Source organism: Labedella endophytica (genome assembly GCF_003990045.1).
GTDB classification, from domain to species: domain Bacteria; phylum Actinomycetota; class Actinomycetes; order Actinomycetales; family Microbacteriaceae; genus Labedella; species Labedella endophytica.
This window is the reverse complement of sequence record NZ_RZGZ01000003.1, coordinates 454,324-499,648: the sequence shown is the minus strand read 5'-3', so window position 1 is coordinate 499,648 and position 45,325 is coordinate 454,324. Positions and strand designations below refer to the sequence as shown.

The 45,325-nt window shown below is 69.4% G+C and carries 35 protein-coding genes and 1 tRNA gene (1 of these 36 cut by a window edge); 14 read left to right on the top strand and 22 right to left on the bottom strand.

Annotated features, from left to right (window positions below; genetic code table 11):
• Nucleotides 1-125 precede the first annotated feature (125 nt).
• A complete protein-coding gene (locus ELQ94_RS13300; protein WP_243697018.1) occupies nt 126-1,859 on the bottom strand; it encodes a S1C family serine protease in 1,734 nt (577 codons plus the stop codon).
• Nucleotides 1,860-2,052: 193 nt separating this feature from the next.
• Between ELQ94_RS13300 and ELQ94_RS13295 the strand changes: the two genes are divergently transcribed.
• On the top strand, nt 2,053-3,264 hold the full coding sequence (locus ELQ94_RS13295) for an aminotransferase class I/II-fold pyridoxal phosphate-dependent enzyme (protein ID WP_127050828.1): 1,212 nt from the start codon (nt 2,053-2,055) through the stop codon (nt 3,262-3,264).
• Here ELQ94_RS13295 and ELQ94_RS13290 read toward each other — a convergent pair.
• The 4 genes from ELQ94_RS13290 to ELQ94_RS13275 form a co-directional block, all read right to left on the bottom strand.
• Nucleotides 3,261-4,253 carry a DNA topoisomerase IB gene (locus ELQ94_RS13290; protein ID WP_166404792.1) on the bottom strand — a complete coding sequence of 331 codons (993 nt, stop codon included), beginning with the start codon at nt 4,251-4,253 and terminating at the stop codon, nt 3,261-3,263. The two genes, ELQ94_RS13295 and ELQ94_RS13290, sit on opposite strands and share 4 nt — an antisense overlap.
• Before the next feature lie 212 nt (nt 4,254-4,465).
• Nucleotides 4,466-4,539: transfer RNA gene (locus tag ELQ94_RS13285), tRNA-Met, on the bottom strand.
• Nucleotides 4,540-4,619: 80 nt separating this feature from the next.
• Nucleotides 4,620-7,547 carry a UPF0182 family membrane protein gene (locus tag ELQ94_RS13280; RefSeq protein ID WP_166404790.1) on the bottom strand — a complete coding sequence of 976 codons (2,928 nt, stop codon included), beginning with the start codon at nt 7,545-7,547 and terminating at the stop codon, nt 4,620-4,622.
• A 58-nt stretch (nt 7,548-7,605) separates the two neighbouring features.
• Entirely contained in the window at nt 7,606-8,766 is a 1,161-nt protein-coding gene (locus ELQ94_RS13275) for a YlbL family protein (RefSeq protein WP_243697017.1), read from the bottom strand.
• A gap of 124 nt (nt 8,767-8,890) precedes the next feature.
• On the opposite strand from ELQ94_RS13275, the gene ELQ94_RS13270 reads away from it, so the two are divergent.
• The gene (locus ELQ94_RS13270) at nt 8,891-10,267 is read left to right on the top strand and encodes a zinc-dependent metalloprotease (protein WP_127050826.1); all 1,377 of its coding nucleotides are present in this window, start codon (nt 8,891-8,893) and stop codon (nt 10,265-10,267) included.
• Between the two features lie 894 nt (nt 10,268-11,161).
• On the opposite strand, the gene ELQ94_RS13265 is transcribed toward ELQ94_RS13270, so the two are convergent.
• Together ELQ94_RS13265 and nudC are read right to left on the bottom strand one after the other, a co-directional pair.
• Nucleotides 11,162-12,904: an ATP-dependent helicase gene (locus tag ELQ94_RS13265; RefSeq protein WP_127050825.1), complete on the bottom strand. Its 1,743-nt coding sequence runs from the start codon at nt 12,902-12,904 to the stop codon at nt 11,162-11,164.
• Nucleotides 12,901-13,692 carry an NAD(+) diphosphatase gene (gene nudC, locus ELQ94_RS13260; RefSeq protein ID WP_243697016.1) on the bottom strand — a complete coding sequence of 264 codons (792 nt, stop codon included), beginning with the start codon at nt 13,690-13,692 and terminating at the stop codon, nt 12,901-12,903. Before nudC ends, ELQ94_RS13265 begins: the two co-directional genes overlap by 4 nt.
• A gap of 211 nt (nt 13,693-13,903) precedes the next feature.
• Here nudC and ELQ94_RS13255 point away from each other — a divergent pair, with 211 nt between their 5' ends.
• Entirely contained in the window at nt 13,904-15,286 is a 1,383-nt protein-coding gene (locus tag ELQ94_RS13255) for a phosphotransferase (protein WP_127050823.1), read from the top strand.
• 106 nt (nt 15,287-15,392) lie between these two features.
• On the opposite strand, the gene ELQ94_RS13250 is transcribed toward ELQ94_RS13255, so the two are convergent.
• Nucleotides 15,393-18,764: an ATP-dependent helicase gene (locus ELQ94_RS13250; RefSeq protein WP_127050822.1), complete on the bottom strand. Its 3,372-nt coding sequence runs from the start codon at nt 18,762-18,764 to the stop codon at nt 15,393-15,395.
• On the bottom strand, nt 18,761-21,910 hold the full coding sequence (locus tag ELQ94_RS13245) for a UrvD/REP family ATP-dependent DNA helicase (protein WP_166404788.1): 3,150 nt from the start codon (nt 21,908-21,910) through the stop codon (nt 18,761-18,763). Before ELQ94_RS13245 ends, ELQ94_RS13250 begins: the two co-directional genes overlap by 4 nt.
• 298 nt (nt 21,911-22,208) lie before the next feature.
• Here ELQ94_RS13245 and ELQ94_RS13240 point away from each other — a divergent pair, with 298 nt between their 5' ends.
• The gene (locus ELQ94_RS13240) at nt 22,209-22,433 is read left to right on the top strand and encodes a DUF3107 domain-containing protein (RefSeq protein WP_127050820.1); all 225 of its coding nucleotides are present in this window, start codon (nt 22,209-22,211) and stop codon (nt 22,431-22,433) included.
• A gap of 3 nt (nt 22,434-22,436) precedes the next feature.
• Nucleotides 22,437-22,724, top strand: coding sequence for a hypothetical protein (locus ELQ94_RS13235; RefSeq protein WP_127050819.1), 288 nt, complete (start codon nt 22,437-22,439; stop codon nt 22,722-22,724).
• Nucleotides 22,725-22,825: 101 nt separating this feature from the next.
• Here the strand turns inward: ELQ94_RS13235 and ELQ94_RS13230 are convergent, their stop codons facing one another.
• The gene (locus ELQ94_RS13230) at nt 22,826-23,536 is read right to left on the bottom strand and encodes a ferritin-like fold-containing protein (protein WP_243697015.1); all 711 of its coding nucleotides are present in this window, start codon (nt 23,534-23,536) and stop codon (nt 22,826-22,828) included.
• A gap of 234 nt (nt 23,537-23,770) precedes the next feature.
• On the opposite strand from ELQ94_RS13230, the gene ELQ94_RS13225 reads away from it, so the two are divergent.
• Nucleotides 23,771-25,219 (top strand): DEAD/DEAH box helicase, encoded by a 1,449-nt coding sequence (locus ELQ94_RS13225; protein WP_208007704.1) that lies wholly within the window; start codon nt 23,771-23,773, stop codon nt 25,217-25,219.
• A gap of 85 nt (nt 25,220-25,304) precedes the next feature.
• On the opposite strand, the gene ELQ94_RS13220 is transcribed toward ELQ94_RS13225, so the two are convergent.
• Complete coding sequence (locus ELQ94_RS13220; protein ID WP_127050817.1) at nt 25,305-26,183, bottom strand: PHP domain-containing protein; 879 nt, start codon at nt 26,181-26,183, stop codon at nt 25,305-25,307.
• Nucleotides 26,184-26,256: 73 nt separating this feature from the next.
• Here ELQ94_RS13220 and ELQ94_RS13215 point away from each other — a divergent pair, with 73 nt between their 5' ends.
• Nucleotides 26,257-27,297, top strand: a complete 1,041-nt coding sequence (locus ELQ94_RS13215) for an endonuclease/exonuclease/phosphatase family protein (RefSeq protein ID WP_127050816.1) — start codon at nt 26,257-26,259, stop codon at nt 27,295-27,297.
• A gap of 42 nt (nt 27,298-27,339) precedes the next feature.
• Complete coding sequence (locus ELQ94_RS13210; protein ID WP_127050815.1) at nt 27,340-28,863, top strand: aminopeptidase P family protein; 1,524 nt, start codon at nt 27,340-27,342, stop codon at nt 28,861-28,863.
• Between the two features lie 91 nt (nt 28,864-28,954).
• Here ELQ94_RS13210 and ELQ94_RS13205 read toward each other — a convergent pair whose 3' ends face one another.
• A complete protein-coding gene (locus tag ELQ94_RS13205) occupies nt 28,955-29,476 on the bottom strand; it encodes a YflT domain-containing protein (protein WP_127050814.1) in 522 nt (173 codons plus the stop codon).
• Nucleotides 29,477-29,576: 100 nt separating this feature from the next.
• Between ELQ94_RS13205 and ELQ94_RS13200 the strand changes: the two genes are divergently transcribed.
• From ELQ94_RS13200 to ELQ94_RS13190, 3 genes are read left to right on the top strand one after another with little or no spacing between them, the layout of a single operon-like run.
• Nucleotides 29,577-30,878, top strand: a complete 1,302-nt coding sequence (locus ELQ94_RS13200) for a magnesium transporter MgtE N-terminal domain-containing protein (RefSeq protein ID WP_127050813.1) — start codon at nt 29,577-29,579, stop codon at nt 30,876-30,878.
• Nucleotides 30,879-30,925: 47 nt separating this feature from the next.
• A complete protein-coding gene (locus ELQ94_RS13195; RefSeq protein WP_127050812.1) occupies nt 30,926-31,474 on the top strand; it encodes a DUF1003 domain-containing protein in 549 nt (182 codons plus the stop codon).
• A complete protein-coding gene (locus ELQ94_RS13190) occupies nt 31,467-32,627 on the top strand; it encodes an Mrp/NBP35 family ATP-binding protein (RefSeq protein WP_243697014.1) in 1,161 nt (386 codons plus the stop codon). The genes ELQ94_RS13195 and ELQ94_RS13190 overlap by 8 nt, the downstream gene beginning before the upstream one ends.
• 19 nt (nt 32,628-32,646) lie before the next feature.
• Here the strand turns inward: ELQ94_RS13190 and ELQ94_RS13185 are convergent, their stop codons facing one another.
• Nucleotides 32,647-33,186 (bottom strand): adenine phosphoribosyltransferase, encoded by a 540-nt coding sequence (locus ELQ94_RS13185; RefSeq protein ID WP_424977342.1) that lies wholly within the window; start codon nt 33,184-33,186, stop codon nt 32,647-32,649.
• A 2-nt stretch (nt 33,187-33,188) separates the two neighbouring features.
• Complete coding sequence (locus ELQ94_RS13180; RefSeq protein ID WP_127050810.1) at nt 33,189-33,575, bottom strand: twin-arginine translocase TatA/TatE family subunit; 387 nt, start codon at nt 33,573-33,575, stop codon at nt 33,189-33,191.
• A gap of 111 nt (nt 33,576-33,686) precedes the next feature.
• Between ELQ94_RS13180 and ELQ94_RS13175 the strand changes: the two genes are divergently transcribed.
• Nucleotides 33,687-34,355 carry an O-methyltransferase gene (locus tag ELQ94_RS13175; protein WP_127050809.1) on the top strand — a complete coding sequence of 223 codons (669 nt, stop codon included), beginning with the start codon at nt 33,687-33,689 and terminating at the stop codon, nt 34,353-34,355.
• Nucleotides 34,356-34,460: 105 nt separating this feature from the next.
• Here the strand turns inward: ELQ94_RS13175 and ELQ94_RS13170 are convergent, their stop codons facing one another.
• The 4 genes from ELQ94_RS13170 to dapE all read right to left on the bottom strand — a co-directional run bounded on the left by ELQ94_RS13170 (nt 34,461) and on the right by dapE (nt 38,330).
• The gene (locus tag ELQ94_RS13170; RefSeq protein ID WP_082474055.1) at nt 34,461-34,631 is read right to left on the bottom strand and encodes a DUF3117 domain-containing protein; all 171 of its coding nucleotides are present in this window, start codon (nt 34,629-34,631) and stop codon (nt 34,461-34,463) included.
• Nucleotides 34,632-34,712: 81 nt separating this feature from the next.
• Nucleotides 34,713-35,936 (bottom strand): hypothetical protein, encoded by a 1,224-nt coding sequence (locus ELQ94_RS13165; RefSeq protein WP_243697013.1) that lies wholly within the window; start codon nt 35,934-35,936, stop codon nt 34,713-34,715.
• A gap of 73 nt (nt 35,937-36,009) precedes the next feature.
• Nucleotides 36,010-37,236 (bottom strand): hypothetical protein, encoded by a 1,227-nt coding sequence (locus tag ELQ94_RS13160; protein ID WP_127050808.1) that lies wholly within the window; start codon nt 37,234-37,236, stop codon nt 36,010-36,012.
• Nucleotides 37,221-38,330 (bottom strand): succinyl-diaminopimelate desuccinylase, encoded by a 1,110-nt coding sequence (gene dapE, locus ELQ94_RS13155; protein ID WP_127050807.1) that lies wholly within the window; start codon nt 38,328-38,330, stop codon nt 37,221-37,223. The genes ELQ94_RS13160 and dapE overlap by 16 nt, the downstream gene beginning before the upstream one ends.
• A 74-nt stretch (nt 38,331-38,404) precedes the next feature.
• On the opposite strand from dapE, the gene dapD reads away from it, so the two are divergent.
• Nucleotides 38,405-39,382, top strand: a complete 978-nt coding sequence (dapD, locus tag ELQ94_RS13150; RefSeq protein ID WP_127050806.1) for a 2,3,4,5-tetrahydropyridine-2,6-dicarboxylate N-succinyltransferase — start codon at nt 38,405-38,407, stop codon at nt 39,380-39,382.
• A gap of 55 nt (nt 39,383-39,437) precedes the next feature.
• Complete coding sequence (locus ELQ94_RS13145) at nt 39,438-42,179, top strand: penicillin acylase family protein (protein ID WP_127050805.1); 2,742 nt, start codon at nt 39,438-39,440, stop codon at nt 42,177-42,179.
• Nucleotides 42,180-42,221: 42 nt separating this feature from the next.
• On the opposite strand, the gene ELQ94_RS13140 is transcribed toward ELQ94_RS13145, so the two are convergent.
• The 4 genes from ELQ94_RS13140 to ELQ94_RS13125 all read right to left on the bottom strand — a co-directional run.
• Nucleotides 42,222-43,529, bottom strand: coding sequence for a citrate synthase (locus ELQ94_RS13140; protein WP_127050804.1), 1,308 nt, complete (start codon nt 43,527-43,529; stop codon nt 42,222-42,224).
• Nucleotides 43,530-43,707: 178 nt separating this feature from the next.
• Entirely contained in the window at nt 43,708-44,817 is a 1,110-nt protein-coding gene (gene dapC, locus ELQ94_RS13135) for a succinyldiaminopimelate transaminase (RefSeq protein WP_127050803.1), read from the bottom strand.
• Between the two features lie 14 nt (nt 44,818-44,831).
• Nucleotides 44,832-45,152 (bottom strand): ferredoxin, encoded by a 321-nt coding sequence (gene fdxA, locus ELQ94_RS13130; RefSeq protein ID WP_127050802.1) that lies wholly within the window; start codon nt 45,150-45,152, stop codon nt 44,832-44,834.
• A gap of 36 nt (nt 45,153-45,188) precedes the next feature.
• Nucleotides 45,189-45,325, bottom strand: the 3' portion of a protein-coding gene (locus ELQ94_RS13125; RefSeq protein ID WP_127050801.1) for a hypothetical protein. Its footprint extends 316 nt past the window's final position; only the last 137 of its 453 coding nucleotides appear in the window; the start codon falls outside the window, past its right edge; it ends in the stop codon at nt 45,189-45,191.

Below are 45,325 nucleotides of genomic sequence, written 5' to 3'. Positions count from 1 at the left end.
TCTTCAGACCGCGGGTTTTCCATGTTCTCCACTCGCATTCGGGTGCGCCCGAGCCTATCAGGGGACACCCGTGAGGCCGTCGGACACACGCGACGGCCGCGCGGCCGTCGTGCCGTGCGTGAGTGCTAGGAGAGGACGAGCCGCCCCAGGGTCACGTCGACGGTGTAGCTCTGACCGTCGCGCTGGTACACGACCGAGGCCGTCGCCCCACCCGCGAGCGCACGCACCTGAGCGGTCAAGTCGGTGGCTCCCGTGATGGGCACCCCGTTGAAGGACGTGATGACATCGCCCGAGCGGATGCCGGCCTTCTCGGCCGCACCGTTCGAGGAGACCTCGTTGATGACCGCGCCGGCGACCGTGCTCCCTTCGACCGATGCGGCGTCACCGACCGTTGCGCCGAGCAGACCGTGGGTCGCTTCGCCGTTCTCGATGATCTCCGAGGCGATCCGCTGCGCGATGCTCGAAGGGATCGCGAATCCGACGCCGATGCTCCCGGACTGGTCGCCCGACGAACTCCCGGCGCTCGCGATCGCGACGTTCACGCCGACGAGCTCGCCATCGTCGTTCACGAGCGCTCCACCGGAGTTGCCCGGGTTGATCGCCGCATCGGTCTGGACGACCGGGAGCGAGATCGACGCCGAACCCTGGGCGCCCCCCTGGTCCTCCTGACCCGGGATCTCGAAGCCCCAGGTGTCGCCGCCGTCGCTGCCATCCTGTCCGTCGGTGGTGTCGGGCACCGCAGAGGACGCGACCGTGATGCTGCGGTTGAGTGCACTGATGATGCCGTCGGTGACCGTTCCCGACAGGCCGAGGGGTGCCCCGATGGCCACGACGGTGTCGCCGACGTTGAGCTTCGACGAGTCGGCGACGTCCATGGGCGTCATGTCGCTCGCGCCGTCGAGCTTGATCACCGCGAGGTCGAACACCGGGTCCGTCCCGACGATCGTCGCGGAGTAGATCTTTCCGCTGCTGTCGGTCACCTGGATCTGAGGGTCGGCGACGCTCCCGTCGAGTGTCACGACGTGGTTGTTCGTGAGGATGTAGCCGTCGTCGCTCAGCACGATCCCCGAGCCGGTGCCCGCTCCATCGTTCCCAGTGACGGCGATCGTCACGACACTCGGGGAGGCCTTCGCCGCGACCGCGGTCGTGCGGTTGACGGACGAGGTGTCGTTGATGGTCACGTTCTGCGTGCCGGTCGCGTCGGAGGAGACCGAGGTCGGCGACTGCAGACCGTTCATGAGGGCGAAGGCACCGGCGCCCGAAGCGCCGCCGACGAGGGCTCCGATCGCGAGACCAGCGACGAGCATGGTCGATCCGCGACGCTTCGTCGCCGGTCGCGTCGTGGCGGTCGGCACCGCACCCATGAGGGGGTTGCCGAAGGCGTCCCGCGTGTCCTGCTGGGGGCCGTGGCGGTGAGCGGACGACGCGTCCGGGTGCCACTCCTGGTGGTTCGCCGGACGCCCGTACGGCGTCGTCGGCTGGGTGTGGGCTGCGCCGGCCTGCGAGGCCGTGTGCTGCGGTGTGGAGTTCTGGGACGCGGGATTCTGCGGTACGGAGTTCGGCGCTCCCGGCGCGTGTGCCGCCGCGCTGTGGGCGGCCGGGGGCACGACCGGCATCGGCGAGGCGACGTTCGGGGTCACCGTCGGGGTCGTCGGTCGAGGCGGAGCGTCCGCAGACCAGGGAGATGCGGCGGTGCGGCCCTCGTCGGTGCCGGCGCTCTCCGTCGGCACGGAGCCCGACGCGGAGGTCAACGCGGTCTCCATCGCGTCCGGCCGCTCAGCGGAGGACCCCGAGGGCGTGGTGTCGTCGAGGGACTTGTCGGAATCCGGTTCGTGCGAGCCGGTGGTGTTCTCGGTCATGGTGTTCTCCTTTTTCCAACCGGGGTAAGCATCGCCCCCGAGTCTGGACGTTTGATCGACCTTGTCTGTGAGCCGGCTATCGCTGAGCCGAGTCCTCTCCGCATGCGTCGACGACGCGTCGTCACCCGCGATGCACCCGATTCGCTCGTCGCCACTCCAGCCCACCACACTCCCCTGTCGATAGCCTGGTTCCATGGACATCGATCGGGGACCGTGGCGTCGAGTGGGCGAGGGCGCGGGGCTCCTCCGGCCCGACGGATCGATCGCTGCCACCGTCTTCGCCGAGATGAGTGCTCTCGCCGCTCGGACCGGCTCCATCAACCTCGGCCAGGGCTTTCCCGACGAGGACGGCCCTCTCGAGGTCCTGGATGCCGCGAGGGAGGCCATCGCCGCCGGACGGAACCAGTACCCGCCGGGGCGCGGAACGCCGGAACTCCTCGCAGCCATCGCCCGCCACCAGCGACGCTTCTACGGCCTCGACGTCGATCCCGCGACGCAGATCCTCGTCACGGCTGGTGCGACGGAGGCTCTCGCCGCCTCGATCCTGGCCCTCACGGAACCGGGCGACGAGATCGTCACGTTCGAGCCGTACTACGACGCCTACGCCGGGCTCGTCGCCCTCTCCGGGGCTACCCTCGTCACCGTGCCGCTCCGCTGGCCCGACTTCGCCCCGGATCCCGACGAACTCCGAGCCGCCGTCTCGGACCGCACGCGCATCATCCTCGTGAACGACCCCCACAATCCCACGGGGACGACGTTCGACGCCGCCACCAGAGATCTCATCGTGGAACTCGCCCACCGACATGACGCCGTCATCCTGACCGACGAGGTCTACGAGCACCTCACCTTCAGCGAGCCACACATCCCGCTCAGCACGCTCCCCGGTGCCGGGGAGCGGACGATCACGGTCTCGTCGGCGGGCAAGACCTTCAACACCACCGGCTGGAAGATCGGCTGGCTCGTCGCGCCGGCCGCGCTCGTCTCCGCGATCCTCACGGTCAAGCAGTACCTCACCTATGTGAGCGGCTCGCCCTTCCAGCCGGCCATCGCTCGCGGTCTCGACCTCCCCGACAGCGCCTTCGATCGCATCGCCTCCGACCTCCGTCAGAAGCGCGACGTGCTGACCCGCGGCCTCCAGGTCGCGGGCTTCGACGTGTCGGTACCGGCCGGCTCCTATTTCACGGTCGTCGATGTCGGCCCGCTCGGTTTCGACGACGCAGAGCACTTCTGTGCCGAGCTGCCCGCCCTCGCGGGGGTGGTGGGAGTCCCGGTGACGGCGTTCGCCTCGACGCGCCACCGCTCCTCGTACCGGTCCCTCGTGCGCTTCGCGTTCTGCAAGCGCCTCGAGGTCCTCGAAGAGGCGTCCGCGCGGCTCGCCGCGATCGACCACCGATCCACCCGCTAGCCGATGGCTTCGGCGGCCCCCGGCCGCAGCAGGTCGACGAGCGCCGCCTCTCCCGCGTGTCCTCGAGCCGGCCGCGCCACGCGTCCGTTCTCGTACAGCGTGAGTACACGGGGGTCGATGTAGCTCGATCGCGCGATCGCCGGGGTGTTCCCGAGCGTCGTCGATGCCGCCTTGACGGCCGTGACGATCGCCCGCTTGCGACCCGTCATGGTCTCGTCCGGGCCGCTCACGGCGAGGGACTGCGCGGCGACGCTCGACCCGTGCAGCGTGCGGAAGTCCTTGGCGCTGAAGGACTCCCCCACGAGCCCCCGGATGTAGTCGTTCGCCTCCTCCGCGGTGAGCACACGCCAGCGACGACCGTTCTTCCACGCGAACACGCGCGATCCCTTACCGCGACGCCGACGCAGCGAGCGGAGCACCTCGGCGAGGTCGCCGTCGGTGAGCTCGGAGTGCCACTGCTGAGAGCTCTTCCCCGGGAAGTGCAGCGTCACGAGATCTCCCGAGAGCAGGAGATGCTCGCCGAGCAGGGTCGAGAGGCCGTACGAGCCGTTCTCGTCCGCGTAGCGTGCTCCCCCGATCCGCGGAGCCGCGGTGTCGAGGAGCCGGAACATCGCCGCGAGGACCGTCTCGCGCGAGGTCGGGTCACCCCTGAGGTGCCGGGTCACGGTCGGTCGAACACCGGGCAGGAGGCCGGCGAGGTCGAGGCAGCGTTCGAACTTCGCGACGTCCTGCTTCTCGCGCCACGCCTCGTGGTATATGTACTGACGCCGACCCGCCTCGTCGGTGCCGACCGCCTGGATGTGGCCGTTCGGGTATGGGGAGATCCATACGTCGGCCCAGGCGGGCGGGATGACGAGGTCGACGATCCGGCTGCGGATCTCCGGATCGGTGATGGTCGTCCCCGACTCGTCGAGGTAGCGGAACCCCTTCCCCGACCTCCGCCGGGTCCAGCCCGGACCGGAGGCGACGCTCCTACGCAATCTGACCATGCCTGAACCGTAAGCCGCACACGCTCGCCGGCACCGCCCGCTGCGAAAACACGCAACACCTGCTAGACGAGCACACATGACCGGTGAAGAGAACCCCGGCACGGGAATCCGGCAGGCTCGTTCCTGGACGTCGGAGGGACGTTGACGTTGAACAACGGAGGCTGACGTTAAACAACGGAGGCCCGGAATCAATGATTCCGGGCCTCTCTTTGTTGCGGGGGCAGGATTTGAACCTACGACCTCTGGGTTATGAGCCCAGCGAGCTACCGAACTGCTCCACCCCGCGGCACAAGAGATAAACCTAGCACGGGTTCGAGGGGCTGTCCAATCGGGAGCCGGGGCGACCTCTCGGCCGCCCCGGAACCGTCAGTTCCCGAGCAGTTCGAGCGCTCGTTCGACGGCGGCGGAGAGCCGCTCGTCGGCCTCACCGAAGGCGGCGAAGTCGCCGGCCTCGAGGGCGGCCTGCTTGGCCTCCATCGCGGCCTGCGCCTCGGCGAGGGCCGCGGCGAGGTCTGCGTCGACGTCCGTGGACGGCGTGTCGGTCCCTCCATCGGTTTCGGGAGCTGGATCGGCGGGAGTCTCCTCCTCGCCTCCCCCGTCGCTCTCCGTCGGCACGTCGCCGTCACCGGCGCTCGCTCCGGAGTCGCCACCGAAGAGCGAATCCAGGGCCTGGTCGAGGGTGTCCTCGAACGCGATCTGGTCGCCGAAGCCCACGAGGACCTTCTGGAGCACCGGGTAGCTCGTCTCACCCGTCGATTGGACGTAGACCGGTTGGACGTAGAGCAGTCCCCCACCGACCGGCAGCGTCAACAGGTTTCCGTTGAGGACGTCCGTCTGCCCCTGTCGGAGGATGTTGATGAGCGAGGAGACGGCCTGGTCGGAGTTGAAGTCGTTCTGCATCTGTCCGGGTCCGGGCACCGTGGATTCGTCCGGCATGTTGAGCAACCGGAGAGCACCGTAGCCCTCGCCCTTCACCCCGTCCTCGGAGCCCGCATCCGCGTCGACCGCGAGATACCCCTTGAGCACGTTCGACGCATCCTCGCTCGATGCACCCCGGGGGATGAACGTCGAGTAGAGCGAGAAGGACGGCTCGTCCTGTCCCGGCATCTGCAACGTCAGGTAGTACGGCGGCTGGAGGCTGTTCGAGTCAGCGGATTCCTGCGGGTCCGCCGGGGTCTGCCAGGCGTCGGTCCGCGAGTAGAAGCGGCCGGCGTCGGTCACGTGGTACTGCCCGAGGATCGCTCGCTGCACCTTGAACAGATCCGTCGGATAACGGACGTGGCTCATCAGATCGCCCGACATCTCGGAGATGGGCTTGAGCGTCGACGGGAAGATCTTCTGCCACGTCTGCAGCACCGGATCCGTCTCGTCCCAGGCGTAGAGCGTCACGGTTCCGTCGTATGCGTCGACCGTGGCCTTCACCGAGTTGCGGATGTAGTTGATGTCGTCGATCGCGTACCGCTGCGCCTCGGAATCGGAGTCGGCGATGGAGTTCGACAGGCTCACGGTCCGCGAGTACGGATACGCGTCGGACGTGGTGTATCCGTCGACGATCCAGACGACCTTTCCGTCCACGACGCTCGGGTAGGGGTCGGAGTCGAGCGTCAGATACGGGGCGACCTTCTGGATCCGCTCCACCGGTGAGCGGTCGTAGATGATCTGCGAGTCGCTGTTGACGGCGTCGGACAGGAAGATCTGCTCCGACTGGAACTTGAGCGCGTAGACCAGGCGGTTGAAGACGGTGTCGAGCTTCGGTCCCGCTTCGCCGTCGAACGTGGTGTAGGTCTCGGTCTCGCCGTCGTCACCCGACGGGTAGTCGAGCTCGAGCGGGTCGGACCCCTCGGGGGCTCCCACGATCGAGTACGCCGGGGACTGCTCGCCGAAGTAGATGCGCGGCTCGTACTCTCCGAGCTCGCCGCTCGTGGGGATCCCGGACTCGAAGAACACGGGCTGGCCGTCCGCCGAGCGCTGGTTGCCGTAGGCGGCGACGACGCCATAGCCGTGCGTGTAGACGATGGCGTTGTTGTACCAGGACGAACCGTCGCCGAGACCGGACTGACGGAGCTCGCGCACGGCGATCACCGTGTCCTGGCTCTCGCCGTCGACGTCGTAGCGGTCGACGTCGAGTTCGCTGTTGAAGCCGTAGTAGGTCTTGAAGCGCTCGAGCTGCGTGACCGCCGGGCTCACGATGGCCGGGTCGATGATGCGGATGGATGCCGTGGTCTCGGCGTCGGAGCGCAGTGCGCCCTGCGAGGCCTCGGTCGTCGCGGAGTACGCGACCTCTTCGACATCAGATACGTCGAAGGCGTCTCGCGTGAGGTCGATGTTGCGCTGGATGTACGGCTGCTCGAGCACACGGGCGTTCGGGTCCACCGAGAAGCGCTGGACGACCCACGGGTAGAGCGATCCGACCACGACGCTCGCGACGAGGAGCAGAGCGGTTCCCACGAGGGGGAAGCGCCAGCGGCCGATGAACGCGGTGAGGAAGAACAGCACGGCGACGAGCACGGCGATGCCGGCGAGGATCTGCCGCGCGGGGATCGTCGCGTTGACGTCGGTGTAGTTCGCACCCGTGATGAGGTCACCGGTCTGCGTCAGGGTGACGTACTGGTCGAGCCAGATGCTCACGGCCTGCAGGAGGAGGTAGAGACCCGCGAGGATCGCGAGCTGGATCCGGGAGGACTTCGAGATACGCAGATCACGGCCGTTGACGCGGACCGAGCCGTAGAGATAGGCGACGGCCGCGGTCAGCAATGCCGCGATGAGGACGACAGCGGATGCGAAGGCGACGACGCCGCGGTAGAACGGCAGCTCGAACAGGTAGAACGACAGATCGAGACCGAACTGCGGGTCGGTCGTCCCCGTGGCCGTGCGATTGAGCCACAGGAGGGTCATCTCCCAGCGGCTGGACGCGGAGAGCCCGGCGAAGAGACCGAGGACCGCGGGAATCGCCCACATCGCGAGGCGACGGAGCGGTTCGACGAGTTCCTGGTACCGGTCGAGCTGCGAGTTGAGCTTGGCGTACACCGGCCGGAGACGGTAGGCCAGGTTGAGCGCGAGCCACACCGGCAGGGCCATCGCGACGAATCCGATGGCGAACATCACCGCCATCGCGGCCCATTGGGTCGTGAGCACCGACGAATATCCCAGCTGGTCGAACCAGAGGAAGTCGGTGTAGAGACCCGTGAAGAGGAAGAACGCGACCACGAGCGCTCCGACCACGGCGAGCGTGATCGCGAGCGGGAGGCGTCTCCTGCTGGGTGACTCTGGGCGGGCGGTGGATGCAGAGGTCATTGCTGTGGCCTTCGTCGGTCGGGGAGGTGACCCCAATCCTACGTGCGCTGGCTGAGGATCAGCCCGCGACGACCTCGTCGCACGTGGTCAGCGCGGATGTGTCACCACCCTCCCCCGTGGTCTCGAGCACCTGGAGCGCGTCGTCGAGCGTCGCGACGGCGTACACGTCGAGCCCGTCCGGCACATGCCCCACGACGTCGTCGCAGTTCGAGGCGGGGGCGAGGAAGAGCTCGGCGCCGGCGTCCTTCGCGCCGTACAGCTTCTGCCGGATACCGCCGATCGGTCCGACGGCCCCCGCGTCGTCGATCGTGCCCGTTCCGGCGATGTTCCGGCCGTCGCCCAGCGATCCTTCCGTGAGCTTGTCCGAGATGCCGAGAGCGAACATCATCCCGGCGCTCGGTCCCCCGACGTTCTCGATCTGGATGGTGACGTCGAACGGGAAGTCGTACGTGCTCGCGGCGATCACCCCCACGGCCACCCCCGAGCTTCCGTCGTCGAGGGTCTGCTCCGCCGGGGTGACCTCGACGGAGCGCTCCTGGCCGTCGCGGAGGATGTCGAAGGTGACCGGCCGGGATGCGCCGTTGTCGGCGATGATGCGGCGCAGCGTGGCCACGTCCGTCACCGCCTCGCCGTTCGCCCGCTCGATCACGTCGCCGATCTCGAGCACACCGTCGGCGGGTGCACCCTCCGGGATGTCGCCGATCGCGACCTTCTGGCCGATGTCGTAGCCGAGCGACCGCAGCGCGGCGGCGACCGCCGTCTGCTGCGAATCGGTCATGAGGGTCTGGTTCTCCTCGTCGCGCTGCTCGCTCGTGACGCCGGGCGGGTAGACAGACTCGATCGGGAGGACGGCCTTGCTCGCATCGAACCACGCGCTCGCCACCTCGAACCAGGTCGGGCGCTGATCGGGAGTGCCCACGACGCTCACCGTGAGCATGTCGAGCGATCCGTCGGTCTCGTAGGTCTCGGCGCCGTCGATCTCGATCATCGGCACCTCCTCGCCGTCCTCTCCGACGGGCACCGTGCCCAACGTGTCGAAGACGGGCCCCGGCTGTTGCACCACGTAGGGGCTCGGCGCGAGCGCGAGCACACCGAGGAGCAGGAAGGCGACGGCGAGAGCCATCCACCCGGCCGTATGGCGTCGACCGCGATGACGACCGACCGGCTGCGGGGCGGGATCCTCGGCATACACGACGGGATCGTCGGCGAAGAGTGACACGACTGGGGTCCTTTCCGCGGTGTTCGCGACGGGCGGACGACCCCTGGCCCGCGCCGCGACATTCCGTCAGGTTCAGCGACTAGCGTAGATGGCCCGACACGGTGCTCGCTGGAAGGTGGCCGAGATGGCTGAAGACGACGACAAGTCCCCGGAGGACCAGCTGCGCGACATGCTGCGCGATCTGATGTCCGGGCAGGGTGGGGTGGACGCGTCGAGCCTCGCGGGTGCCGCCGGTCTGCCCTCCGATCCGACCGCGCTCGCGGCGATGATGGCCCAGTTCCAGGCCGCGATGCGCAACCAGGAGGACGGCATCGACTGGAAGGTCTCGACGGACCAGGCGACGTCGATCGCCACGGCCGGCACGATCGTGACCGCCGCGGCCGATCGGGCCTCCCTCGAGCAGGCGTTCCACGTGGCCTCCCTCTGGCTCGCCGACGCGACGAGCATCACGGAACTCACGGCGGAACCGCGACTCATGTCTCGAGCGGAGTGGGTGCGGGCGAGCATGCCCGTCTGGACGCAACTCGCGGAGCCCGTAGCGACGAGCATCGCAGACGCACTCACACGGGTGCTCGAGGAACAGGCGCCCGAGGAGATGCAGGGGATGATCGCGGGTGCGAGCAAGCTCATCCGCGGCCTCGGTGGAACCATGTTCGCCATGCAGCTCGGTCAGGTCGTCGGTCAGCTCTCGACGGAGGTGGTGTCGGGCGGTGACGTCGGTATCCCCCTGCTCGACGACAACGTCGCTGCCGTACTCCCCCAGAACGTCCGCGCCTTCGGCGAGGGCCTCGAACTCGCCGACGACCAGGTGCAGTTGTACCTCGCGGTCCGGGAGCTGGCCCACGCTCGCCTCTTCCGTCACGCGCGCTGGCTGCGCCTGCATCTGATCTCCTCGATCACCGAGTTCGCCCGGGGCATCAGCGTCGACACGGATCGCCTCGAGGCGCTCGCGGAGACGTTCGACCCGTCGAACCCCGAGGAGCTCCGTTCGGCCCTCGTGGACGGCTCTCTCATCCCGCCGAAGAGCGAGGCACAGCTCGCGACCCTCCGGCGTCTCGAGACCACCCTCGCCCTCGTCGAGGGCTGGGTGGACGTCGTCACGAACGCCGCGACCGTCCGACTCCCGAACGCCGATGCCGTCGCCGAAACGGTCCGCCGTCGCCGAGCGACGGGCGGACCCGCCGAGTCGGCGTTCGCGACCCTCGTCGGCCTCGAACTGCGTCCCCGCCGCCTCCGCGAGGCGGCCGCGATGTGGCTCGCGGTCACGGAGGCCGTCGGTCCCGAGCTGCGCGACTCCCTGTGGTCGCACCCCGACCTCATGCCCACGGGCGAGGACGTCGACGACCCGACCCGCTTGATCGCGGCGCTCGAGGCGCGTTCACGCGGCGAGGAGCCGGTCCGCGACGAGATGGACGACGCCCTCGACGAGTTGCTGCGCGAGGCCGATGACGACTCCGCGGGCGAGGACACCCCTCGGCAGGATCCGCCGCCTCACGTCTGATCGCACGCTCCGGCCTCGCTCCCGTGCGAGGTCGGAGCGCCGGGACCGGGCTGTGGCGCCGGATCGGTCTGTGGCGCGGGATCGGGCTGTGGCGCGGGATCGGGCTGTAGCGCCGGGACCGGGCTGTAGCACCGGGACCGGGCTGTGGAGAGCGCGCGCCCCGGCGTCGGAGCCTCGGGCACCATGTGCGGATGATCCTCCGCATCGATCCCTCCCGAAGCCTCGTCTGGCGCTCACCGACCACACTCCAGATCGGGCTCGGGGCGGCCGCCGTCGTCCTGGACGAGGTCACCGAACTCGAGGAGAGACTCGTCTCCGCGCTCTTGGCCGGGACGACGGGACCGGCACTCGCCGTCGTCGCCTCTGTCTCCGGCGGGACTTCGGAGGACGCGGCCTCACTCGTGCGGCGGCTCACACCCGCCTTCGTCCCCGTGCCACTTCCGCGTGCCTCCCGGTCCATTCGACTGGCGATCGATGGCCGCGGGGCGACGGCGGAGAAGATCGCCGAGTTCGCCGCGGCCGAGGGCATCACGGTGGTCCGGGAGCCCGACATGGCCGATCTCGCCGTCGTCGTCGGGCAGTACACGATCGCTCCGACGCGGTACACGGCCTGGCTCGGACGGGACATCGACCATCTGGCGGTCGTGCACGGCGACACCTCGACGGTCGTCGGTCCGTTCGTCCAGCCCGGTCGCGGCCCGTGCCTCTTCTGTCGCGACCGATCGCGGACGGACGACGATCCCGCGTGGCCCGCCATCGCGAGCCAGCTCGACGGCCGGCCCTCGCCGAGGGAGTCGGGAGCCCTCGTGTCGGAGATCGCCGCGGTCGTCGTCCGCCTCGTCGCCGGTCACGTCCCCGGGGTGCGCCACCCGCTCGTCGATCGGTCGCTCGAGATCAGCGCCGACCCGTTGCCCGTCGTGCACCGCTACCGCGTTCATCCGGAGTGCGGATGCCGATCTCCGCGAGGAAACGGGACGGTTCCCGCGGCATCGTCGAGCGCGCACCGTACGCCGACCACGACACGCGAAGCCGGCGACGTGCCCGCGTGACACCGACGTAGAGGAGTCGTCGCTCCTCGTCGATCGCCTCGAACGTCTTGGCGTAGCTGATCGGGACGAGTCCCTCCGTCAACCCGATGAGGAACACCGTGTCCCACTCGAGTCCCTTGGACGCGTGCAACGTCGCGAGGGTCACCGCGTCCAGGGTCGGTTCGTGCTGAGCCGACTGTCGTTCGAGGAGCTCGTCCGTGAACTGACGGAGCGTGGTGTCCGGCGGCGACTCGTCGAGCAGTCCCATGATCGCGTTGAGCGACTCCCACCGGTCGCGCACGGCCCCCCGCTGCTCCGGCGGGACGTGGGTCCACCCGAGGGAGCGCAGGACGTCGCTCACCGATTTGAAGAGAGGTTCGCCCGTCACCGCGACGGAGGCGCCCCGGAGAGCGAGAACGGCCTGCTTGACCTCGGGCAGATCGAAGAACCGGGTCGCTCCCCTGACGTGCGATCCGATACCCCGATCGGCGAGGGCCCTCTCGATCGCGGCGGCCTGCACGTTGACGCGATAGAGCACGGCGATGTCCGACGCCGGGGTGCCCGAGCGGATGAGGGCGGCGATGGCATCGGCGGTCGCCGACGCCTCCGAGGCGTCGTCCCGGTGCGTCGCGAGCACGGGGAGTCCCGCGTCGAACTCGCCGGGGAGGTCCTCGGCGGACTCGGGCGCGGGGGTGAGGCTGAGCGCTCCCGGCCGCCCCCGCATCAGGCGGTTGGCCGTGTCGACGACGGAGCGCGAAGACCGGTAGTTGTGTTCGAGGCGCACGACGAGCGCTCCGTCGTGTGCGCGCTCGAAGTCGAGGAGGTGGGACGACGAGGCTCCCGCGAACGAGTAGATGGTCTGGCTCGCATCGCCGACGACGCAGACGTCGCGACGATCGCCGACCCAGAGCTCGAGGAGGCGCTGCTGCGCCGGCGAGACGTCCTGGTACTCGTCGACGACGAAGAATCGGTATTGCTCTCGCACCTGGAGCGCCATCCGGGGCTCCTGCTCCAGCATGCCGGCGCAGGCGAGTAGGACGTCCTCGAAGTCGAACTGCCGCCTCTCGTCCTTGAGCGCCTCGTAGGCGCGCTGCAGATCGACGACCATCTCGCCGGTGAGCGATCCCGGAGTCGGCCGCCCCGCGACGGCGTACTCGTCGATGCTTCGCCCCGTGACCTTGCGCCACTCGACCTCCGACGCGATGTCACGGAGGGTCGCCGTGTCGACCTTGATCCGGGCGCGATCCGCCGCGTGCGCGAGCAGGGTCGCCTTGCTCGGGACGATCTGCGGGAGGGTGCCCCCGACGATCTGGGGCCAGAAGTAGCCGAGTTGGCTGAGTGCCGCCGCGTGGAACGTGCGCGCGGAGACGCCACCGGCCCCGAGCGCCCGGAGCCGGGAGCGCAGCTCCGCGGCCGCGCGCGCCGTGAACGTGAGCGCGAGGACCCTGTTCGGGGCGTAGGTCCCGGTCGCGACGCCGTGCGCGATCCGATGCGTGATCGCCCGGGTCTTCCCTGTTCCCGCGCCGGCGAGGATGCAGACCGGTCCGCGGAGCGCCTCGGCCGCGGTGCGCTGCTGCTCGTCGAGCCCGTCGAGGAGGTCCGGCGTCACGATCGCTCGTCGCCCCGCAGCCAGTCGTCGATGATCGCCCGGGCGATCGAGGTCGGGCCCGGCAGGGTCACCTCGGAGTCGGTCGCGAGGAGCTCCTCCCTCGAGAACCAGCGCACGTCGTCGAGCTCCTCCTCGTCGCGCGCGATGGCCTCCGGGTCCTGCCCGGGGGCGAGCTCCGCGTGGTAGCCGAACATGAGCGAACGCGGGAACGGCCATGGCTGAGAGCCGAGGTAGATCGGAGTGGCCAGCCGCATACCCGACTCCTCTTCGACCTCGCGCAGGACCGCGGCTTCGAGGGACTCGCCCGCCTCGACGAAACCGGCGAGGAGGGAGTAGCGTCCCGCCGGCCACAGCGCGCTCGAGCCGAGGAGGATCCGTTCCTCGTGCACGATCCGCACGATCACGGCCGGGTCCGTCCGCGGGAAGTGATCGACGCCGCATCGGGGGCACGCGCGCATCCAGCCGGCGTTGCGCACCTCGGTCTCCGCACCGCAGTTCGCGCAGAAGCGAGAGGTGCGGTGCCAGGCGGCGATGGCGAGGGCCTCGGACGCGATCCCGGCGTCGCGATCCGACATCCGGTGTGCCGCGTCCCGCGGGTTCCGCCACTCGAGACCCTGCTCGGGTTCGTCGTCCCCCGCGTCCGCCTGTGCGACGAGCAGAAGGGGCGTCCCCACGGCGAGATCCGCGTCCGCGGACACCGTCCGGCCGAGGTAGACCACGTCGTCGGCATCGAACCGGTCGTCGGGAGAGATGCGCTCGAGCACGAGCGCGTCCTCCCGAACGGGCATGCGTCCGCCTCCGAGCCGGATCAGTCGCGAGCGTGGATCGGCGAGGGCCCCGGCGGTGAAGCCGGGCGTCGATCGCGAGAGCTGGTCCCGATCGAGATCGGATCTCGAGAGCGGGAAGTCGCCCAGAGGGCGAACGGGCGGAATCATCGAACCCCAATCGGACAGGCGTGGCGCGGGGGCCTGGCGGGGGCAGGCGACCTACCCTAGGAGCATGGCCAGATCCCACCTCACTCTAGCCGCGCTCGCGACCTCGGCCGTCCCCGGTCTCACCGTCGTGGGAAGCGGCCCGCTCGGTCTCGGCGCGACGGGTGACTTCGATTCTGCGCTCCTCCGGACGGCCGCGGGCGACGAGGTCGTCGTACGCGTCCCCACGTCCCAGCGGGCGGAGACCGAACAGGCCAGGGAACTCATCGCCCTCGCTGCGTTGACGGACGGCATTCGGAGTCGGCTCCCCTTCACCGTGCCTCTCGTGCTCGGCCAGACTCCCGCCGGTGACACCCGGGCCGTCGTCTCGTCGTACCTCGCCGGTTTCCAGGTGAGCGCGGACTCGCTTCCGGCCGGCGATGGTGTCGCCACGTCGATCGGCGGATCCATCGCGGCCCTCCATTCACTCCCGGGTTCCTTCGTCGGCGACGTCGGCCTCTCCGCCCAGTCGGCGGAGGAGAGCCGCGCGGAGGCCTCGAGCGTCGTCGACCGAGCGATGGCCACCCGGCTCCTGCCTGCGGCCGTCGGCACACGCTGGACGGACGCGATCGGGGACGATGCCCTCTGGCAGTTCAACCCGACCGTCGTCAACGGGACGGTGTCCGCGGAGTCGTTCGTCATCGCCGACCACGAGGTCGGCCAGATCGTCGTGGGCATGATCGGGTGGAGCGGCTTGCGTCTGTCCGATCCCGCGCACGACCTCCACTGGCTCTCCGGCGCCGGGGAGGCCGCCGACAGTGTGTTCGCGGCCTACACGGCCGCCTCGAGCCGGGCGCCCGACTCCCGCATCCGCGTGCGGGCCATGCTGTACGCCGAGCTCGAACTCGCCCGCTGGCTGCTGCACGGGAAGGACGTTCACGATCAGTCGATCGTCGAGGACGCCGTCTCGCTTCTGGACGGCCTCGTGGAGCACGTCCTCGGAGACGTCATGCACCCCCTCTCGCAGCAGACGGGGCCGGTCCTGTCCGTCGACGACGTGGAGACACTCCTCGAGAGGACGCCGCGCGCGGGCCTCGCGTCGAGGCGGGACGGGGCGTCCTCGGGGACGGGAATGGAGACCGACTCCTACGATCGCTCGGAACTCGAGAACGTCGTCGAGGGGCGAGGCCACGGCGACGACGAATCGTTCGGGCACGACGAAACGGCTACCGGCCCGATCGACATCCCGAGCGACCACCCTCGCTCCGGCGACGACGTCGACGGTACGACCCCGGAACAGGGCGACGGCTCGAACCGACCGTCACTCTCGGACGACGAGCGCGCTCGCCGCACGCGCGCGAGTTCCCGGGAGACGGTCGAGTTCGACCCAGTGGCCTGGGCGGTCGACCGCATCCGCGCCGCCGATGAGGACACCAGCAGTCAGACGGACACGTCAGGACCGCCCCGGTAGTCGGAGAATCAGGCACGCCGGACAGGCCGGATAACGAGGCGCAGCTCGTCGGCGAACCACTCAGGCTGCTCCGGACGGTCAAGACACTCGGATCGAGCCGCTCGGATCAGACGACGCGACCCTCCGTCGACGCCGGACCGAGCGCGGCCTCCCAGCGCAGTCGGAGCTCCTCCTCGGAGAAGAATCGACGCGGGCGGATGACCTCGTCGTCACCCACGTAGTAGAAGACCGCGTCGACCGACTCGGCGTCCACACCGGACCACGCGGCGTAGGCGAGACGGTAGAGCGCCAGCTGGATCTGGCGTTCCTCCAGTTCGGTCTCGTTCTTCGGAGGCCGGCCCGTCTTCCAGTCGACGATCTGATGGACGCCGTCGCGTTCGTAGACCGCATCGAGCTTGCACACGACGATCTTCCCCGCGATGACCGCGTGGATCTCGCGCTCGACCTCGAGAGGGCGCAGGTCCGCCCATTCGGACCGTTCGAAGATGGCTTGCAGCTCCGCGAGACCACGGGCCTCATCCACCTCCGCACCGGATCCGCGTCCGCTCGCGCGTTCCCCAGCGCCACCGCTCTCGAGCCCCGCTCCGAGCTCGAAACCGTCACGGACGTCGAGACCGTCGCCGAGTTCGAGACCGTCGCCGAGGTCGAAGCCGTCCTCATCGTCGAGGTCCCTGTCCAGTTCGTCCGGGAACGCGTCGATGGTCTCAGGCGAGCCCGTGGCGGTGAACCGACGCTCGACCCATGAATGGAAGAGCGTGCCGAGCCGCGTCTGCCGATAGGGCCGCTCGGGGACGGGACGCTCGATCGACGCGACGACCGCGTCGGGATCGCTCAGATAGTCCTTGAAACGCGATGCGGCGACGCGCGACGGGATCTCGCCGCGGGTGCGGGCCTCCCGGGCGGCACGCTCCGCGAGCAGCAGGTCGATGCTCTCGGCGTACGCTCCGATCTTCTCCTCATCGGGATCCGGCCCGTCCTCGGCCACGGTCCTCACGAGGTGCGCGGCCCGCTCCAACGCTCGCCGACGCGAGCCGAGTGGATCCCCCGGCCAGACGAGCGCGTCGTCGACCGCCGCCATCGGGTTCTCCTCCGATGACGGAGCCTCGGGGAGCGCGGGGATGATGCCCCGCTCGGCGAGGTCGTGAAGGAAGACGCTCGGTCTCCGAGCCGTCTTCTGATCGCCCCAGAACGAGGCACTCAGGAGCAGTCTCGATCGGGCCCGCGTGAGCGCGACGTACGCGAGGCGACGCTCCTCGAGCGCGTGCCGCACCGCGAGGTCCTCCGTGAAGCGGACGAGAGCCGCGTCCACCTCCTGCTGCGTCTCCGCCGCGCGCCATGCGAGCGCGGGCAGTTCCAGAGCATCACCACGGAAGTCGTAGGGAAGTTCTCCGAAGGAGATCCACCCGCGGCCGTCCTTCGAGGCGGCGGGGAACTCCCGCTCCACCATCCGCACGACGGCGACCGCGTCCCACTCGAGTCCCTTCGATCCGTGCATGGTGAGAAGCTGGACCTCCCCCGGCTGCGCGTCCTCCGAGCGTGGCCCCATCATGTCCTGCCGTTCGGACCGATCGATCCAGGCGAGAACGCTCCCGAGGGTCGGGTTCTCCTCGCTCGCGAGGAACGACGAGACCTCGTCGGCGAAGGCATGCAGGCGCGCGTGCGCCGTGCGCAGGGTCGAGGCCGGGTTGGCGACGACCTCGAGGTCGAGCCGGAGTCCGGTACTCACGAGCCCGATGAAGTCGAGGACCGGCGCGCCAGCCCGGCTTCGGAAGAGGCGGAAGAGATGGGCCGCCTCGCGCAACCGCGCGAGTCCGTCCGGGCTCACGTTCTCGAGGGCGACGTGGGTGTCCGGCATGTCTCTGAGCGCGTCCAGAGCATCGACGATCGATACCGACCCGTCGGCGGCCAATGACGCGCGGATCCGCGCGATCACCTCGTCGCTCAGACGCGACGATCGGACGTCGCGCCGCTCGAGCCACGAGGCGAGACGACGCAGTTCGCGGAGGTCGCGCACGCCGATCCGCCACCGCGGACCGGCGAGGACGCGGATGAGGGAGGACCCGGCCGTCGGGTCGTGGCACACTCGGAGGGCGGCGACGAGGTCGGTGATCTCGGGCGAGGACAGCAGCCCTCCGAGCCCGAGGATGCGGTGCGGCACTCCCGCGTCGGCGAGGGCGCGCGCGAAGAGATCCATGTGCCGACGGACGCGGAAGAGGATCGCAGCGGTGGGCGGCGGCTCCGAGCGTGGTGCGCCGGCGAGGATCCCGCGCATCCACTCGGCGACGCGCACGGCCTCGTCCTCGATCGTCTCCTCGACGACGACGTCGAGGACGCCGGGAGCCACCCCCGGCCTCTCGGCCAGGGCCGGAACGGCGATCGACTGATCGGCACGCAGGGGCTCGACGAGCGCATTCGCGGCCTCGAGGATGGCCGTGTCGTTCCGCCAGCTCGTCGACAGGGTATAGGTCTCGGCGCGACCAGACGGCGCGAAGTCGCCGCCGAAGCGCGAGAGGTTGTCTGCGCTCGCGCCCCTCCAGCCGTAGATCGACTGATGGGGATCGCCGACGGCCATCACGGGGTGGTCGGCGAACAGCAGCGCGAGCAGTCGTGTCTGGACGACGGAGGTGTCCTGGTACTCGTCCAGGATGACGACGCCGTAGCGTTCGCGGTAGGAACGGACGATGGACGGGTCGCGGCGGCACGCGGCGAGGGCGAGCGCCACCTGATCGGAGAATTCGACGAGACCCCGACGCCGCTTCTCCTCGGCGAAACGTTCGGCCAGGTCGGTGAGTGGACCGAGCGCCGTCACCGTGTCGACGGCCTGCACGACCTTCGAATACGGTGTCCGCTTCGACCCCCCGTACGGCAACTCGGGGAGCTGAGCGAACTGGTCGACGAGCCGCCTGACGTCGTCGGGATCCGCGATGTTGTCGCCGAGCGCATGACTCAGGCGGACGACCGCCTCCGTGACCTGGTCGATCGACTTGCCGATCCCGACGAGGCGGTCGTCGCCATGGTCGATCACGATCCGTCGGGCGATTCGCCAGGCGGCGGCGTCCCCGATGAGGGCCGACTCGGGGTCGCGCCCCACGAGGAGCGCGTTCTCCCGGAACAGGCCGTCGGCGAACGAGTTGTACGTGGCGATCGTGGGTCGATCGAAGACGTCGTCGGCATCGAGATCGAGGATCCCGGCCTCCGCCCCGTCGTGGAGCCGCCGCTGGACGCGCTCCGAGAGTTCCCCGGCCGCCTTGCGGGTGAAGGTGAGCCCGAGGATCCGTGAGGGGGCGGCATGACCGTTCGCGACGAGCCACACCGCTCTATTGGCCATCGTCTCGGTCTTGCCGCTGCCCGCGCCGGCCACGACGAGGGATGGCGACAGGTCCGATTCGATCACCGCGACCTGCTCGCTCGTCGGCGACGGCAGCCCGAGGGCCACGGCGATCGCGGGAGCCGATCGGCGGGCCATGGACCCGGTCACGAGGTGACCTCGGGGATGACGTGGATCCTGCAGCGCCCGAACGAGAACGGGTCGAGGCAGTGGGTCGAGACGTGCGCGAGGAACTCCGTGCCCGACATCTCGAGCGCCGTGCGGGCGATGCCGGAGCGGAAAGCGTCGGCCTCCTCCGACGAGAAGGCAGACTGACGCGGTTCGTAGAACGCCTTGGTCTTCGCGGTGCCCGCGAGGACGACGAGCTTCGCCCCTGCTCCCTCCCGTCCGTCGACACCGGGAACGGCGCCGTCGCGGAAGGCCAACTGGTAAGCGCCCAGCTGCGGATTGTCCGCGACGCCGGCGTCGTTCAGGGCCTCGTGCTTTCCCGTCTTGAGGTCGACGATCTCGACGGAGCCGTCGGACAGGACCTCGACGCGATCGATCGTGCCGCGCAAGACAGCGGTGGCCGGCCCCCCGAGAGACGTCGCCACCTCGGCGGGCGCCACTTCCGTCGCGTCTTCTCTCCCATTCGAACCGGGTCGGAGCTCCACGGTGAGTTCGAACGGCACCTCGGTACCCATCACCGTTCCACCGCGCGCCTGGACGGCGGACACGTAGGCCGCGAAGCGTCTGGCGAGGTCCCGACCCTTGATCTCCTCGATGCGCGCCTGCCAGTCGGCTTCGAAGGGCAACTCCGCCCACCGGGCCGACATCGCCCGCCAGATCTCCTCGGGGTCCGTCGATTCGAGATTCTCCGCGACCTCGTGGAGCAGGGTCCCGAGGCCCGAGGCGACCGTCGACGTCGAGCCGCCGAGCTCGTCGATGAGCCAGTGCAGAGCGCACGTCCGGAACGCCTGCACGCGGGACGGTGAGACCGACACGGTCTCACCGTCCCCCACGAGGGGCGCCGTCGTGGAGACGTCGAGGAGTCCCGACCAGTCGTCGGGCGAGGCACCGTCGACCTCGGCGTGAACGAGTCGGGCGAGCGACACCGCCGCCCGCTCCGCCGCCGCGTGCTCTCCGCGTTCGAGGGCGACCGACAGGTCTCGTCGGAGACGAGCGGTGAGCCCGCGCAGCGAGAGCGGGTGACGCTCGACGAGTCCGTCCGTCGGGGGTGGGAACAGGGGCAGGAAGGGGCTCGGCGACGCGTCATCTCCCGAGACGGCGCTCACGACGAGCTTGCCTCGCGCACGGGAGACGACTCGGGCGAGGAGGCGCAACTCGTCGTGAAGGACGAGGGTGCGGGCGTCCGCCGGCGTCGGATCGATGCCGGCGGCGGCCTCCGCGAGCTCTCCGCTCGATAGCAGCGTGCCGCGCTGGCGCATGTTGGGCCACCCGTTCTCCTGCAGGCCGCAGACCACGACCGTGTCGAAGTCGCGGTCGACCGTGCCCGCCGGTGTGGTGATGGCGACCGCCGATGCCGCCGCACGCGGCGCGAGAGTGTCCTCGGGAAGATCCGATTCGGTGAGCTGATCGAGGAACCGCGCGGGAGCGTCCCCGGGAGAGCGCTCGACGGCGCGGCGAGCGGCGGCGAAGAGCGCGACCATCGCGTCGAGGACACGATTGGCCTCATCGGCTGCGAGCCCCGACCCGGCCGCCGCATCGACGAGCGAACGCTGCAGTCGGCTCCGCTCCCAGAGCCCCCAGAGCAGCTCTTCGATCGACGCCCCGTCGCTCGCCGCTGCGCCGGCCGCCCGCAGGTTGGCCGCGAGGGACTCGGCCTTGCGGCCCGTGCGGGTATCCAGTTCGGTGAGCGAACCCGGGATCTGCATGGCCTCCACGAGGAGTTCGTCCGCCGGTCGCGATCCCTCGAGATCGGCCTCGCGCTGGCGCAGCGCCGCGCGCAATCGTCGGAGTTCCACCCGGTCGAAGCCGCCGAGCACGCCGGTGAGGAGCTCGACCACGGCGTCCGCGTCGAGCGGACGGACCCCGAGCGCGACCCTGCTCGCGAGGACGAAGGCACGCACCGACGGGTCGTCGCGCAGCGCGGTGCCACCCGCGAGCACACGGGTGGGCACCTCGAGTCCCGCGAGCCCGCGCTCGATGACCGCGATCTGCGATCGGCTGCGCACGACCACCGCCATGTCGTGCCACGGAATGCGTCCGAAGATGTGTCGCTCGCGCAGTTCGCGAGCGACGATCGCCACCTGTTCCGCAACGGAAGACGGGGTCGTCACGAGGATCGACGCCGGATCCGACACCTCGGACCGGTCCACGCGACGCTGCGCCCCCGCCGCGGCGGTACCGATCCGAGACACGATCCGCGCGTAGACGGCTCCGAGCTCCGCCGAGCCCCGATAAGCCGTACCGAGGACGACCGACGCGACCGGGGCGCCGAGGATCTGCGACAGCCTTCCGACCACGTCGGGGCTCGCTCCACGGAAGCCGCCGGTCGCCACGTCCGGATCACCGGCAACGACGATCGCCACGCCCCGCCGCGCGAACGCGCGCAGGAGCTCGGCGCCGGCCGCGCTCAGCTCTTCCGCGTCGTCGACGGCGAGAAGACGGAGCCGAGCGAACGAGCCGAGGCCGGTGCCGTCCATGTCGGCGGATTCGACGATCTCGGTGGCGCGGTGGATCAACTCGGTCGAGTCGTAGAACTGCTCACGGAAGCTGTCCACGACGTCGTGGTACTGGTCGATGAAGCGACCCGCCGCGCGCCATTCGGGTCGCATTCGCTGGTCTCCGAGGGCGACGAGGGCGTCGGGAGAGACGTGGGCCTCGACCGCCCTGGCCATGAGCTCACGCAGTTCTCCCCGGAATCCCGGGAGACGTCGGACGTCGGCGTCGAGGTGCGCCGGCCACTCGCCGATCCGTCCGTCCTCCTCGTCGCCCGCGAGCAGGTCGGCGATGATGGCGTCCTGCTCGCCGCCCGTGAGCAGGCGCGGAGCGGGCAGCCCGGCTGCGGCGTTGCCCGAGACGACGAGCGCGAAGGCGAACGAGGTGAGGGCACGGGCGAGCGGCCCCGAGGTGGGCACGGCCACCCGCGCGGCGAGCACGTCGCGCAGCCGGGTCGCGGCCCGTCGGTCCGCTGCCAGGACGAGGATCTCGTCGGTGTCGTGAGACCCCCCGGAGATACGGTCCGCCACGAGTTCGACGATCGTCGTGGTCTTCCCGGTCCCCGGGGCGCCGAGAACCGAGATGTGCTCCCCGCCGTCGACCGCGAGCACCCGCCGCTGGTCCGCATCGAGCAACGGGAGCGCCCCTCCGCTGGCGCGATCATCGCGAGCACCTTCCTGCAGCACACGCTCCCGTAGAACACGGTCCTCAAGAACACGGTCCTGGACAACACGGTCCTGGACGACACGGTCCTGCAGGCGGTCGGGGTTGTGTTCGGGAGTCACATTCCCACGGTAACGGCGGCCACCGACATCGACGGGGTGCCCCGCTGAGCGCCGGGGTCGGCGTGTTCGCTCACGGCGAGGCGCGACGGACTCCGACGGCCACCGCCGTGTCGTAGAGTCGTAATCCAGGCAAGCGAAAGGCATCACCGTGGAAATCCGCATCGGAATCGCGAACAGTCCCCGCGAAGTGAGCTTCGAGTCCTCGGAGTCCATCGCTGACGTGAAGAAGAACATCCAGGCCGCTCTCGACGACAAGAGCTCGTACTTCAGCCTGACGGATTCGAAGGGCAGCCTCTTCATCATCCCCACGGCCGGTCTCGCGTACGTCGAGGTCGGTTCGGAAGACCAGCGCCGCGTCGGCTTCGTCGCCTGACCCGTGGAGCTCCTCTTCGTCGCCCTCGGAGGCGCGATCCTGGGCCTCGGCGCCCACTACGCACTCCCGTGGCGTCTCGAGCGCGGGGTGCTCGTAGCCCCGGCGGCCGGAGTCGTCGTCGCGTGCCTCGTGTGGCTCGGACTCACCGTCCTCGGCTGGGCGTGGGACGGTGGGTGGATCTGGGTCGTCTCGCTCGTCCTGTCCGGCATCGTCGCGACGGTCGTCGCCGTCGTCACCGGTCGGGCTCGCGCGACCTCCGACGAGCACATGCTCGTCCGTCTCGGCGGCTGAGGGGCCCGCTCCCCCGCCCGGTCCGTGACCGGGCTGGGAGGCCGTCGGCCTCCCCTGCCGTCAGCCCGGCTCCGGCGACAGCCTGCTCGGCCGCGAGCCTGCTAGGCCGTCAGGCCGAGCGCGTCCATCCGACGCGTGTGGGCCGCGATGAGTTCGGTGAAGACCGGCTCGACGGCGTCCCCGCCACGCGCGTCGTGCACATCGACGACCTCGCGCGCCAGGAGCAGCGTGTCTCCGACGAGGCGCCGACCCCACATCGCGAGGAACGACCCCGTCCGTCGATCCACGGATATCTCCCGCTCGAGGATGTCGACGATTCCGGTCGTGCCGGCTTCGGCGCCCAGGAGACTTCCGACGCGCGGTCCGAGGTCCGTCGGCAAGCTCGCGGCGAGACCGATGAACAGGTCGTCGAGAAGTCCGGACGTGACGTGGAACGACAGGAGCGACTCGATCGGACTCGCGCCGCGCGTGATGCGGCGGAAGTGGTCGATGGGAGCGGCCACGGCCGACATGGAGGCGGAGGCATCACCGTCACGGCGGTCGATCTCCGCGACGAGCCCCTGGTGCTTGGCGAGCGCGAAGCCGGCGGCGGTGGAGAGCCGTTCTTTGTCGTCGAAGCGCTCGAAGTCGCCGACGAGGGCGCCGAGGGTCTCGACGTGCCCCAATTGGATGCGAGCCGCTCGTCCGAGATAGCTCTCCGGGTCGGGGTGGAGATCGGTGAACTCCACGCGCGTCACGGACCGGGATGACCCGCGGGCGCGCAGACGCGGGATCTCCATACGAGGACCGCGTCGGCCGAACCAGGATGCCACGACCGCCACTTTAGTCGAAGACGACGCCCGGCCGATGATCGACGGCCTGTCCCCCGCCACCCCGAGGGTATGGTCCTCCCCGCGAGGTGAGGACCCGTCGGGTAGTCTTGACGGAATCCCGGCACCGGATCGGGACCTACGCCGCGGACGTGACGATATCGGCGTAGACCGAATAACGCACCGAACAGGCGACAATAATACGTGGACTTCCGTGATCTCGGGGTCGACCAGGACATGGTCGACGCCCTCGCAGCCAAGAACATCCTCTCCCCGTTCCCGATCCAGGAGCAGACGATCCCCCTCGGTCTCAGCGGCCAGGACATCATCGGCCAGGCCAAGACCGGCACAGGGAAGACCTTCGGATTCGGTCTCCCGATCCTCCAACGCCTCGGGGCCAACCCCGAGCCCGGCGTCAAGGCGCTCGTCGTCGTGCCGACGCGTGAGCTCTGCGTCCAGGTCACCGAAGACCTGGAGGTAGCGGCGGCCGGCCGCGGAACGAAGATCGTCTCGATCTACGGCGGCAAGGCGTACGAGGGCCAGATCGAGCAGATCAAGGCCGGGGCCCAGCTCGTCGTCGGTACGCCCGGGCGCCTCATCGACCTGAACAACCAGCGCCTCCTCGACTTCTCCAAGGTGCAGGAGATGGTCCTCGACGAGGCCGACAAGATGCTCGACCTCGGCTTCCTCGCCGACATCGAGAAGCTCTTCTCGAAGACCCCGCCCGAGCGTCACACGATGCTGTTCTCGGCCACGATGCCCGGTCCGATCGTCGCGCTCGCCCGTCGGTTCATGAACAAGCCGATCCACATCCGCGCCTCCGATCCCGATGAGGGCCTCACGCAGGCGAACATCAAGCACCTCATCTACCGGGCACACTCGATGGACAAGGACGAGGTCATCGCGCGCATCCTGCAGGCCGAGGGCCGCGGGAAGACCGTCATCTTCACGCGGACGAAGCGCGCGGCGGCGAAGCTCGTGGAGGAGCTCGGCGATCGCGGATTCAACGCGGCCGCCGTGCACGGCGACCTCGGGCAGGAACAGCGCGAGCGCGCGATGGCCGCGTTCAAGGCGGGCAAGAAGGACGTGCTGATCGCCACGGACGTCGCCGCTCGCGGCATCGACGTCGACGACGTCACGCACGTGATCAACCACACGATCCCCGAGGACGAGAAGACCTACCTGCACCGCGTCGGCCGCACGGGTCGCGCAGGCAAGACGGGTATCGCCGTCACGTTCGTCGACTGGGACGACCTCCACAAGTGGGCCCTCATCAACCGCGCGCTCGACTTCGGTCAGCCCGAGCCCACGGAGACGTACTCGTCGTCCCCGCACCTCTTCACCGATCTCGACATCCCCGCCGGCACTCGCGGACGCCTCCCCGGCGCCCCGCCCGCTGCGGCCGCTCCCCCACGGTCCCGGTCCACCGCGGATTCCGCCGACCGCGCACCCCGTGACGGCAACCGACGGCGCCGGACGCGTGACGGCGCGGCCTCCGACGGGGGCAGGAACCAGGACGGCGCGTCGCGTCAGCGCCAGGAGAGCGCCCCCAAGACGGATGCCGTCCGTGACTCCTCCGAGTCCGCCGGCACCCACGACGGCGGCGGTCGCGAGCACCACGACGGCAACAGCGCCCCGCGACGACGCAGCCGCACGCGCCGACGGGCGACACCGCCGTCCGTCTGATCCGGCGGCTCCGCCACGAGCGATGACGACACGACCCCGGCACCGTCATGGTGCCGGGGTCGTTCTCTGCCCGGAAGCTGCGCCGTCAGCCGTCGGACCCGTAGACCGGGCTGGAACCCGACCCGCGGTCGATGATCGCTGCGACGACCTCGTCGGAGGTCGTGTTCTCCCCGAGCCGGTTGGGCTTGCCCGTCCCGTGGTAGTCGCTCGAGCCGGTGAGCAGGAGACCGTGCCGTTCGGCGAGTCGCGCGATGGTCTCCTTCCCCGCGACGGTGTTCTCGCGGTGGTCGATCTCGAGTCCCGCGAGTCCGACCTTCGCGAGGTCCGCGACGTCCTCGTCCGAGACCACGAGGCCGCGCCCGCGGGTGGCCGGGTGCGCGATGACGGGCACGCCTCCGGCCGCGACGACGAGCCGGACGGCGGTCTCGGGCTCCGGCGCGTAGTGGGGGAGGAAGTATCCCCTCGACGGGTGCAAGATGCTCGCGAAAGCCTCGCTCCGCGTGGGGACGTGTCCGCGGGCCACGAGAGCGTCGGCAATGTGGGGACGGCCGATCGTCGAGCCCTCCGAGGTCTGGGCGACGACGTCGTCCCAGGTCAGCGCGTAGTCACGCGCGAGGTTCCGCACGATGCGTTCGGCACGGACGAGTCTCGCCTCCCTGATGCGCGCCATCTCCGCCACGAGGTCGCCGTCCGCCGGATCGAAGAGGTACGCGAGCAGGTGGATGCTGCGATAGCCGAGCCGGGTGCTGAACTCCATCCCGGGGATGAGGGTGATGCCGGAGTCGCGCGCCGCTTCGCCGGCCTCCGCCCACCCGGCCGTCGAGTCGTGATCGGTGAGAGCGACGGTGCCCAGTCCCGCCTCGACCGCGGAGCGGATCAACCGAGCGGGGTTCTCCGTGCCGTCCGAGACGCTGGAGTGCGTGTGCAGGTCGCTCGGGCCGTGGAATCGCCGATCGCCCGCCATGATCCCATCCTACGCGGCGGTGCATGCCTGACTCGGCCGCTTCCCAGGGCTGGATCGGTAGTGTGACAACGCCATGCTCAGATTCCTCGGTGCCCTCCTCACGATCGCCCTCACCGTCGTGTGCCTCATCGCGACGTGGCCGCAGCTCTTCGGGGCCCAGAACCTCTGGATCGTCACGCAGGTGGTGGCGCTCCGCGGTGTCGTCGTCGTGGGGTGCCTGATGGCCGCGGCGCTCTTCGCCCTCTTCTCGCTCGCCCGCCCGATCCGCGCGTTCGCCGGGGCGATCGCCGTCGTGCTTGTCGCGACCGCCATCGGGAACGCCGCGATCATGGGTGCTCGCGGGGTGGGCGACACATCCTTCGCGGAGTGGACGGAGGACTCCGTCACCGTGCTCACCTGGAACACGCTCGGTGATGCCCCCGGAGCGGAGACGATCGCACGGGTGGCTCTGGAGGGCGGAGCCGATGTCGTGAGCCTGCCGGAGACGACCAAGGCGACCGGGATCGAGGTCGCGCTTCTCATGAAGGAGGGCGGCAACCCCATGTGGGTCCACACAGTCGCCTTCGACGAGATCGCGAAGGCCCGATCGACCACCATCCTCGTGAGCCCCCGGCTCGGCGACTACGACACCGTCTGGGACTCCAATCGGGACCGGGCCGAGGAGGCCGCGCGGGTGGGCAACACCTCGGTCCTCCCCACCGTGGTGCTGAAGCCCACGGGGGGCAGCGGACCGACGATCGTCGCCGTGCACGCCGTGGCGCCTATCCCCGGCCAGATGGAGAACTGGCGAGCCGATCTCCGATGGCTCGCCACCCAGTGCCAGGAGGACAACGTCATCATGGCCGGGGACTACAACGCCACGGTCGACCACATGGCTGACCTCGGCACGGGATCCGATACGACGATCGGACGGTGCACCGATGCGGGGCGGGCCTCAGGGAACGGTGCCGTCGGCACCTGGTCGACGGCTCTCCCCGCACTCCTCGGAAGTCCGATCGACCACGTGATGGCCACGCCCAACTGGTCGGTCTCCGGAATGCGGGTGATCGAGGACGATGCGCTCGACGCGAGTGATCATCGTCCCGTGCTCGTCCAGCTCACCCCGTCCGGCTAGCGGCACGGCACACGCTCCGCCGCGGATGCCACAATGGTTCCCATGGCAACCTCGAGCGACACGACGCACATCGACCAGACGCAGCCCGATCAGACGCAGACGGAGCGGACGCCGACGGATCAGGCGGGTACCGACACGTCAGTGGTCGATTCCACGATCGCCGTGACGCCGGAGTCCGACGCACCGGCCGCCGAGTCGGCACCGGGCACCTCGAACAGGTCCACGACGCCCGAGAGCTCGCGCTTCCAGGACTACATCTCGAGCGGCTGGGCCGAACAGTCCGCCGAGCTGCCCCCGGCTCGCGAGTCCGCCCTCCTCGCCGCCGAACGACGCCGCCGTGTCTCCGCCGTCTTTGCGGGACAGCGCGTGGTCGTGCCGGCCGGAGACCTCAAACAGCGTTCGAACGATACGGACTACCCGTTCCGGCCGCACTCGGCCTTCGCTCACCTCACAGGATGGGGGAGCGACAGCGAGCCCGGAGCGGTCCTCGTCCTCGATCCGGTGGACGACGGCCACACCGCGACCCTCTACTTCCGAGAGCGGGCGGGCCGCGAATCGAACGAGTTCTATGCGAACCCGGCGATCGGCGAGTTCTGGATCGGAGCCCGTCCGTCGCTCGCCCAGGTCGCGGCGGACCTCGACGTGGCGACGGGCCACATCGATCAGTTCACGGCAGCGGCCGACGACCGCACCGTCGGGTCCGACGAGGAGCTCGACCGGGTCGTCTCGGAGCTGCGACTCGTGAAGGACGCCTTCGAGGTCGCCGAGCTCCGCGCCGCCGTCGATGCCACCGGCCGCGGCTTCGACGACATCGTCGCGGAACTGCCCCGTATCGCCGACCTCCCGCGCGGTGAGCGTGTGGTCGAGGGCGTCTTCTACACGCGGGCCCGGCTCGACGGGAACGCCGTCGGCTACGACACCATCGCGGCGTCCGGACCGCACGCCTGCATCCTCCATTGGACCCGGAACGACGGGACCGTCGGCTCCGGCGACCTGATCCTCGTCGACGCCGGTGTCGAGGTCGACAGTCTGTACACCGCCGACATCACGCGCACGCTCCCCGTGAACGGCACCTTCTCCCCCGTTCAGCGTCGTGTCTACGAGGCTGTCAGGGAGGCCGCCGACGCGGCCCTCGCGATCGTGCGGCCCGGGATCGTCTTCCGCGACGTGCACGCCGAAGCCATGAAGGTCATCGCCCGGTACACCGCCGAGTGGGGCATCCTCCCCGTGACCGCGGCCGAGTCGCTCGAACCCGACGCCCAGTTCCACCGCCGTTACATGGTGCACGGCACGAGCCACCACCTCGGGCTCGACGTGCACGACTGCGCCCAGGCGCGCCGCGACATGTACCACGACGGCACCGTCGAGGAGGGCATGGTGTTCACGATCGAACCAGGCCTCTATTTCCAGCCGGACGATCTCACCGTGCCGGAGGAGTTCCGCGGCATCGGCGTCCGGATCGAGGACGACATCCTCGTGACCGCCGATGGAGCCGAGAACCTGTCGGCGTCGATCCCCCGCACCGCCGACGAAGTCGAGGCCTGGATCGCGGCGAAGCAAGCCTGATCGCAGCGAAGCAAGCCTGATCGCAGCGAAGCGAGCCTGATCGCAGCGAAGCGAGCCTGATCGGCTCGAGGGCACTTCCGGTGGAACAGGGTCAGAGGTAGATGCTCGGGCCCTGTTCCCCTGCCGTCGACGGCGGCTCGACGCCGAGGATGTTGCGGGCCTTGTTGACCGACTCGACATCGACGACCACGGCGTACGATGACGCCACGATCTGGGCGATCGAGCTGAAGTCGCGACGCCGACGTCTGGCCGTATAGGTGACGACCTGGAACAGCATCCCGAACGCCGCCCCGATGAGCGCGGCCGCACCGATGAAGACGATGCCGGACTCGGGGGACACGATGATGAGCAGCAAGCCGAAGAACAGGCCCAGCCAGGCCCCGCTCAGCGCACCGGCGGCCGCTGCCCTGCCGTAGCTCATCCTCCCTGTGATGCGCTCGACGCTCTTGAGGTCGGACCCCACGATCGATGCTCCGCGGACGGGGAAGTCGGCGGCGGCGAGTTTGTCGACGGCGGCCTGCGCGCCCGCGTAGTCGGTGAAGGAGGCGACCGTCTCGCCGGCCGGGATGCCGATGACGGGCCCGCGTCGTTGTCCGTTCTGGGGGATACTCACCCCTCCATTGTCCCACTCGGTGTCTGAACATCACGTGACGCTCGCGACCCCTCGCCCGAGGGGCCGGACCGGAGGGTGTCCGGCGGTCTAAGTTAGAGGGGTGAGTGCCACAAGAGTCTTCGTCGCCCGGCTGGCCGGCTGCATGGTGTTCGATCCGGCCGGTGACCGGGTCGGCAAGGTGCGCGACGTCCTCGTCGTCTCGAGACCTGCTGATCCGCCGCGCGTGGTCGGTCTGCTCGTGGAGATCCCCGGCAAACGCCGCGTCTTCGTCTCGATCAATCGCGTGACGAGCATTGCGAGCGGCCAGATCATCACGACGGGCCTCATCAACGTGCGTCGCTTCGAGCAGCGGGCCGGCGAGGAGCGTGTCATCGCCGAGATCCTCGGGCGCAAGGTGCTCTTCGCCGACGGTTCCGGCGAGGCCACGATCGAGGACGTCGCGATCGAGCAGAAGTCAGGCGGCACCTGGTCGGTCAGCCAGTACTTCGTACGCCGACCGAAGACGAGCTCGTCGCTCTTCGCCAAGGGGCACACGACGTTCGTGTCGTGGCGCGACGTCGCCGAGAAGACGAACGACACGGAGGCCCAGTCCGCCGAGCAGCTCATCGCGACGTACGCGGACCTCAAGCCGGCCGACCTCGCGAGCACCCTCCTCGATCTGCCGGAGGAGCGGATGCTCGAAGTCGCCGGGGAGCTCCCGGACGACCGCCTTGCGGACGCACTCGAGGAGATGCCCGAGAGCGATCAGGTGAACATCCTCGGCCGACTCGACGACGACCGTGCCGCCGACGTCCTCGACCAGATGCAACCGGACGACGCCGCCGACCTTATCGCCCAGCTGCCTGAGGAGCGCGGCGAGCACCTCCTCGAACTCATGGAGCCGGAGGAGGCCGAGGACGTCCGCATGCTGCTGACCTTCGCGCCGGACACGGCCGGAGGTCTCATGACGACCGAGCCGGTGATCCTCTCGGCGGATTCGACGGTCGCGGAGGCGCTCGCCCTCGTACGCCGAGCAGAGCTGCCCCCCGCCCTCGGCGCGGCCGTGTGCATCACGCTGCCCCCGTACGAGCCTCCGACGGGGCGCTTCCTCGGAATGGTCCACTTCCAGCGGATGCTCCGCTACCCGCCCCACGAGCGGCTCGGCACGATCCTCGACCAGAGCCTCGATCCGGTGACCGCGGAGACGTCCGCCGCCGAGGTCTCACGCATCCTCGCGAGCTACGACCTCGTGTCCGTCCCCGTCGTCGACGACAACCACCGACTCGTCGGGGTGGTGACGATCGACGACATCCTCGACTACCTGCTGCCCGACGACTGGCGCAGTCACGGGGACGATGAACGCCCGCGCGACGCTGAACGCGCGCACACCGCTCGGATGGGGAGGAGGGCCGCGGATGGCTAGCGCAGAACTCACGACGGCCACCACGCGCACAGGGAGGAGGACGACCGATGGCTAGGAACGCCCGGAACACGAAGGACGTCCGACTCGACGCACCGAAGGGGATGCGCGCGCCCGTCCTCGTGCCGCGCCGCCGGCAGTCGAGCGATCGTTTCGGTCGCTTCACCGAGTGGATCGCCCGTGCCATGGGGACACCCTGGTTCCTCATGGGGCTCACCGTCTTCTGTTTCGCCTGGGTGCTCTACAACACCCTCTCCCCCGAAGACCTGCGGTTCGACTCGGCGGCTCTCGGCTTCACCGCCCTCACCCTGATCCTGTCGTTGCAGGCCTCCTACGCAGCCCCGCTGATCCTCCTCGCTCAGAACCGCCAGGACGACCGCGACCGCGTGCAGATCGAGCAGGACCGCCAGCGTTCGGAACGCAACCTCGCCGACACCGAGTACCTCGCGCGCGAGGTCGTCGCGCTGCGACTCGCCCTCAAGGACGTAGCGTCGCGCGACTTCATCCGGCAGGAGCTGCGCTCGCTGCTCGAGGAGCTCGAGGAGCAGAAGGACGGTGCGGCACCCGAGAGCGGTCGGGCGGATCGGCCCCGTGGCTGACCTCGGCGACCCCGACCTCGGCGACCGGGTCCGTCGCGCCCTCGCCGGGGTCATCGATCCCGAGATCCGCCGCCCGATCACGGAGCTCGACATGGTGGGCGACGTGCACGTCGATGAGAACGGCGCAGCGCGGGTCGACATCCGCCTCACGATCGTCGGGTGTCCCGCCGCGCGGACGATCGAGCGCGACGTGCGCGACGCCGTCGCGGGGGTGGCGGGGGTCACCTCCACGAGCATCGACGTCGGAGTCATGACGCGCGAGCAGCGCTCCGCCCTCACCGAGCGCCTGCGCGGCCCGGGAAAGCGCCGGATGCCCTTCACACGCGACTCCCTCACACGCGTCATCGCCGTGACGAGCGGCAAGGGAGGCGTCGGGAAATCCACCGTCACGGCGAACCTCGCGGTGTCCCTCGCGGCGCGGGGCCTCGCGGTCGGTCTCGTCGACGCCGACGTGCACGGTTTCTCGATCCCGGGGCTCCTCGGTCTCGAGGACCCGGCACATCCGGGCCGGGCCGTGCGACCCACGCGCGTCGACGATATGATCCTTCCTCCCGTCGCCCACGGAGTGAAGGTCATCTCCATCGGGATGTTCGTCGAGGACCCGTCGACGGCGGTGGCCTGGCGCGGGCCGATGCTCCACCGCACGATCGACCAGTTCCTCACCGACGTCTACTTCGGCGACCTCGACGTGCTACTGCTCGACCTGCCGCCGGGAACGGGCGACATCGCGATCTCGGTCGGCCAGCTCCTCCCCCACGCCGAGGTGATCGTCGTCACCACCCCGCAGTCCGCCGCCGCCGACGTCGCCGAGCGCAGCGGCGTCGTCGCACGCCAGACCGGGCAGGTCGTCGTCGGCGTGGTCGAGAACATGGGCCCGTTCCGCGGCGCGGACGGTTCCGTCGTCGACCTCTTCGGCTCCGGCGGCGGTGCCGAGGTCGCCGAACGGCTCTCGCGGGGCCAGGACGCACCCGTCCCGGTCCTCGCTTCGATCCCGCTGAGCGTCGACCTCCGCCGCGGCGGCGACTCCGGAGTGCCCGTCGTGCTCTCGCTGCCGGACGACCCCGCCTCACGGGCGATCGGCGAGCTCGCCGATGCGGTCACGGCGCGGGGGCGTCGATTGTCCGGGCGGTCGCTCGGCGTCGACGTGCTCTGACACCGGCTGAACAAGCGGTTCAGACGTGCCGGAGGCTCCTGATGTCGAGAGCCGGCGCGATCCCCCCGACGACGTCACGGCCGCCGAGCGCGTCGAGCTCGAGCACCACCGCCGCTCCGACCACGTCCCATTCGAGACGATCGGCTACGCGGACCGCGGCGCCGAGGGTTCCCCCCGTCGCGAGCACGTCATCGACGAGGAGCACGCGGCACCCCGGATCGAGATCGCCACGGTGGGCCTCGATCGTCGCGCTGCCGTACTCGAGCTCGTAGCTCTGCGATTCGGTCGCCCGCGGCAGCTTGCCCTGCTTGCGGATGGGGACGAGTCCCGAACCGGCGCGCACGGCGATGGCGCCCGCGAGCAGGAACCCGCGGGCCTCCAGTCCCGCAACGGCGTCGAATCGGCCCTGGAACGGTTCGATGAGCGCATCGACCGTCGCCACGAAGGCGTCGGCATCGGCGAAGAGCGGCGTGAGGTCGCGGAAGACGACGCCGGGTTCCGGGTAGTCGGGGATCGACGCGATGAGCCCGAGCGCACGATCGAGTCGATCGAGGGCCACCGTCACGTGGACTCCGAGTCGTAGGGAGGCGGGCCGGTGTACTCGCCGGACTCGAGTTTCGAGCGATGCGTCGGTTGAACCGCGGGTTTGATCGGGGGCTCCCGGCGGCTCGGCGCGGATAAAACGGGCGAGGGCTCGTCGTCGAGCAGCGCCTCCTTGATGATGCGCCGCGGGTCGTACTGCCGAGGGTCGAGCTTCTTCCAGTCGACCTCGTCGAACTCGGGGCCCATCTCCTCCCGCATCCGGTCCTGGGCTCCGCGCGCGAGGTCCCGCAACCAGCGGATGAACTGCGCGAACTTGGAGGCGTAGAGCGGAAGGCGTTCGGGCCCGACGATGAGCACCGCGATGACCGCGATGAGCAGCACCTTCTCAGGGGTCAGTCCGAACACGGATCAAGAGTACCCCGCCGTGGCTGCACGTCCGGTCCGCGCGCGCGCCGTATCCTGACGAAAGATCGGCGGCGACCCCTCGCCGCGACACCTCGAGCCCGGAGCGAACCAGTGACCCCTCACGACGCCAAGTCCCCCCACGACGGCAAGTCGGAGCACGCGGCGAACTGGAAGTACGCCGACGACGTCGTCGTCGAGTCCGACCCCGTCACCCGCGCCCGTGCCCACTCGATCGAGGTCGGCATCGAGCCCGTGTCCCCCGCCGTGGGAGCCCAGCTCGCCCTGCTCGTCGCGGCGACCGGGGCGCGCAACATCATGGAGATCGGAACCGGTTCCGGTGTCTCCGGTCTGTGGATGCTCGCGGGAGGATCACGCAGCGTCCTCACGTCGATCGACAGCGAGGTGGAGCACCAGGCGGCGGCCCGCGAGCATTTCCACGATGCCGGAATCCCCTCCAACCGCTTCCGCCTCATCGCCGGCCGCGCGCTCGACGTACTCCCGCGCATGAACGAGAACTCCTACGACCTCGTCCTCGTCGATGCGGACTCCGCCTCCGTCATCGAGTACGTGGAGCACGCCTTGCGACTCGCCCGCACGGGAGGAACGGTCGTCGTGACGCACGCGCTCTCCCGCGGTCGCGTGGCCGACCCGGCCGCACGGGACGACGTCACCGTCGGCTACCGCAACCTCATCGACGCCGTCGCGACCTCGACGGCGGTCGTGAGCGCCCTCTCGGTCGTCGGCGGAGGGCTGCTGCAGATCACGAAGCTCGACGCCTGACGCGTCGACGCCCCGTCCACGCGAAGAACGCCCGGGTCCTCAGGACCCGGGCGTTCTCGTTACTCTTCTGACGGAGGAGGCCTCGTTGGATCAGGCCCTCATCGATCAGGCGGAGACGACTGCAGCGAGTGCGTCGTGGAGTTCCTTCGCCTCGGCGTCGTTCACCGACACGACGAGACGTCCCCCACCTTCGAGCGGCACTCGCACAATGATGAGCCGACCCTCCTTCACGGCCTCCATCGGCCCATCTCCGGTCCTCGGCTTCATTGCGGCCATTCGGCTCCCCTTTCGTGTTCTGCTCTCTATTATCCGTGATCATCAGCGGTTCGCGCTAATCCCACCCCTCTCGGCGGCGCATCACGGCGGTGTCCAGTCGTATCCGTCGACCCTCCAGGCGATGAGGAGCCACCCCCACTGGAGCACGAGGGAGACGGCCACGACGAGCACACGGTAGATGCGGGAACGAGGAACGGCGATCGCCGCCGCGAGGGGAAACAGGGGCAGCAGGAGTCGGAACGTGCTCGACTGCGGGAAGAAGACCGCGAAGAGGTAGAGCGCGTAGCTCGCGAGCCACAGGCGGAGGTCGAGCCCGAGCGCCCGAACCGGGCGGGAGAGCATCATCGCGACGAAGGCGATCACGATCGCGACGACGACCACCCACCCCCACCGGCTGCCCGTCCACCATTCGAGGCTCTGGAACCACGGCGTGAACGGCACGAGGTGCTGATAGCCGATGTACGCGGACCGCCAGGCGAGCTCCGTGTCGGTGTACGCCGTGATCGAGCCGGTGACGGCCCAGGCCGACGCGGGCCACCCGAGACCGACGACACCGCTGACGACCGCCAGGATCGTGGCAGCGGCCAGATCGCCGCGTGCGAACGGATCCTGTCGCCTCCGGATCACCCGGATGCCGACGTGCAGGACGAGGAGCAGAGCGAAGGCGAGGCCACTCGGACGGGTGAAGCCCATCACGACGACGACGGGGATGAGGAGCAGGTAGTGCCTCCGGAGGAGCAGGAGGAGGGCGACCGCCAGGAGCAGCAGATGAAGGGACTCCGCGTAGGCGACCTGGAACAGGGGCGACACGGGAGCCACGGAGAAGACGACGACGCCGAAGAGGGACGCGCCGGCGTCGAGCCGCTCGCGGAACAGCCGGTAGGTGACGAGAGCTGCACCGAAACCGGCGGCGAGCGACACCCCGACGGCGGCGAGGGCCCACTCCGCCCCGGTCAGCGACATCACGATCCGCGCCACGAACGGGTACACCGGCATGAACGCCCATGCGTTCTCTCCCACGTGCCCGTCGTCCGTAAGCGGCAGCACGGTGGGATAGCCGGAGACCGCGATGATGTTGTACCACCGCCCGTCCCACATGGACGCGAAGTCGATGTAGCGCGGAGATGCGGCGGTCCAGGCGTTCTCCGGCTGAGCGGCTGCGAGGACGAGCATGAAGGCGGTCGTCACGGCGCGCGCCGCGGCGAACACCACGATGACGACCAGCCACCACGGCATCTTCAGGAAGGTGTCCGTCCGTCTGTCGCGCTCGCCCGACCGACGGGGCGCCGGACCCGTCTCGATCATCGGACCTCCCTCACGACGGTGTCCGTCGGCATGTCACGCTCACCCGATCGAACGAGCGCGACGTCCCCTCCGATCACGGGGGCAGCGGCGAGGGGTCGCCGAGACGCCAGAAGAGGTACAACCAGACGAACTGACCGATGAGCGAGCCGAGTACGACGAGGACGCGGTAGACGCGCGACCGTGGGATCGCGAGGGCTCCGGCGAGGGGGAACACCGGCAGCAGGAGACGGAACGTGCTCGACTGCGGGAAGAAGACCGCGAAGAGGTAGAGCGCGTAGCTCAGCGACCAGAGCCGGATGTCCGTCCCGAGTCGCCGCACCTGCGGGAGGAACATCGTGGCGATGAAGCCGATGATGACGACCGTCACGAACATCCATCCCCATGGCTCTCCGACGCGGTAATTGAGGGACTGGAACCACGGCGTGAACGGGATGAGGTGCTGGTAACCGATGTACGGGGCGCGCCAGCTGAGCTCAGTGTCGGTGTAGGTCGCCATGTCCCCGGTGGCGAGGCCCGCGATCACGAGCCAGGCGACACCGACGCACAGGCTGACGAAGGTCGTCACGCCGGCCGATAGGGACTCTTTCAGGGGGAACGGGTCGGATCGGCGCGTGTACAGCCGCAGCAGGATGTGCAGGCCGAGGAAGAGCGCGAACGCGAGCCCGCTCGGGCGGGTGAAGCCCATCACGACGATGATCGGGATCAGGACGAGATAGCGACGGCGCAGGACGAGCAGGAGCGCCGTCGCGAGCAGGAGGAGATGGAGCGACTCGGCGTACGCCACCTGGAACATCGCCGCGAGCGGTGAGATCGAGAACAGGACGACTGCGAAGAGCGTGGTGCCCTTGTCGAGCATCTCCCGGAAGAGGAGGTAGACGACGAGAGCCGCACCGGATCCCGCGACGACGGAGACGAGCACCGAGGCCGCCGACCAGTCGAGGCCGGTCACCGTCATGAGCTCCCGCACGACTCCGGGGTACACCGGCATGAACGCCCACTCGTTCTGCCCGATGTGCCCGTTCGCCTCGGGCTCGATGACGGTCGGGTAGCCGCCCTCGGCGATCTGGCGGTACCAGCCGCCGTCCCACCACCGGGCGGAGAAGCGCAGGAGATCGGGAGACGCCGGCGCCCAGCGGATCTGCGTCTGGATCGATGCGAGAAAGAGGAGCATGCCCGTCGTCATCACGCGGGCGATGGCGAAGATCCCGAGGACGGCCACCCACCACGGCAACCGGCCGAATCGGTCGGGGCCGTCGGCGATCTGCGGCCCGCTGGCTGTGGCCGTCAGGCCATCAGCCACGAACGCAGTCCCCGTTCGCACTCGACGATCTGATCGATCGCGCATCGCTCGTCATCGGCGTGGGCCTTGAGCGGATCGCCCGGGCCGTAGTTCACCGCGGGAACGCCCATCGCCGAGAATCGGGCGACGTCCGTCCAGCCGTACTTCGGAGCGGGCTCGGAGCCGACCGCGGCGACGAACTGCTGCGCGACCTCGGCGTCGAGTCCCGGTCGCGCGCCCTCGGCCTGATCGACGACGCGGACGTCGAAGTCGCCGAAGAGTTCGCGCATGTGCGCGATCGCCTCGTCCACGCTGCGGCTCGGGGCGAATCGGTAGTTGATGTGCACCATCGCCTCGTCGGGGATCACGTTGCCCGCGATACCCCCGGAGATGCCGACGGCGTTGAGGCCCTCGCGATAGACGAGCCCGTCCACCTCGACCTGCCGCGGCTCGTAGGCCGACAGTGTCTGGAGAATGGGTGTGATCTTGTGGATGGCGTTGTCCCCCACCCAGCTGCGGGCGGAATGGGAACGGAGACCGAAGGCCCGGACCTCGATACGGAGGTTGCCGTTGCAGCCGCCCTCGATGCGCGAGTTCGACGGTTCGCCGAGGATCGCGAAGTCACCCTCGAAGAGGTCGGGGCGGTTCTCCGCGAGCCGGCCGAGGCCGTTGAGCTCCGCGGAGACCTCCTCGTGGTCATACCACATCCAGGTGATGTCGACCGTCGGCTCGGCGAGCGCCGCGGCGAGGTGCAGCTGGACGGCCACCCCGGCCTTCATGTCGACCGTTCCCCTGCCCGTGATGTAGTCGACGCCGTCGATCGTCTCGTCGAAAGTCGGGACGTTGTCCTTCACGGGGACGGTGTCGATGTGCCCGGCGATGACCACACGGCGCGAGCGCCCGAGCAGGGTCCGGGCGACGATCGTGTCGCCGTCTCGGACGACCTCGAGGTGCGGCAGCGCGACGACCGCATCGTGGATGAGGTCGGCGAGGCGTCCCTCGTTCCCGGAGACGGATTCGATGTCGCAGATCGTGCGGGTGAGATCCACGGGCGAGGCCGTCAGATCGAGTCGAGCCGGGTTCGACGAGGGGGCTGTGGGCTCCATGCGGCTCATTCTACTGAGACGTCGAGACCGGACGTTCGCGACTGTGGAGCGATCCGCAGGAAAGCCCCCGATAGCCTGGGGGCATGAACGCAGCCGTCCCCGAGAACGACACGACACCCCCCGCCCGCTTCGCCTGGGGTTACGGCCTCGCCACGACGGCCGAGGACGGGACGGTCCTCGACACCTGGTATCCCGAGCCTCGGCTCGGTCGCCTGCCGGCCGGTCGGGATCGATGGATCGCTCCGGCGGAGTTCGCCGCACTCGCCGCAGCCGATCCTCGACGACGCGTGAGCGTCGACGTCGTGACGACCGAGATCGATCTCGATGCCGCCCCGCAGGACACCTCCGACGCCTACCTCCGGCTACACCTGCTGTCCCACGTGCTGGTGGCTCCGAACACCATCAACCTCGACGGCGTCTTCGGGCATCTCCCCATCGTCGTCTGGACGAACGCTGGTCCGGTCTCGCCGAGCGACTTCGACGCGCTCCGACCGACGCTCCAGCGCGCCGGCATCCACGCGACCGGGATCGACAAGTTCCCGAGGCTCCTCGACTACGTGACCCCGGACCGCGTCCGCATCGCCGACGCCTCGCGCGTCCGGCTCGGCGCACACCTCGCCCCGGGTACGACCGTCATGCACGAGGGCTTCGTGAACTTCAACGCAGGCACGCTCGGAACGTCGATGGTCGAGGGGCGCATCTCTCAGGGTGTCGTCGTCGGTGACGGCAGCGATATCGGTGGCGGCGCGTCCATCATGGGGACACTGTCCGGCGGCGGATCCCACCGCGTCTCGGTCGGAGAGCGGGCGTTGCTCGGCGCCAACTCGGGAATCGGGATCTCGATCGGGGACGACTCCGTCGTCGAGGCGGGGTTGTACATCACGGCGGGCACGAAGGTGACCGTCGTCGACCCGTCCGCTGACGACCGGCCCGTCGTGAAGGCCGCCGAGTTCAGCGGGCAGCCGGGGTTGCTCTTCCGACGGAACTCGGCGACGGGTGCCGTCGAGGTGCTGAGGCGCTCCGGGACCGGTAGTGTCCTGAACACCGCGCTGCACGCCTGACGGGCTCCTCCCCCGGGTCGACGACCGGCCGGTTGCTCGACACGAGGGAGTGCGCATGCGACGGGACGATTACGACACCCGGCGGCACCCCGTCCGACGCGGCCTCCTGATCGCTCTGACGGTTCTCACGGCCATCGTCGTGGTCGCCGGCGGGGTCTCCGTCTGGACCGTGCAGCGGTCCTTCCCGCAGACCACAGGAGAGCTCGAGCTCACCGGTCTCGATGCCGAGGTCGTGGTGACGCGTGATGCCGCCGGTATCCCGCAGCTCACGGCCGACACGGCGACGGATCTGTTCGCCGCGCAGGGGTTCGTGCACGCGCAGGACCGCTTCTGGGAGATGGACTTCCGCCGGCACGTCACATCCGGCCGCCTGTCGGAGTTGTTCGGCGCGAGCCAGGTGGCGACGGACTCCTTCGTCCGCACGCTCGGCTGGCGCGAGGTCGCCGAGGCCGAGGTGGCGGGACTCGACGAGACGTCGCTGTCGTACTACGAGGCCTACGCACGCGGCGTGAACGCCTACCTCGAGTCGCGGAGCGGAGCGGACCTCTCCCTCGAGTACGCCGTGCTCGGCCTGCAGAACCCGGGGTACTCACCCGAGCCGTGGTCGCCCGCCGACAGCGTGGCGTGGCTCAAGGCGATGGCGTGGGACCTACGGTCCAATCTGGAATCGGAGATCGATCGGGCTCTCCTCAGTACGACGCTCGATCCTGATCGGATCGCGGACCTCTACCCCGGGTACCCCTCCGACCGGCACCCCACGATCGTCGGCGGCCCGAGCGCGCTGTCCGCTGCCGCCGTCGCACCGGTGGACGCCTCCCCCGCGGCATCCATCGACTCGAACACGAACACCGATCTCGACACCAACTCGGGCATCGACACCAACCCCGACATCGACACCAACTCGGACGTCGACACCAACTCGGACATCGACACCAACTCGGACATCGACACCAACGCCGGCAACAACACAGACATCGACACCAACGCCGGCAACAACACAGACAGCGACATCGACACAGACACGGACACAGCGACGACCGAGGCGCTCGAGCGGCTCGACTCCGTGCTCGCGGGGATCCCCGAGCTCCTCGGTCGGGCGGGCTCGGAGATCGGGTCGAACTCCTGGGTGGTCTCGGGCGAGCACACGGAGAGCGGCCTGCCCCTCCTCGCGAACGATCCCCACCTCGGCCCCGCTCTTCCGTCCATCTGGTATCAGATGGGCCTGCGCTGCAGCACCGTGAGCGATGCATGCCCCTTCGACGTCGCCGGCTTCACCTTCTCCGGGCTCCCCGGCGTCATCATCGGGCACAATGCGACGATCGCCTGGGGTTTCACGAACCTCGGCCCCGACGTGGCCGACCTCTACCTCGAACGCGTGACCGGCGACACCTACGAGCTCGACGGCGAACAGGCGCCGATCGAGGTCCGGTCGGAGACCATCCGTGTCGCGGGCGGTGACGACGTCGAGCTCCGAATCCGATCGACGGGCCGAGGCCCCATCGTGTCCGACGTCTCCGCGGAGCTCGACTCGATCGCCGAGGACGTGCCGGCGGTGAACGAGCAACCGGAGGGCGACTACGCCCTGTCCCTGCAGTGGACGGCGCTCACCCCGGGTCGCACGGCGACATCGATCTTCGCGATCAACGCCGCGACGGACTGGGCGGGGTTCCGGGAGGCCTCCCGCTTGTTCGAGGTGCCGTCGCAGAACCTCGTGTTCGCGGACACGGACGGCAACATCGGCTACCAGGCCCCCGGACTCGTCCCGATCCGGAGCGGGGGCAACGGCACGCGACCGCAGCCCGGTTGGTCGAGCGCGGTCGGTTGGACGGGCACGGTCCCGTTCGAGGACCTCCCGAGCGTGTACAACCCGGAGTCCGGCTACATCGTCACGGCCAACAACGCCGTGGCGCCCTCCGGTTCCGGTCCGTTCCTCACCGCGGACTGGGACGCCGGGTACCGGGCCGAACGCATCGACGTGCTGCTCCGTGAGCGCATCGACGCGGGCGAGGCCCTCACGGAAGACGACATGTCGGAGATCCAGGCCGATGATTTCAACGCGATCGCCGCAGCCCTCCTCCCCCGACTGCTCGGCCTCGACGCCTCGGGCGGCATCGGCGACGCGCAAGCGGTCCTTTCAGGATGGGACGCCCATGACGACGCCGACAGCGCGGCATCGGCCCTGTTCAACGTGTTCTGGAAGTCGCTCCTCGACACATCCTTCCGCCCCTCGTTGCCCGAGAGCCGCCCGCCCGCGGGCGGATCACGATGGTTCCTCGTCGTCGAGCGGCTGCTCGGCCAGCCCGACTCGCCCTGGTGGCGCGACGAGGCCGCCGATGTCGCCGGGCTCGATGACGCCCTGGCCCGGTCCCTCGACGCGGCGTGGGACGAGACCTCGGCACTCCTCGGCGACGACCCCGCCGAATGGGCCTGGGGCGACCTGCACCGCCTCGAGATCCGCAACGCCACGTTCGGCACCTCGGGCGTCGCGCCGATCGAATGGCTGTTCAACCGCGGCCCGTGGGAGCTCTCCGGCGGGTCGAGCGTCGTCGACGCCTCTGGCTGGGACCTCCCGAACGGATACGCCGTCGATTGGGTCCCGTCGATGCGGATGGTCATCGATCTCGCCGACTTCGACCGGTCCACGTGGATCAACCTGACGGGGGCCTCCGGGCACGCCTTCCATCCGAACTACGTCGATCAGACGGACGACTGGGCCGCGCACCGCACCCGCCCTTGGGCCTTCACCCCCGAGGCGATCGACGGCGCGACCGAACACACACTCGTGCTCAAGCCGTAGACCACGGCGTGCGACCGGCGCGGAGACCGCGCCGGTCGTGCCTCAGCTACGCGGGAACTCGCGCTCTCCCGGGCCGATGTAGAGCTGCTGCGGGCGACCGATCTTCGTCTGCGGGTCGAGGTTCATCTCGCGCCAGTGCGCGATCCAGCCGGGCAGGCGGCCGATGGCGAACAGGACCGTGAACATGCGCTCGGGGAAGCCCATCGCCTTGTAGATGACGCCGGTGTAGAAGTCGACGTTCGGGTAGAGGCGACGCTCCTTGAAGTAGTCGTCCTCGAGTGCGATCTGCTCGAGCTCCTTCGCGAGATCGAGGAGCGGGTCCTGGACCCCGAGGTGCTCGAGGACGGCGTCGGCGCTCTCCTTCACGATCTTCGCGCGCGGGTCGTAGTTCTTGTAGACGCGGTGTCCGAAGCCCATGAGCTTGACACCGTCCTCCTTGTTCTTGACCCGCTCGACGAAGCGGGCGACGCCCTCCCCGCTGTCGCGGATCTGGCCGAGCATCTCGAGCACGGCCTCGTTCGCGCCGCCGTGCAGCGGCCCGGAGAGGGCGTTGATTCCCGCCGAGATCGACGCGTAGAGGTTCGCGCCGGTGGACCCGACGAGACGAACGGTCGACGTCGATGCGTTCTGCTCGTGGTCGGCGTGGAGGATGAGCAGACGCTCGAGCGCCCGCGAGAGCACGGGATCGATGTCGTAGACCTCTGCGAGGTTGCCGAAGTTGAGCTTCAGGTAGTTGTCGACGAAGCTCAGCGAGTTGTCCGGATACAGGAAGGCCTGTCCGAGCGACTTCTTGTGGGCGTACGCCGCGATGACCGGGAGCTTCGCGAGCAGACGGATCGTGGTGATCTCGATGTGCTCCGGGTCCTTCGGGTCGTCGCTCGTCTCGTAGTACGTCGACAGCGCGGACAGGGCGCTCGAGATGACGGCCATCGGGTGCGCCGTATGCGGGAGCGCCGAGAAGAACCGCTTCAGGTCCTCGTGAAGCAGCGTGTGGCGACGGATCCGCTCGTCGAACGCGGCGAGTTCGCTCTCGGTGGGCAGTTCGCCGTAGATGAGGAGCCAGGCGACCTCGAGGTAGCTCGAGGACGCGGCGAGCTGCTCGATCGGGTATCCGCGGTAGCGCAGGATCCCGGCATCGCCGTCGATGTAGGTGATCTCGGACTTCGTGGCCGCCGTGTTGACGAACCCGTAGTCGAGGGTCGTGTAGCCGGTCTTCTTGGTGAAGGCGGAGATGTCCATGCTCGGTGCGCCGTCGACCGAGGGCAGGAGCGGGAACTCGGCAGTCCCACCCGGGTAGGACAGCGTGGCCGTCTCGTCGTTCTTCGTGGAATCGTGACCGGCGTCGCCCACAGTGCCTCCCTGGCTTGGTGTTCCATTCGAGCCCGGCCACCGGTGGTTCCCTCCGGCGGCGCTGACGAATACAGCCTAATCGGCGCAGACGCCAACTGTCGCATCCGCCAACGCTCGGGCCGGAACGCCGGAGGATTCCGCCAACGTGCGATCGGTGCTCGCGGATCAGGACGGGACTTCAGGCGACCGCGTCGAGCCTCTCGACTGCGGCCGCGATCCTCTCGTCCGTCGCCGTGAGCGAGAACCGCACGTGCTCGGAGGCGCTCGCGCCGTAGAACGGACCGGGGCCCGCGAGGATGCCACGACGGGCGAGCGAGCCGATCGATTCCCAGGCGTCGCGTCCCTCCGTCGCCCAGAGATAGAGGCCGGCCTCGCTGCCGTCGATGCGGAAGCCCGCGTGCTCGAGAGCGCCGCGTAGAAGCGTACGACGCTCCCGGTACCGCTCCTTCTGCACCGTCACGTGAGCATCGTCGGCGAGAGCGGCGGTCATCGCGCGCTGCAGCGGTCCCGGCACCATGAGGCCGGCGTGCTTGCGCACGGTCGTGAGCCGCGCGAGGGTGTCACGACACCCGGCCGCGAAGGCCGCGCGGTAGCCCGCCATGTTGCTCTGCTTGCTGAGGGAGTAGATGGCCAGCACGCCCCGATCGTCTCCGCCGGTGACCCGCGGATCGAGGATGGACGGGATGCGCTCGTCGTCCCACGGCGCGTCCCAACCGAGCTCGGCGTAACACTCGTCCCCGACGATGATCGCTCCGAGTGCGCGAGCCCGCTCCACACGGGCACGGAGGGCCGCGACGTCGAGCACGCGGCCATCCGGGTTGCCCGGGGAGTTCACCCAGACGAGTCGCGTCTCGGCCGGCCAGTCGGACGGCTCGTCCGCGGCGACGGCGGTCGCCCCGCTCATGGCCGCCCCGACCGCGTACGTGGGATAGGCCGTCGTCGGGTACACGACGACGTCGCCCTCTCCGAGTCCGAGCATGTAGGCGAGGAGGGCGACGAACTCCTTCGATCCCACGGACGGGAGGACCTGATCGGTGCCGAGACCAGGGACACCGCGTCGGCGGGCGAACCACGCGACGATCGCCTCGCGGAGGGCCGGTGTGCCGATCGTCGTCGGATACCCGTGGGCGTCCGTGGCATCGGCGAGAGCGTCGCGCACGACGGCCGGGGTCTCGTCGACGGGAGAACCGATCGAGAGATCGACGATGCCGTCCGGATGGGCGGCGGCCTGCGCCGCGAAAGGCGCCACGGCGTCCCACGGGTAGTCGGGAAGCGGAGCGAGGGCCACGGGAGCCGGACCGGTCAGTGGGCCTGCGGAGGGAGGACAGCGATGACGGGGTGGTCCTTCGGGATCACGCCGATCTTCGCCGCGCCGCCCGGGGAGCCGATGTCCTGGAAGAACTCCACGTTGGCCGTGTAGTAGTCGCTCCACTCGCCCGGGAGGTCGTCCTCGTAGTAGATGGCCTCGACGGGGCAGACGGGCTCGCACGCACCGCAGTCGACGCATTCGTCCGGGTGGATGTAGAGCGAGCGTTCGCCCTCGTAGATGCAGTCGACGGGGCATTCGTCGATGCAGGCACGGTCTTTGACATCCACGCAGGGGAGGGCGATCACGTACGTCACGGTGTGGGGGGCTCCTTCACGTCGGGCTGGATAAGTCTAACCTCGGGGAACGGTCGGTTCGTCCGACCCGCCCCGCCGGTTGCGGGTCGACGGCCAGATGATCACGACGGCGGCGAACGCGGCCGGGGCGACGACCCAGATCCACCCCTCCGTCCCGTTCTCGATCAGCACCG

What these genes read in the sequence shown, in the direction of transcription:
- ELQ94_RS13300 (WP_243697018.1), bottom strand. Translation starts at nt 1,859, where the DNA reads ATGACCGAGAACACCACCGGCTCGCACGAACCGGATTCCGACAAGTCC.
- ELQ94_RS13295 (WP_127050828.1), top strand. Translation starts at nt 2,053, where the DNA reads ATGGACATCGATCGGGGACCGTGGCGTCGAGTGGGCGAGGGCGCGGGG.
- ELQ94_RS13290 (WP_166404792.1), bottom strand. Translation starts at nt 4,253, where the DNA reads ATGGTCAGATTGCGTAGGAGCGTCGCCTCCGGTCCGGGCTGGACCCGG.
- ELQ94_RS13280 (WP_166404790.1), bottom strand. Translation starts at nt 7,547, where the DNA reads ATGACCTCTGCATCCACCGCCCGCCCAGAGTCACCCAGCAGGAGACGC.
- ELQ94_RS13270 (WP_127050826.1), top strand. Translation starts at nt 8,891, where the DNA reads ATGGCTGAAGACGACGACAAGTCCCCGGAGGACCAGCTGCGCGACATG.
- nudC (WP_243697016.1), bottom strand. Translation starts at nt 13,692, where the DNA reads ATGCCCGTTCGGGAGGACGCGCTCGTGCTCGAGCGCATCTCTCCCGAC.
- ELQ94_RS13255 (WP_127050823.1), top strand. Translation starts at nt 13,904, where the DNA reads ATGGCCAGATCCCACCTCACTCTAGCCGCGCTCGCGACCTCGGCCGTC.
- ELQ94_RS13225 (WP_208007704.1), top strand. Translation starts at nt 23,771, where the DNA reads ATGGTCGACGCCCTCGCAGCCAAGAACATCCTCTCCCCGTTCCCGATC.
- ELQ94_RS13220 (WP_127050817.1), bottom strand. Translation starts at nt 26,183, where the DNA reads ATGGCGGGCGATCGGCGATTCCACGGCCCGAGCGACCTGCACACGCAC.
- ELQ94_RS13215 (WP_127050816.1), top strand. Translation starts at nt 26,257, where the DNA reads ATGCTCAGATTCCTCGGTGCCCTCCTCACGATCGCCCTCACCGTCGTG.
- ELQ94_RS13210 (WP_127050815.1), top strand. Translation starts at nt 27,340, where the DNA reads ATGGCAACCTCGAGCGACACGACGCACATCGACCAGACGCAGCCCGAT.
- ELQ94_RS13195 (WP_127050812.1), top strand. Translation starts at nt 30,926, where the DNA reads ATGGCTAGGAACGCCCGGAACACGAAGGACGTCCGACTCGACGCACCG.
- ELQ94_RS13170 (WP_082474055.1), bottom strand. Translation starts at nt 34,631, where the DNA reads ATGGCCGCAATGAAGCCGAGGACCGGAGATGGGCCGATGGAGGCCGTG.
- ELQ94_RS13165 (WP_243697013.1), bottom strand. Translation starts at nt 35,936, where the DNA reads ATGATCGAGACGGGTCCGGCGCCCCGTCGGTCGGGCGAGCGCGACAGA.
- dapE (WP_127050807.1), bottom strand. Translation starts at nt 38,330, where the DNA reads ATGAGCCGCATGGAGCCCACAGCCCCCTCGTCGAACCCGGCTCGACTC.
- dapD (WP_127050806.1), top strand. Translation starts at nt 38,405, where the DNA reads ATGAACGCAGCCGTCCCCGAGAACGACACGACACCCCCCGCCCGCTTC.
- ELQ94_RS13145 (WP_127050805.1), top strand. Translation starts at nt 39,438, where the DNA reads ATGCGACGGGACGATTACGACACCCGGCGGCACCCCGTCCGACGCGGC.